At 37.1% G+C, this 53,429-nt stretch carries 44 protein-coding genes, 3 tRNA genes and 1 pseudogene; 42 read left to right on the forward strand and 6 right to left on the reverse strand.

All coding sequences use genetic code 11. From position 1 onward, the window contains the following. Positions 1-1,256: 1,256 nt before the first annotated feature. The 10 genes from PVV59_RS07070 to PVV59_RS07115 all read left to right on the forward strand — a co-directional run bounded on the left by PVV59_RS07070 (position 1,257) and on the right by PVV59_RS07115 (position 10,818). The gene (locus PVV59_RS07070; protein ID WP_273755455.1) at positions 1,257-1,562 is read left to right on the forward strand and encodes a hypothetical protein; all 306 of its coding nucleotides are present in this window, start codon (positions 1,257-1,259) and stop codon (positions 1,560-1,562) included. Positions 1,563-1,838: 276 nt separating this feature from the next. Then, on the forward strand, positions 1,839-2,150 hold the full coding sequence (tatA, locus tag PVV59_RS07075; protein ID WP_273755456.1) for a twin-arginine translocase TatA/TatE family subunit: 312 nt from the start codon (positions 1,839-1,841) through the stop codon (positions 2,148-2,150). Between the two features lie 55 nt (positions 2,151-2,205). Then, positions 2,206-2,640: a twin-arginine translocase subunit TatB gene (locus PVV59_RS07080; protein WP_273755457.1), complete on the forward strand. Its 435-nt coding sequence runs from the start codon at positions 2,206-2,208 to the stop codon at positions 2,638-2,640. Next, positions 2,637-3,419 (forward strand): twin-arginine translocase subunit TatC, encoded by a 783-nt coding sequence (gene tatC / locus PVV59_RS07085; protein WP_273755458.1) that lies wholly within the window; start codon positions 2,637-2,639, stop codon positions 3,417-3,419. The genes PVV59_RS07080 and tatC overlap by 4 nt, the downstream gene beginning before the upstream one ends. A 68-nt stretch (positions 3,420-3,487) precedes the next feature. After that, a complete protein-coding gene (gene serS / locus PVV59_RS07090; RefSeq protein ID WP_273755459.1) occupies positions 3,488-4,765 on the forward strand; it encodes a serine--tRNA ligase in 1,278 nt (425 codons plus the stop codon). Between the two features lie 137 nt (positions 4,766-4,902). Further along, the gene (locus PVV59_RS07095; protein WP_273755460.1) at positions 4,903-5,562 is read left to right on the forward strand and encodes a protein-L-isoaspartate(D-aspartate) O-methyltransferase; all 660 of its coding nucleotides are present in this window, start codon (positions 4,903-4,905) and stop codon (positions 5,560-5,562) included. Between the two features lie 169 nt (positions 5,563-5,731). Beyond that, positions 5,732-6,925, forward strand: a complete 1,194-nt coding sequence (locus PVV59_RS07100; protein WP_273755461.1) for a M23 family metallopeptidase — start codon at positions 5,732-5,734, stop codon at positions 6,923-6,925. Between the two features lie 914 nt (positions 6,926-7,839). Next, a complete protein-coding gene (gene yajC, locus PVV59_RS07105; protein ID WP_273755462.1) occupies positions 7,840-8,301 on the forward strand; it encodes a preprotein translocase subunit YajC in 462 nt (153 codons plus the stop codon). 429 nt (positions 8,302-8,730) lie between these two features. Then, positions 8,731-9,117 (forward strand): Mth938-like domain-containing protein, encoded by a 387-nt coding sequence (locus PVV59_RS07110; RefSeq protein ID WP_273755463.1) that lies wholly within the window; start codon positions 8,731-8,733, stop codon positions 9,115-9,117. Between the two features lie 840 nt (positions 9,118-9,957). Next, the gene (locus PVV59_RS07115; RefSeq protein ID WP_273755464.1) at positions 9,958-10,818 is read left to right on the forward strand and encodes a phytoene/squalene synthase family protein; all 861 of its coding nucleotides are present in this window, start codon (positions 9,958-9,960) and stop codon (positions 10,816-10,818) included. A 1,144-nt stretch (positions 10,819-11,962) separates the two neighbouring features. On the opposite strand, the gene PVV59_RS07120 is transcribed toward PVV59_RS07115, so the two are convergent. Then, complete coding sequence (locus PVV59_RS07120) at positions 11,963-13,852, reverse strand: peptidyl-prolyl cis-trans isomerase (RefSeq protein WP_273755465.1); 1,890 nt, start codon at positions 13,850-13,852, stop codon at positions 11,963-11,965. Between the two features lie 154 nt (positions 13,853-14,006). On the opposite strand from PVV59_RS07120, the gene tpiA reads away from it, so the two are divergent. From tpiA to PVV59_RS07195, 15 genes are all read left to right on the forward strand, one after another. Further along, positions 14,007-14,771, forward strand: a complete 765-nt coding sequence (gene tpiA / locus PVV59_RS07125; RefSeq protein ID WP_273755466.1) for a triose-phosphate isomerase — start codon at positions 14,007-14,009, stop codon at positions 14,769-14,771. Positions 14,772-14,854: 83 nt separating this feature from the next. Then, entirely contained in the window at positions 14,855-15,307 is a 453-nt protein-coding gene (gene secG / locus PVV59_RS07130) for a preprotein translocase subunit SecG (RefSeq protein WP_273755467.1), read from the forward strand. Positions 15,308-15,439: 132 nt separating this feature from the next. Next, on the forward strand, positions 15,440-17,068 hold the full coding sequence (locus PVV59_RS07135) for a CTP synthase (RefSeq protein WP_273755468.1): 1,629 nt from the start codon (positions 15,440-15,442) through the stop codon (positions 17,066-17,068). A 36-nt stretch (positions 17,069-17,104) separates the two neighbouring features. After that, positions 17,105-17,941: a 3-deoxy-8-phosphooctulonate synthase gene (gene kdsA, locus PVV59_RS07140; RefSeq protein WP_273755469.1), complete on the forward strand. Its 837-nt coding sequence runs from the start codon at positions 17,105-17,107 to the stop codon at positions 17,939-17,941. 72 nt (positions 17,942-18,013) lie between these two features. After that, the gene (gene eno / locus PVV59_RS07145; protein WP_273755470.1) at positions 18,014-19,282 is read left to right on the forward strand and encodes a phosphopyruvate hydratase; all 1,269 of its coding nucleotides are present in this window, start codon (positions 18,014-18,016) and stop codon (positions 19,280-19,282) included. A gap of 114 nt (positions 19,283-19,396) precedes the next feature. Then, positions 19,397-19,804: a TM2 domain-containing protein gene (locus PVV59_RS07150; RefSeq protein WP_273755471.1), complete on the forward strand. Its 408-nt coding sequence runs from the start codon at positions 19,397-19,399 to the stop codon at positions 19,802-19,804. Positions 19,805-20,207: 403 nt separating this feature from the next. Beyond that, positions 20,208-20,639 (forward strand): TM2 domain-containing protein, encoded by a 432-nt coding sequence (locus PVV59_RS07155; RefSeq protein WP_273755494.1) that lies wholly within the window; start codon positions 20,208-20,210, stop codon positions 20,637-20,639. Between the two features lie 384 nt (positions 20,640-21,023). Next, positions 21,024-21,467: a TM2 domain-containing protein gene (locus tag PVV59_RS07160; protein ID WP_273755472.1), complete on the forward strand. Its 444-nt coding sequence runs from the start codon at positions 21,024-21,026 to the stop codon at positions 21,465-21,467. Positions 21,468-21,655: 188 nt separating this feature from the next. Continuing rightward, positions 21,656-21,967: a septum formation initiator family protein gene (locus PVV59_RS07165; protein WP_273755473.1), complete on the forward strand. Its 312-nt coding sequence runs from the start codon at positions 21,656-21,658 to the stop codon at positions 21,965-21,967. Between the two features lie 135 nt (positions 21,968-22,102). Then, on the forward strand, positions 22,103-23,143 hold the full coding sequence (gene pdhA, locus PVV59_RS07170) for a pyruvate dehydrogenase (acetyl-transferring) E1 component subunit alpha (protein ID WP_273755474.1): 1,041 nt from the start codon (positions 22,103-22,105) through the stop codon (positions 23,141-23,143). Between the two features lie 16 nt (positions 23,144-23,159). Further along, entirely contained in the window at positions 23,160-24,524 is a 1,365-nt protein-coding gene (locus tag PVV59_RS07175) for a pyruvate dehydrogenase complex E1 component subunit beta (RefSeq protein WP_273755475.1), read from the forward strand. 14 nt (positions 24,525-24,538) lie between these two features. Then, a complete protein-coding gene (locus PVV59_RS07180) occupies positions 24,539-25,882 on the forward strand; it encodes a pyruvate dehydrogenase complex dihydrolipoamide acetyltransferase (protein WP_273755476.1) in 1,344 nt (447 codons plus the stop codon). Between the two features lie 221 nt (positions 25,883-26,103). Continuing rightward, complete coding sequence (lpdA, locus tag PVV59_RS07185) at positions 26,104-27,564, forward strand: dihydrolipoyl dehydrogenase (protein ID WP_273755477.1); 1,461 nt, start codon at positions 26,104-26,106, stop codon at positions 27,562-27,564. Between the two features lie 68 nt (positions 27,565-27,632). Further along, on the forward strand, positions 27,633-28,595 hold the full coding sequence (lipA, locus tag PVV59_RS07190; RefSeq protein WP_273755478.1) for a lipoyl synthase: 963 nt from the start codon (positions 27,633-27,635) through the stop codon (positions 28,593-28,595). 2 nt (positions 28,596-28,597) lie between these two features. After that, positions 28,598-29,059 carry a type II toxin-antitoxin system RatA family toxin gene (locus PVV59_RS07195; protein WP_273755479.1) on the forward strand — a complete coding sequence of 154 codons (462 nt, stop codon included), beginning with the start codon at positions 28,598-28,600 and terminating at the stop codon, positions 29,057-29,059. A gap of 438 nt (positions 29,060-29,497) precedes the next feature. Here the strand turns inward: PVV59_RS07195 and PVV59_RS07200 are convergent, their stop codons facing one another. Genes PVV59_RS07200 through rirA form a run of 3 tightly spaced genes read right to left on the reverse strand, consistent with a single transcriptional unit; the run spans position 29,498 to position 31,637 of the window. Next, on the reverse strand, positions 29,498-29,986 hold the full coding sequence (locus PVV59_RS07200; RefSeq protein ID WP_273755480.1) for a CinA family protein: 489 nt from the start codon (positions 29,984-29,986) through the stop codon (positions 29,498-29,500). Further along, complete coding sequence (locus PVV59_RS07205) at positions 29,983-31,173, reverse strand: bifunctional 2-C-methyl-D-erythritol 4-phosphate cytidylyltransferase/2-C-methyl-D-erythritol 2,4-cyclodiphosphate synthase (protein WP_273755495.1); 1,191 nt, start codon at positions 31,171-31,173, stop codon at positions 29,983-29,985. The genes PVV59_RS07200 and PVV59_RS07205 overlap by 4 nt, the downstream gene beginning before the upstream one ends. 32 nt (positions 31,174-31,205) lie before the next feature. After that, positions 31,206-31,637 carry an iron-responsive transcriptional regulator RirA gene (gene rirA, locus PVV59_RS07210; protein WP_273755481.1) on the reverse strand — a complete coding sequence of 144 codons (432 nt, stop codon included), beginning with the start codon at positions 31,635-31,637 and terminating at the stop codon, positions 31,206-31,208. A gap of 180 nt (positions 31,638-31,817) precedes the next feature. Between rirA and PVV59_RS07215 the strand changes: the two genes are divergently transcribed. The 8 genes and pseudogenes from PVV59_RS07215 (at position 31,818) to PVV59_RS07250 (ending at position 42,990) form a co-directional block, all read left to right on the forward strand. Next, complete coding sequence (locus PVV59_RS07215; RefSeq protein WP_273755496.1) at positions 31,818-34,082, forward strand: PAS domain-containing sensor histidine kinase; 2,265 nt, start codon at positions 31,818-31,820, stop codon at positions 34,080-34,082. A 1-nt stretch (position 34,083) separates the two neighbouring features. Then, positions 34,084-35,442, forward strand: a complete 1,359-nt coding sequence (locus PVV59_RS07220; protein ID WP_273755482.1) for a sigma-54 dependent transcriptional regulator — start codon at positions 34,084-34,086, stop codon at positions 35,440-35,442. Between the two features lie 4 nt (positions 35,443-35,446). Then, positions 35,447-36,823, forward strand: a complete 1,377-nt coding sequence (gene trkA, locus PVV59_RS07225; RefSeq protein WP_273755483.1) for a Trk system potassium transporter TrkA — start codon at positions 35,447-35,449, stop codon at positions 36,821-36,823. 10 nt (positions 36,824-36,833) lie between these two features. Beyond that, positions 36,834-37,632 (forward strand): annotated as a pseudogene (locus PVV59_RS07230) (hypothetical protein). A gap of 146 nt (positions 37,633-37,778) precedes the next feature. Next, entirely contained in the window at positions 37,779-38,411 is a 633-nt protein-coding gene (gene clpP, locus PVV59_RS07235; RefSeq protein WP_273755484.1) for an ATP-dependent Clp endopeptidase proteolytic subunit ClpP, read from the forward strand. 184 nt (positions 38,412-38,595) lie between these two features. Next, positions 38,596-39,870, forward strand: coding sequence for an ATP-dependent Clp protease ATP-binding subunit ClpX (clpX, locus tag PVV59_RS07240; RefSeq protein WP_273755485.1), 1,275 nt, complete (start codon positions 38,596-38,598; stop codon positions 39,868-39,870). 183 nt (positions 39,871-40,053) lie between these two features. After that, positions 40,054-42,480, forward strand: a complete 2,427-nt coding sequence (lon, locus tag PVV59_RS07245; RefSeq protein WP_273755486.1) for an endopeptidase La — start codon at positions 40,054-40,056, stop codon at positions 42,478-42,480. A gap of 231 nt (positions 42,481-42,711) precedes the next feature. Continuing rightward, the gene (locus PVV59_RS07250) at positions 42,712-42,990 is read left to right on the forward strand and encodes an HU family DNA-binding protein (protein WP_273755487.1); all 279 of its coding nucleotides are present in this window, start codon (positions 42,712-42,714) and stop codon (positions 42,988-42,990) included. Between the two features lie 917 nt (positions 42,991-43,907). Here the strand turns inward: PVV59_RS07250 and trmFO are convergent. Next, the gene (trmFO, locus tag PVV59_RS07255; protein ID WP_273755488.1) at positions 43,908-45,320 is read right to left on the reverse strand and encodes a methylenetetrahydrofolate--tRNA-(uracil(54)-C(5))-methyltransferase (FADH(2)-oxidizing) TrmFO; all 1,413 of its coding nucleotides are present in this window, start codon (positions 45,318-45,320) and stop codon (positions 43,908-43,910) included. A 168-nt stretch (positions 45,321-45,488) separates the two neighbouring features. Here trmFO and PVV59_RS07260 point away from each other — a divergent pair. From PVV59_RS07260 to PVV59_RS07285, 6 genes are all read left to right on the forward strand, one after another. Then, a tRNA-Leu gene (locus PVV59_RS07260) sits at positions 45,489-45,571 on the forward strand. A gap of 134 nt (positions 45,572-45,705) precedes the next feature. After that, a complete protein-coding gene (gene tig / locus PVV59_RS07265) occupies positions 45,706-47,133 on the forward strand; it encodes a trigger factor (RefSeq protein WP_273755489.1) in 1,428 nt (475 codons plus the stop codon). A gap of 128 nt (positions 47,134-47,261) precedes the next feature. Further along, positions 47,262-48,761, forward strand: coding sequence for an Asp-tRNA(Asn)/Glu-tRNA(Gln) amidotransferase subunit GatB (gene gatB / locus PVV59_RS07270; protein ID WP_273755490.1), 1,500 nt, complete (start codon positions 47,262-47,264; stop codon positions 48,759-48,761). 181 nt (positions 48,762-48,942) lie between these two features. Beyond that, positions 48,943-49,341 (forward strand): NADH:ubiquinone oxidoreductase subunit NDUFA12, encoded by a 399-nt coding sequence (locus PVV59_RS07275; protein ID WP_273755491.1) that lies wholly within the window; start codon positions 48,943-48,945, stop codon positions 49,339-49,341. A gap of 88 nt (positions 49,342-49,429) precedes the next feature. Next, positions 49,430-49,855, forward strand: coding sequence for a DUF2155 domain-containing protein (locus PVV59_RS07280; RefSeq protein ID WP_273755497.1), 426 nt, complete (start codon positions 49,430-49,432; stop codon positions 49,853-49,855). 1,305 nt (positions 49,856-51,160) lie between these two features. After that, on the forward strand, positions 51,161-51,892 hold the full coding sequence (locus tag PVV59_RS07285; protein ID WP_273755492.1) for a rhomboid family intramembrane serine protease: 732 nt from the start codon (positions 51,161-51,163) through the stop codon (positions 51,890-51,892). Here the strand turns inward: PVV59_RS07285 and PVV59_RS07290 are convergent. Beyond that, on the reverse strand, positions 51,889-52,719 hold the full coding sequence (locus PVV59_RS07290; protein WP_273755493.1) for an RNA methyltransferase: 831 nt from the start codon (positions 52,717-52,719) through the stop codon (positions 51,889-51,891). The two genes, PVV59_RS07285 and PVV59_RS07290, sit on opposite strands and share 4 nt — an antisense overlap. A 205-nt stretch (positions 52,720-52,924) precedes the next feature. On the opposite strand from PVV59_RS07290, the gene PVV59_RS07295 reads away from it, so the two are divergent. The 3 genes from PVV59_RS07295 to PVV59_RS07305 all read left to right on the forward strand — a co-directional run. After that, positions 52,925-53,008: transfer RNA gene (locus PVV59_RS07295), tRNA-Tyr, on the forward strand. 31 nt (positions 53,009-53,039) lie between these two features. Further along, positions 53,040-53,113 (forward strand) — tRNA-Gly (locus PVV59_RS07300). A 190-nt stretch (positions 53,114-53,303) separates the two neighbouring features. After that, positions 53,304-53,429: GTP-binding protein (locus PVV59_RS07305; protein WP_244455647.1), on the forward strand; the 126-nt coding region annotated here is incomplete at its 3' end.

The raw sequence follows: 53,429 nt of genomic DNA on the forward strand, positions 1-53,429 counted from the left end.
GGTCTATAAGAGTGATGAGGTTGTCAAGATTGAGAAATAGAACAAATAACAGGCCTATGAGGCGCCTTCTTTATCGCTATAAACGCATTATAAGATGCATTCCTTAAAACGTCTCATAAAAGAGAGAGTTTAAAAAAGAAAGCCGTGCCAATTGATATGACGCGGCTTTTCAATGGAGGCTTTGGAATAACCAGTTCCAAATCATAAGTATCTACATACAAAACGTATCATATTGCAAGCGTTCTATTGTTTTTATGAAAACTTATCAAAAGGATCATAAATGATGCATATGATTTTTACTCACTCATTTGAATAAGAAAGCCTATAAACGCTTTATGGCTATAAACGTATTAGAATAACGCTCTTTTCTTTAAAGAGGTTTGTTTAAAACAAAGCACATGATCAAAACGCTTCTTTAAAACCTAATTTCTTTGCAAATTAACTAGCTCAAATTTGAGTTCGTTATCTTTAAAATAGAGATTCTTTAAACATTTTGCTTTTTTCTAAAAATTTAGTAAAACCCTATGCTTTGTGATATTATGACGATTTTGAACTGTATCTTCTTATCTTTGTCTCAATAGGTGCCCCCAAATTGGGGGTCACTAAAATCACTCAGCCCATATTTGGGCTCTGTGCTTTAAATGTAACTTTTAAAACGTTTGTTGCTCGCTTGCATACGTCATAAAAAGGCTTTTGATTTCATACTTGTTGTGATGAGAGTGCTTGTATAATGCTTGCCTATCGTTTTCTAAATTTTTAGAAAGCGTTTTAAAAACGACATTGAAATCCTTTATGCACCTTTAATGAATTAAAACCTATAAGCTTATGACAGTTTCAAACGATTACCCTCTTATAGGATACTATAATATTTTTAGATTTACCCTTCTCAATTTTAAGAATCATAATCTCATACTTGATAATGCGATTTTTGAGTGATAAAAACGTATCATAAAATTTATGAAGTGTTATGAATGATAGCTGCTTTTCATTTCATTTGAATGCACACATGCGTTATAATATTTACATAATGATTTGCTTTTTATGCTCTATTCATACGTGATAATCTTTTATAAAAAATGGTCAAATGAATCACGAATAAAAGTGTGGATTCTTAAGTGGATTCATATAAAATAATTGCACTCAACATATTGACTTTATTGTGTTTTTATGTATAATATGGTGCCATATCGCGGTATCGCACTTAATATTTAGAAAAGTATGATATTACCCCTTTTAAAAGTTTGATTAATTGATTGATGACGGTCATACCTCATATTGTTTATGAAACAAATGATAACAAAATTTCTGCAATGCAAAGAATTGTTGAAAATATTATTCGTAAGGTGATAGATTTTGAAGCAACTTTAATATTAGATGATATGTCAAAGAAAACTCTTTCAGAAAATATATTTTCGGAAAAAGCTCAGATACAGGTAATTTTTTTAGAAGGTTATGATATCATTTTTATTGGTAAAGTTGATTGGGAAGAGATAGTTACCATTTCATGGGCGATACTGTTTTTAAAAGGCAGGACATTGGATACAGTATTTACTAGAAAGTGAGCCGTCCAGGAGATCATATAAAGTTTCTTTAAAAAAAGTTTTAAGCCTTTTGAACTTTATATGAAGTTGTTTATCATTTTTGAGTGATTTGTGTTATAATACGCTAAATAAGGGATGAGAGGGTAAAAGTTCGTTTACGCTGTTTCCATTAAAAAGCGTGTGATTGCTTTTAGGTTGAGAAAAAATATATAAGTAAGATACGATATTTGATACTCTTCTTCAGAGAAAGCATGAATAAGTGAGATACAATTTAAAAGCATAAGGTTAGAGAGAGTAATGGGCAATATTTTTTCACCAACACATTTAATTGTAATTTTATTACTTATTTTGGTGCTTTTCGGACGCGGTAAAATTTCTGAATTAATGGGCGATGTTGCTAAAGGAATTAAAGCCTTTAAAAAGAGTATGAAGGAAGAAGAGGGAGGCATTGAGGGTAATGTTGAAAAGGCTGCTCCTTCCCAAGTAATTGATGGAGCATCTCAACAATCTCAGCCGTTATCGGTAAAACATACAGCAACACGGAGGAAGGCTTCCTCTTACTCTAAAGGAGGCAAGGCATCTATTGCTAAAAAACAGCGTGTCAAATAACAAAACGTCATCATTATTGTGCATTATTTTTTTATGAGAAAGTTGAGTATAAACGATGTTTGGGATTGATGGACAAGAGCTTGTCGTGATCTTACTTGTTCTCATCATTATCGTTGGACCGAAAGATTTACCTAAAATATTCAAGACAATCGCAAAGGTAAAAGCTTATATGCATTCAACAGCAAATGAATTTCGTTGCCAGTTTGATGATGTAATAAAACAAATTGAGCGCGATGATTTGCAAAAAACATGTTCGGATATGAACAACTCAAGGAAGAAGTTGGCAGAACCTTTTGATTCCCTTAAAAATACATTAGAGGGTATTCACGATAATTTGGATATTAAGGCAACTCACCATAAAACAGAAAAAGATAAAGAACTTTTGGCATGTGATCAAAAGGCAATCAAGAAAGATGTGACATTCTCTAGTGCTTCTCATCATTCTGAAAGCATTTCTATTGCTTCTAAAGATAAAGAAGATGTGTCATGAATGTAAAAAAAGATGAGGTTGATGCCAATATGGCCTCCCTTTTAGAACATTTAATTGAACTTCGTCAGCGAATTATTTCGACCTTAGTTGCATTTATGATCGCTTTTATGATGTGTTTTCTTATTAAAGATTATATCTTGAATTTTTTACTATGGCCGTATCAGTGGGCAATGAAAATAGCAGGAGGGTATCCTGAGAGTATTCGTTTGCAATCAACGCAGGTATGGGAAACTTTTTTAACAAAGATGAAACTTGCTGCTTTTGGAGGAATTATTTTATCTTTTCCCTATATGGCTTTTCAGTTCTATAGTTTTATTGCACCAGGGCTTTATAAAAATGAGCGCAGGGCTTTTTTGCCGTTTCTCATTGGGGGCCCTATTTTATTTTGTATTGGAGGAATGTTTGTTTATGCTCTATTGGCACCAGTAATACTATGGTTTAGCCTTTCTCAACAATTTCTTCCAGATTCTCAATTAAAGATAGAGTTTGTCGTACGTATTTCTGATTATTTGGGCTTTATGACGTCGTTTATCCTCATTTTTGGTTTGATTTTTCAGTTGCCTCTTGTCATCAGTCTTTTAACAAAAGTTAGACTTTTAACGTCTCATGATTTGGTGTCTAAACGAAAATGGGCTATTCTGCTCTCTTTTATTATTGCGGCAATGATAACGCCGTCGGATTTTTTTACGATGTTTGCAGTAGCTTTACCAACAATAGCGCTTTATGAGGTCTCAATTTTAATTGCTTACGGTATAGAAAAGAGAAGAAAATCTGCTTAAGAAAAGTGTATAATCTTACGCGAAATAAAAACAATATAGAATAAAAACAATATAAATGAGGAATTTTAATGCTTGATATTAAGTGGATTCGCGAAAATCCTGAAGAATTAGATAAAGCGCTTGTAAGGAGAGGCCTTGAGCCACAAGCCGATAGATTAATACAACTTGATTTTGCACGCCGGTCCCATGTTGCTAAGGTACAATTAGCACAGGAACGCCGCAATGCGATTTCAAAGGAAATAGGACAAGCTTTAGCTACATCTGATCAGCACATGGCTGAACGGCTAAGAGCTGAAGTTGAAGAGCTTAAAGTTTTTCTTTCTTCTGCAACAGCGGAAGAAAAACAGCTGACGGAAAGTCTTGAAAAAATTCTTTCAGCACTTCCAAATGTTCCATTGGATGATGTTCCAAATGGTAAAGATGAAAGTGATAATGTCGTCATTCGACATTTTGGGACACCTCCAACCTTTAATTTTACACCAAAGGAACATTTTGACCTTGGTCAAGATCTCAAACAGATGAATTTTGAGCGAGCTAGTCGTTTATCTGGAACACGTTTTACAGTGCTTTCAGGGGCGTTAGCACGGCTAGAACGAGCATTGGGACAATTTATGCTTGATGTGCATGTCAATGAGCATGGTTATACAGAAGTTTCTGTGCCTCTTCTTGTTCGTGATGAGATTGTTTACGGAGCAGCCCAATTACCGAAGTTTGCTGAAGATCTTTTTCAAACAACGGATGGTCGATGGCTTATTTCCACAGCAGAAGTGCCATTAACGAACTTGGTCAACGATGAAATTCTTGAAATATCAGATTTGCCACTGCGATTTTCTTCTTTATCTCCTTGTTTTCGTTCAGAAGCGGGAGCTGCTGGTCGTGATACACGCGGTATGTTGCGTCAGCACCAATTTTGGAAGGTAGAAATGGTTTCGATTACCAGTGAAGAACAGTCTCTCATTGAATTGGAACGTATGACGGAATGTGCAGAAGATATTTTAAAACGACTCGGTTTGCCTTTTCGCACAGTGGTTCTTTCTACGGGGGATATGGGGTTTGCAGCACGTAAGACTTATGACATTGAGGTTTGGCTTCCTGGCCAAGAATGTTATCGTGAAATTTCTAGTTGTTCTGTTTGTGGGGACTTTCAAGGTCGACGTATGAACGCTCGCTATCGTAAAGAAGGCGATAAAAAATTGCATTTTGTTCATAGCCTTAATGGTTCTGGTACAGCTGTTGGTCGTTGTCTTATTGCTGTACTTGAAAATTATCAACAGGCTGATGGATCAATTATTGTTCCAGATGTTTTACAACCCTATATGGGGGGCATGCGTTGTATTACGGCTTAATTTGGGAAAGGAAAAACAATATGCGTTTATTGTTGCAAAAAGGTAATGCTATGCAAGCGTGAGAAGTTTTGCCATTTTAAAAGAAGTGATTTGTAGGGACAATAAAATTGCATCTCCATTAGAGAGTGAATGATACTATGGAGCAAAAGGGTATTTTGCAATTTCGTGAGGAGTTGGCTGCTCTTGTACTGAAAATGCGTAGCAAAGGCATTGATGACGTGCGATTTTTTTCGGCATTAGAGAAAATTCCACGTCAACAATTTGTTCCTGCTCCGTGGTTTGATAGTGCTTATGATAATAAAGTTATTCCCATAGAGTGTGGGGAATATATGGAACGTTTGGAAGAACAGCTCTTAATTCTTTCAGCACTATCACTGAAAAAAAAGTATCGTGTCTTAGAAATTGGTACGGGCTCTGGCTTTTGTACGGCTCTTATGGCATGTCTGAGTGATCGTGTGACAACGGTTGATCGTTATAAAACGCTTGTTGATTTGGCACGCCAAAAATTTCAAACTCTGGGTATTGAAAATATTATTATACGGCAGATTGATGGAAGTCATAATGTGGCAAGTTTGGGATCATTTGATCGCATTCTTATTTGGCCATCACGTTCTGATGAACCCAAGGATTTTTTAGAACTTTTAGCTGAAAATGGAATTCTCATTCAGGCGATAGGACCTGATGAAGAGGTACAAACGGTAACACGCTATACAAAAATTGGTAGTCGATTTGAGTGTTTAGAACTGTTTCAAGTGCGTTATCAACCTCTTATTAAAGGTATTGCGGAGAGACTTTAATTTTTAAAATTTGAAAAATAGCACAAATTATTTTACTCTTTTCATTTTCTATTAAATTCACTTTGATCTTAATTAAAGATATTTATGAATAAAACATCTCATTTTAACACTTCGGTAATTTAAAAAAGCTTTAATGGAGTGAGTTGAGTATTGATGAGTGAGCAAAACGATGTATCTAAAAGCTTTGGATAATATTTTCCAGTATAATTTTCAAAGAATAACTTTTTTAGCGGTGGTAACTATTGTTGCTGGTTGTAGTTCTGGTTCACAACGTTTTTCCAATATTGCTTCTCATCATAGGATAGCATCTCAATCAAATATAGCGAACTCTATGTCTACAGATCCGAGAATGCTATCGTACGGCGGGGAAATGATACAAAGCACAGAGTTGCCCCCTGTGGAGCCAAGTGATGATTCGTGGATAGATGACAATTCTTCCTATAGTTCTTCACAGCAAGGTAGGGGAGTTTCTTCTGATGATCGTGTTATGGGGGCTCCTCGACGTAATCTTGGAACACTTTCCCGTTCACAAATGAATAATTCTCTCACTTTACGGCAGAACTCTTATATTGTTCAGAGTGGGGATACATTACTCAGTATTGCACGACAAGTAGGGGTTAGTGTTGAGGCATTAAAATCAGCAAATGGTATAAACAGTAATTCCATTTACATCGGTCAGGTCCTTGTGCTTCCAAGCGGGCGTACGTTAGCAACTTCAAGAGCGTCCCGCCGTAACACCAATCATAACAATTGGGTAGCGTCAACAGCAGAATCTTCATTCCAACCTCAGGTGACGTCTTCTATAAAGAACAAGAAAGCTTCTCCTATATATAAAGCTCCTGTAAAAACGTCACCTTCTGCACAGGTGAACAGGTCAAACCTTGAAAGAAATTCTTCTAAACAGATGGTACAATTAAATCATGAATCTGATTTATCAAGTACCATTACGCGTACAGATAATATTAAGGCGCCGCAAGCTACGGGGATTTCTAAAATGCGTTGGCCAGTACGAGGGCGTTTATTAAGCCAGTTTGGTCAAAAAAAAGGAACAATAATGAGTCGAGGAATAGACATTGCTGTGCCTGAAGGGTCATCGGTAAGGGCGGCAGAAAATGGCATTGTTATTTACGCGGGAGATGGCTTAAAAGAGCTGGGTGATGTTGTTATGATTCGACATGAAAATAATATTATCACTATTTATGGATGTAATAGTCAACTTGTTGTGAGCAAAGGCCAAAGGGTAAGACGCGGTGATGAGATTGCGAAGTCGGGTGTTTCAGGAAATGTTAAAACGCCACGTGTTTATTTTGAGATGCGTAAGAATTCATTACCAGTTGATCCTCTTAAATATTTAGAAAACTAATTGATTGATGACGTTAAATTTTAATGAGCTTATAATTTATAGAAATTTCATGAAACTTATTTTCTTAAATCAATAGCACTTATCAGAAAGTTTTAAATTTTCTAAAGCTTTTACTTTGGGCGCTAATTCTACAATAACGTGATTTTTCTACTCGATTTATCCTTGTAGATGATTCAAGATACTAAGCAATGTTTGGGGAGTCGAATAATCAATATGTGATGTTGCTCTTTTTTCAAAGCCGATCCCATTTGATGAAGTATTGACGTGTTTCATGGACTTTATCATGAGGCTCGATCATCGAAAGATGCTAGCACATGTCTAACGTAATAAGTCAGAAAAAAATCATTGGTTTAGAAGAGGAGTTTGTTGGGGACATTAGAGATTACCATCTTTGTGTTTATGAAGTATAAGACAAAGAGCATCATACGATTGTCAACACCCAATGTTCGCAATACTCTTGCCTTTGAAAGGGAGCATGAGAAGAGGTATTTGACTTCTTATCATAAAGAGTTTTTATCTTTATGTTCATTTTACAAGTGTGATGGGAAAGAAAATTGTTTTGATGAATTCAAAGGGTTTGAAATGAGAGCATTTTACGGTATTGAACTCTATAATTCGACATTAAAAATAATGAGTTATCTCTATAATTTTTTTATTAGAAAAATTGTTTTGTATCATTTACTGAGTAAGAGAAAAGGCTTCTAGTGTAGGATATATAATAAAAAGGAATAAATCTGTTTTTTTAAATTTTTTCTTATTGTACTCTGTCTCTTAAGGATTTATTACATTTCCATAAAGCTGAGATTACATTATATCATTATGACTTTTTATAATAAATTCTTTAGGATTTTTTTGAATCGGGTTTTGTTTTAAGAGAGTGGGAAATACCTGAAGTTTAACTATAGGAGATAAAAATGTTGATTACAAACGCTTATGCTCAAGTTGCAGGCGATGTTTCCGGTGGAATTTCATTTGTTAACGCTGTCCCATTCATTTTAATTTTTGCAATTATGTATTTTTTTGCCATTCGTCCACAGCGCGCCCAAATGAAAAAACGGCAGGAGATGCTTAATGCAGTGCGTCGTGGTGATACAGTTATAACAGGTGGTGGTATTATCGGCAAGGTTACGAAGGTTCACGACGAGAGTGGTGAATTAGAGGTTGAAATTGGTGAGAATATGAATATTCGTGTTATTCGTTCAACATTAGCGGATGTCCGTGTTAAAGGTGAGCCGATTGCAGAAAAAAAATCAAAACTTAATGCTAAAACGAAAACACTACAAAAGTCTAAGTCTAAAAAGACTGTGAGAGAAAATGTGAGTATCTCTGAAGAGGAAAAAGCAATATCAAAAGAAAATAAGGAAAATGCATCTTAAAGTGGAGAGGTAATTTATAGCATTTTAAAAAATTAAAATATAAAGGAGAAATGTTTTTTATAGTCACGACAGAAAGTAATATTTTTGTTTTCTCTAGACTATTAAAGTGGTTGCTTTATTTATGGGATATTACGGAAAATATTTCAGCCTTTTAAAGAATGTCGTTATTTTTATAAAGAGAAGTTTTTCACTTTTGAGTCAACTAAGCTAAGAAAATTTTTTAAAAGATAGATAAGTATAGCATTTAATCGTGGTTTATTGTTAACTTTTCAATATATTTTTGTGTAACCCAATCAAAATTTTATAGTAAAATCTCTACCTCAATATTCTGAAGGGCTAGGGTTAACATATCACTATTTGTATTACTGTTAATTTTTATGGTGAGAAATAAAAGATAAGAGGGTTTTAAAAAATAAAAGGTACTTATTCATGTCCGATGCCATTCAAATTCGTGAAGCACATTTTCCGAGGCGTGCACCTATTGAAGCTTATGGAAATGGTGGATTTCGTTTTGCTGATATGTCTCATAGAGGTTCTATTATTTGTATTCCGTCAGGAATTTATAGCATTGATATGGCTGGGCCTGTTCCCACTCAAGGGGATCTATATCGTGTTTTAGAAGAAGCAAATGAGATTGAAGTTTTATTAATAGGGACTGGAACTGAATTATTACGATTACCTGAAGATTTACAGGTCCTTTTATGGGAAAAGCGTATTTCATCAGATACAATGAGTACAGGAGCAGCAGTGCGTACATTTAATGTTTTATTGGCTGAAGATCGCGCTGTTGCGGCATTATTATTTGCGGTAGAATAAAGCATTGTTTCATAAAATAGATCCTCTTGTCTAGCATAAAAGACGCGTGTGATTATTTTGCTGTATCTCAAAATATCGTCATTTAAGGTGGCAATATAGGAATATAAAGTATTATACATAACTTAATACATTAAGTGTATTATTAATACAGCAGCAAGTATTTAGAGCTGAATTAACCTGTAGAGCTTAGCGTATCGCATAAGTGATAAGTCTCTGGCATTTGAGGTCATTCATAAGAAGCATTTTTATTCCTTTTTAATTTTATCTATACACCCGCTTCAAGTATAAGGTGAAAGGAAATAGGCATAAAATGAGAGAATCGTATGATATTAGGATTTCGAATTTAACAGATAAAACGATAAATTATTATTATAAATTAATTTGTTATGAGAGGTAGAAAAACTTCAAAAGCAATTGGATCTTTGACGGATCAGTGAGAATAGGAATCTTTGTTCTTTGAAGTTGTGGGAAGAGTCCAATCATTTGATGAAGTTTTGGGTGATCAGTGTTTTGTCATCTATTCCGTTAAAAAGTATTTTTCTTTGTCTGTTCTTAAGTTTCATTACAGATGTTACGGTTAATTTTATCTGTTTTTACGACAAATAAACGCTTAAATCCTATAAGATACATTTTTATCAAAAAAATTGTTTATTTCATTTTTAAAAATCTTCTTTCTGAAAAGAAAAGTCATTAAAAAAGAAACTTTCATTCATCAGACATGAAGAGATACATTTAAAAATCTTATTTTTGAACTGTATTTTCTTATCTCTCATTTTAAAATATGAATAAAAAGAGAATATTAATTGAATGGCCAAAAAGGGGCGTTAATAGGTTCATAGAATGATAGGTTCTCTTCCTTATTGTCTTGATATTTTACGTACCATAGATCGTGATCGCTATATATCGGTTTTATTTTCACCTAAAAAAAAGCGAAAAGCATTGGCTGCTCTTTACGCATTTAATGCTGAGATTTCTCGTATTCGCGAAAGTGTTCATGATCCACTCATCGGCGAAATACGATTACGCTGGTGGTATGATTCTATCGTGCATGAAGAAATACAAACGAGTGGAAGCAATCCGATTTTAAGTGATTTATTGACAGCAATGACTCTTTTTAATTTACCTAAGACAGCTTTTTTACGGTATTGTGACGCACAAATTTTAGATCTTTACCACAACCCACTAGAAACACTTCATGAGCTTGAGCATTATTGTTGTGAAACAGCAAGTATAATTTTACAGCTTTCTTGTCAGATATTAGATCATGATGCCGCACAAGATTTTACAGATACCAGTAAACATGGGGGAATTGCTCAAGGGCTAAGCGGTGTATTGCGTCTTTTATCTTTTATGCAATCACGATATCACTATTATTTACCTACTGATATGCTGCAGGCTGTAGGAATGAATAGGAAGGATTTGGATTCTCATCGTCTCAGTGATCAACAAAAGGGCCGTATTGTTGAAGCTATGGTAGCATTATCACGCGATCATTATACCAAGTTTTATGCGTCTTTTCATAGCTTACCTAGAGCTCTTAAGCCAGCCTTTCTTCCATTGGTCATTATACCGGATTCTCTTCAAAAGGCTTTGCAGCTTGGGGCTGTAATTTTTCAAGAAAATGCAACTTTGCCATTAATACATCGCTATTGGCTGATAACAAAAGCAGCACTAAGCGGTCATTTTCCAAAGATATTGTAAAAGAATATGATGATGTTAGCGTTAGATTGATTTTTTTCATGTCGAAGATAAAAAGGGACATTAGAATTTCAAACCATTTCTTTGTTATCGAAGACATGGATATAATTCTTTCTATCAAAGCAAAAGAATAAGAAATTTGAAGACCTTGAAAATAAGTGTATTGGATGGCTGAGAGACAAGTTGGCATCATTGTTATATCGGCGTTCATCTCCCAATATTGCGATAACCTCTGGAATTTTTCATAAAAGGTATGTCCTTTCTTTAATGTTTATCCAAACGCTAATTCCGCTTATAACGTGTAAGTGAGAAGTTTTGATTAATTCAACATGGAACAAGTTTGGAATAAAAGAAGCTTACAGTATTTAGGATTTTTATTTAATATAAGTAACACTATATTATGATTTTAAATCAATGTGTTATAAAATAAAGAAAAACGTAAGATAAAGCCTAATACATTGGTGCATTTGATGAAGAATTTTGATATTGGGTATTCTAAATGTATTGCTCGTGTCTTATTTGCAAATGAAATATAATTTCTATTTTATTATGAGGGAAATTACTTTGGAAGCCTATTAAGGCTATAGAACAACGCTCATTTTTGAGAAATTAAAGTTATGAATCCATAATTGATGATTGCTATGATATATAAAGATATTAATTTATCATGAGAGTTTATTTTTTCCTATATTGAATGAGAGCGTTGAATCAATAAAGATTTTCTCGTTTTTAATCACGTTTATAATGAATTTTAAAATAGTTTTTTTCATATCATAAGTTGGGTGTGTCAACGAAAATCATTTAAGGAAGAAGCAATACGTATCTTATGAATTGAATGTTAAGAGTAGCGATATGACAAGCTGTAAATGTAATGACAAGAGGGATGACATTTATAGCGGAATTAGCGACAACCTTTACTAGCTTTTAGATGGATAATATTGCTTACCACGTTGAAAAAAAAGACTTCGCATTATCCATTACCTTTTTTCTTGCAAATCTATATACACACTGATTGGCGAGAGAGTTAATGATAATGCCGATCTTAAGCTAGAAGCAAACAAAAGACCGGCCTTATCTTTTTCAACGATAAACGAAGTGCTGATAGGAATTCTATCAAATAAGTTTTTTTAAATTATATACATCCTTTTTATTGGAGAGCGTTAAAGATCTGATTATAATTTTTGCTATTAATTTCCAAAGGATGTTCTTTATTGGCAATTTGTAGCATTTCTAGCTTGAGATCTTCTCTTATCATCATATCTATATTGGCCTGAACTTCAGGTGGAAGAGTATGAGGCGTGATGTCTTTAGGCATCGTTACAGACTTTATTTGATAAAGGATACGGTTTGTTGCAACCGGACCTTTTATGATACCATAATGACCTTGGGGTCCAGAAAATAATATTTTAATTCCTTCAACACCAAGGATTTCAGAGGGATCTTGACGCCGGAGGAGGGGTGTTGTTTGTTTTGTAACACCAAGTGTTTGAGCAAGGGCAACAAGACTTTTTCCTTCCATAAGCTGTTTGAGAGCATTTTGGGCTTTTTCCTCAAGAAGGCGTTGGATTTCCTCATTTTTCCATTGAGAAAGAACACCTATCTTAGCTTCTTCTAATGTTTTATCGCGGGCAGGAATAATTTTATCGACCTTATACCAGAGATATCCACCATTTTGAAAAGAGAGAGGATCAAGATCGACGCCTTCATTTGATTGATAGATGGCGTTTAACAAAGTATCTTTTTGAGGCAAATCCGTGAGGATTGTACCTTCAAGCGTTTTGCCCGTTTTATCAAGGGTAATTGTGCGCAGAGTTAACTTGTATTGGTCCGCAAGCTCTTTAAAAGAAGCGCCTTCAAAACGAGCATTTTCAATGGCGACATAATTGTTACGGATCTCATCAGCAGCACGATTTTTTGCAAGAGTTTGGCGAATATTTTCTTCTACACTTTCAAAAGGAAGTGAGCTTGCAGGTTCAATATGTGTGACGCGAACGAGAACAGGTCCCTGTAAATCATTTATTACAGGACTGATTTGTCCTTGTGGAAGTTCAAAAATTTCCGATGCAAGATGATTAGGAAGTTCATTTTCTGCAAGAGGCCCTTTTTTTATGTCATTAAGAGTCTTTTTTTCAGCTTTTACCAGTTCATCAAAACTCAATCCATCGGCTATTTTTTTTGCGGCCTTATCGGCTTCTTCGCGTGTGGAGAATCGTAGTTCTTCAAATGTACGCTTTTCAGGCGTTACAAAACGTGACGCATTTTGGGTATAATAGGCTTTTGCTTCATCTGTTGAGATATCATTGGGTTTTACAAAATCATTAAGTTGCATTGATAATAAAGAGACAGTCCGGTATTCTGGAGTGCGAAATTCACTTTGATGGGTTTCAAACCATTTTTGTAGTGTTTCGTGATCAGGATCAGCAATCATTTGCTTTTCTTTGAGATCAATAACAAGATAATCAGCGCTTCGCATTTCTCCTTGATAAAGAGCAAGAGCTTTATAAAAGAGATTTGGTGCTTTCATATCAGAAAGTAAAGCTGCAATAAGTTGGTTACGCTTTTCTTGTTTGGTATAATAATTAAGAAAAGCACTTTCACTGATACGTAAATGCTGAAGATAGTTATAAAATAAATTTTTATCAAATGTACCATTTATCTGGAACATCTTATCAGAACCAATCGTATGAGCGATTGTATCTTTTGAAAGACTTATTTTCATTTTACGGACTTGTTCATCAAGCAGTACATTTTGTTGCAATTGATTAAACACAAAAGCAGGAATTTGGTATTGCTGCATTTCATTTTGTGTAAACATTCGTCCAAGATGAGCTGCCTGTGCTAAACGTGCGCTTTGATCAGCAAGTGCAAGACGATAATCATCGATCGTTACGATGGACTTTCCAGAAGTAATAAGATCCCTTTCGCTTCTTGTGTGTAACCGCGGTATCCCCCATAAAAGAACGAAGCATAAGAGTAAAATAGAAAGGAAAACTCTAAAAATCCAAGAATTTGTAGCACTTCTTATGACGTCAAGCATTGTTCAATCTCATTTTAACATAAATTATTACCAAAGCAGTAATGGAATTTGCAATAAAGAGACGAAAGATGCAAGCTTTTAAAGACTTGCTTTCGTTTTATAATTTGATACTACAGATAAACTAAAGTGTTATAAGAGCTCTTGAGGTAAAAATATGTCTCCAAATATTCGGCCTTTTCTTGCTGGAAATTGGAAAATGAATGGAACGAGTGAAGCGCTTGGAGAGCTGCGTGCTATTGCTACAGGCATGAGCTCTGATCTCAGTCATCTATTTGAAGCGCTCATTTGTGTTCCAGCAACGCTTTTATCGCGTGCTTATGATACGCTGGATGGTGCAAATCTTCTTTTAGGAGGACAAGATTGTCACTTTGATGATCATGGTCCCTATACAGGAGATATTTCAGCTTTTATGCTTAAAGAAGCCGGAGCAAGTCATGTTATTCTTGGGCATTCTGAGCGTCGTACAGTATATCAGGAAAATGATGCAATTGTCTGTGCTAAAGTGCAAGCAGCACGGCGTGCAGGTCTTGTGGCGCTTGTGTGCATTGGTGAAACATTGGAGGAGCGTGATAATAATAAAGTGTTGGATGTTCTTTCACAGCAGCTTGAAGGATCTTTACCAGATGATGCAACAGCAGAGAATATCATTATCGCTTATGAACCTGTTTGGGCGATAGGTACTGGCAATACAGCAACTTTAGAAGATATTGCAAAAGTGCATCATTTCATTCGTAATAAGATGCGCTCTCGTTTTGGTGATGAAGGTAATAAAATACGTTTGCTTTATGGTGGATCCGTAAAGCCATCCAATGCCTTTGAGCTTTTAAGCATTCCTCATGTTAATGGAGCTTTGATCGGTGGAGCCAGTTTAAAAGCGATTGATTTTTTAACGATTTGTGATGTTTGTCGTAAATTATAGAAGAGAAATTTGAGTTCCCCCTTGGATTGTGTGTTATTTATGTGTAAAGAGCTTATAAAAGAGTTATTTGAAGAGCAGGGTTTATGCAAACAGTACTTATTGTTATTCATTTATTGATTGTAATTACTTTGGTTGGGGTGATCTTAATCCAACCTTCAGAAGGCGGTGGGCTCGGTGTGAGTAATAGCTCAGGGCTGATGAAAGCCCGTGGGTCTCGAAATCCTTTAACACGGTTGACAGCTATTTTAGCCTGTTGTTTTTTTGTTGTGTCCATTGGACTTACTGTTGTGGGAAGTATATCAAACTCAAGTTCTGATATTTTAAAGCGTATACCGGTTAATTCAGAGCAGAACTCTACCAATAAAGGCTCAGAATCAGTACCATCATCAGAGGGTAAGTCTTCTCCTTCTATTCTTGAACAGTTAGGAGGGACTTCGGATTCTCCGAAGGAACAAAAATCGCTTAAAAATCCTGAAGCGGAAACCCCAGTTCCACCGGTTCTTGAAAATACAGTTCCGGATAACAGTGCAAAATAGTTTTTTAAAGAAAATATAGATTTTAAAAAAGGTGATTTTTTCACCTTTTTTATTTTATTTTAGAAGAAAAACTGTTTCTTTTTACATTTTTTGCTGGAAAAATCATTATAAATTGCTTATCACCATAAGCCCATGGCACGTTATGTTTTTATTACTGGTGGTGTGGTTTCTTCCCTTGGAAAAGGCATCGCAGCGGCGGCGTTAGCAGCGTTATTACAAGCTCGTGGCTATCGTGTGCGCCTTCGCAAACTTGATCCCTATTTAAATGTTGATCCAGGGACGATGTCGCCTTATCAACATGGTGAGGTGTTTGTGACTGATGATGGTGCGGAGACGGATCTTGATCTTGGTCATTATGAGCGCTTTACGGGGCGTTCTGCAAATAGCCAAGATAATATTACAACAGGGCGTATTTATCGCAATATCATTGAACGAGAACGGCGTGGTGATTATTTGGGGGCAACAGTTCAAGTTATTCCTCATGTTACGGATGAAATTAAGCGATTTATTACGAGCGGAAATGAAGAATTTGATTTTGTTTTGTGTGAAATAGGTGGAACAGTTGGTGATATTGAAGCCATGCCTTTTCTCGAAGCGATTCGTCAGCTTGGTAATGAACTTTCCCGACAAAATGTTGTTTATGTCCATCTTACATTAATGCCTTATATTCCTTCAGCAGGTGAGTTAAAAACGAAACCAACACAACATTCTGTCAAAGAATTACAATCAATTGGTATTTCTCCTGATATTTTACTTGTACGTGCAGATCGGTCTATTCCAGAAACAGAGCGGTGCAAATTATCACTTTTTTGCAATGTTCGCGCCAAAGCGGTCATTCAGGCATTGGATATGCCAACAATTTATGATGTTCCTATGGCCTATCATAAAGAAGGTTTAGATTCTGAGGTTCTTTGCGCTTTTGGAATTGATTCCGCACCTCCGCCTCAGATGGATCGATGGGAAGATATTACGCGTCGCATTCACCACCCCGAAGGAGAAGTTACGATTGCTGTTGTAGGAAAATATACGGGCTTAAAGGATGCTTATAAATCTCTTATCGAAGCGATTGCGCATGGTGGTTTAGCAAATAAAGTAAAAGTTAATATTGAGTGGATTGATTCGCAACTTCTTGAAAAAGAAGATTCCGTTTTAGCTTTACAAAAAGCGCATGGAATTTTGGTTCCTGGGGCTTTTGGAGCTCGAGGAGCAGAAGGAAAAATTCGAGCAATTCAATTTGCACGAGAGCGTAAAATTCCATTTTTAGGGATTTGTTTTGGAATGCAATTAGCCTGTATAGAAGCTGCACGCAATATTGCACAGATTGAGAATGCTTCATCGAGTGAGTTTTGCGAAACAGAAAATCCAATTGTAGGTTTAATGACAGAATGGCTCAGAGGCGATGTTCTTGAAAAACGGACAAGAAATGGTGATCTCGGCGGATCCATGCGTCTTGGGGCTTTTACTGCTGAGTTAAAAGAAGAAAGTCATATTGCTCAAATTTATGGAATGACAAAGATTGTTGAACGGCATCGTCATCGTTATGAAGTCAATATTGATTATAAAGATAAGTTAGAACAGTGTGGTTTGATTTTTTCTGGCATGTCTCCCGATGGTATTTTGCCGGAAACAATAGAATATGTAGATCATCCATGGTTCATTGGTGTTCAATATCATCCAGAATTAAAATCACGTCCTTTTGATCCACATCCGCTTTTTTCTTCTTTTATTGAGGCCGCTGTAGAACAAAGTCGATTGGTTTAAGGTATAAATTTGGTTACTTTGCTTTTGAGGGATAAAATGACAAAACCAAATGAGCGTGTAAAAGTTGGAAATGTTATTTTTTCAAATGAAATGCCCCTTTCATTAATTGCAGGGCCGTGTCAGATGGAAAGTCGTGATCATGCTTTTGAAATGGCTGGTCGTATTAAAACAATTGCCGATCAGCTTGGTATCGGGTTTGTTTATAAATCAAGTTATGATAAAGCTAACCGAACTTCTTTGAGTGCAGCACGGGGCATTGGTCTTGAAAAAGCAATGGTTATTTTTTCTGATTTAAAAAAAGAGTTTGATTGTCCCATATTGACTGATGTGCATACCGAAGAGCAATGTAGCATTGTTTCTTCTACGGTTGATATTTTACAAATACCTGCTTTTTTATGTCGTCAAACTGATCTTTTAGTCTCAGCTGCCAAAACAGGGTGTGTTATTAATATTAAAAAAGGGCAGTTTTTAGCGCCGTGGGATATGGAGAATGTTTTAAAAAAGGTTGTTTACAGTGGTAATCCAAATGTTATGCTTTGTGAGCGCGGTACATCATTTGGCTATAATCGACTTATTTCGGATATGCGTTCGTTACCTATTTTACGTTCATTTGGGGCACCTGTTATTTTTGATGCAACACACTCTGTTCAAGAACCTGGAGGGCAGGGGGCTTCATCTGGTGGACAGCGTCAATTTGTTGAAATATTAGCGCGTGCGGCTGTTTCTGTTGGGGTTGCCGGTATTTTTTTAGAAACACATCAAGATCCAGATCATGCACCTTCTGATGGCCCCAATATGGTTAAAATTGATAATTTACAAAGATTACTTGAGACTTTAATGGAATTTGATCATTTGTCAAAGAAGCTGAATTAAGAAAAGAAGAAATATTTCATGAATTAGGACATTAGAAATGAATCGCAACTTTTATTGGATAAGGAAACATAGATGACGATCATTGTCGATATCATTGGACGTGAAGTTCTTGATAGCCGTGGTAATCCGACGGTAGAAGTTGACGTTCATTTGGAAAATGGCGCTTTTGGTCGCGCGCTGGTTCCCTCAGGAGCTTCAACAGGGGCACATGAGGCTATAGAGCTTCGTGATGGTGGTCCGCGTTATCAAGGGAAAGGTGTTGAAAAAGCAGTTGCTGCAGTCAATGGTGAAATTCTTGAAGAACTTGGTGGGCGGGACGCAAGAGACCAAATCGCTATTGATCAAGCAATGATTGCTTTGGATGGAACGCCAAACAAAGCCCGTCTTGGTGCCAATGCACTTCTTGGTGTTTCATTGGCTGTTGCAAGAGCCGCCGCAGACTCATTAAATTTACCCTTGTATCGTTATATTGGTGGACCGCAAGCGCATATTCTTCCAACACCTATGATGAATATTATTAATGGTGGGGTTCATGCTGATAACTTAATTGATTTTCAAGAGTTTATGATTATTCCGGTAGGAGCCCCTAGCGTGAAAGAAGCGATCCGTTATGGTGCTGAAATTTTCCATGCGTTAAAAAAGCGTTTAAAAGATGCGGGATATAATACCAATGTTGGTGATGAAGGTGGTTTTGCACCTCAATTTAAAAGTGCAGACCAAGCAATTGATTTTATTATGGAATCCATAATAAAATGTGGCTATAAACCAGGTGAGCAAATTGCCATTGGTTTAGACTGTGCTTCCACTGAATTTTATAAAAATGGTTCATATTTTTATAAAGGTGAGGAAAAATGTCGTGACATCCAAGAACAGGTAGATTATTTGGCGCATCTTGTGAGAAGTTATCCTATTGTTACCATTGAAGATGGAATGGCAGAGGATGATTGGGAAGGTTGGAAGCTTCTTACTGATACAATTGGAAAAAAATGTCAGCTTGTTGGCGATGATTTATTTGTAACAAATTCAGCGCGTTTGCATAATGGTATTAAAATGGGGGTAGGTAATTCTATTCTCATAAAAGTTAATCAAATTGGGACATTGAGTGAAACACTTGATGCTGTAGAAGTCGCACATAAAGCAGGTTATCGTGCCATTATATCTCATCGCTCAGGTGAAACAGAGGATTCTTTCATAGCAGATCTTGCGGTTGCAACGAATTGTGGACAAATTAAAACAGGTTCTCTTGCTCGTTCGGATAGATTAGCAAAATACAATCAACTTATTCGTATTGAAGAAATGCTAGGGGTTCAAGCACATTATGCTGGTGATGTATATCGTTGATTGTTGTGAGCACAAAATATGAAAGTATAAGATCATTTAGATTATGGAATTGAGATGTCTTATCAAAGACATAGAGCAATCATTTTATAGGCATTTAAATTTATAGGGATTAAGATGAGAGGTATAATTATTAGTCAAGATCAAGGAACATATCTCGTTTCGGGTGATGATGGTAAACGTTATCAGTTTGCGACTTGGGATTGGTTGGGAAAGAAACCCCCGAGGATTGGTGATATTGTTGATTTTGTCTGTGAAGGAGGTGTAGTCAGCTCTGTTTTTCCATTGTTGAGATCAGGTACAGAAAACTCAAAAATAATGTTTGCACTCCTTTGTTGGTGTGCAGGTATTTTTGGTGTCCATCGCTTTATGGTGGGGAGAGTTCGGACGGGTTCTTTAATGCTCATTCTATCTTTATCGGTTGCTGGATTGGTGATCACTGGTATTTGGGCAATTGTTGATTTCATACTCATTCTTGCTGGAAAATTTACGGATAAAAATGGGAATCAGATTACAGATTTGTAAATTTTTTATAATTTATAATAAGAAGTAGATGATTTAGTTTGCTTTTTATTTTGACCAATATATTAAGTTCATCATGCCAAATTATTGTACTCTATTTCTTTAGTGTGATATTTTAAGAAAAATATGCACAGTCAAGTAAAAGTATTGAAGTAAAAGTATTGAAAAAGACTGTGCTATTTTATATGAGTAAAAAAACAACGTAAATCAACTAAGGTATGTTTTGTATTGCTGCTTATAGCAGCTGAAAACATTAGACCATTGGGGGGATCTAAGCTATTTTAATTTCACGTTTATCACGGCTGCTACAAATTTTATTTATGCCGTGAGGTTAATCGATATATCATCAAATTAGAATAATCTCTTCATGAAGAACACATGAGGAGCAGCTTTATAGGTGGGAAGGATGAAAGGTACGATTATTGGTCAGGATCAAGGAGATTATTTCATTTCAGGGGCTGATGGTAAGCGTTATCAATTTGCAAGTTGGGATTGGTTAGGAAAAAAAACACCAAAGGTAGGGGACACCGTTGACTTTGTATATGAAGATAATGTTGTTAAATCTGTTTTCCCTCTTTTGAGTAAATCGCAGTCGGATAAATCAAGGTTAGCAATAGCACTTGTTTGTTGGTTTTTTGGATGGTTGGGAATTCATCGCTTTATGGCAGGTAAAGTTGGAACGGGCATTGTAATGCTTCTTATAAGCCTACTAAGTATACCATTTACTATGGGGGTAGGAATACTTTTAATAACTGGGCCTTGGTCATTTATTGATTTTATAGTCATTTTATCGGGATATTTTCGGGATGAAAATGGGGATAAAATTATAAATTGGTAGAAATTTTAGAATAATATAAAATATAAAGAGTGAGGAACTTTCTTTACTTCTAATGTTGTCAATATATTAATTTAATAATGTAAATTATTTTAGTCTATGTCTTTAAATGTTAAATATTAAATAAACTTATAAATATTTAAATAAAACTATTGAAAAAGACTGTACTATTTCATATGAAAAAAGTAAAAGTTCAAATCGAACAGCGTGCTTTGTATTGCCACTTATAATTGGCGGGAATTTTAAGTTGTTGGGGGATTTTAAGCTTTTTAAATTGTCATATATCACGGTGAGTGCAGATTGTACTCATGCGGTGAGGTTTATCTAACATATGATCATATTAGAAGAAAAACTTCTTTATGAATAACAATTTTATAGGTGGTGAAAATGAAAGGTAAGATTATTAGTCAGGATCAGGGAACATATTTCATTTCAGGAGCTGATGGTAAGCGCTATCAGTTTGCAAATTGGGATTGGTCAGGAAAAAAGCCGCCGAAGGTTGGTGATATGGTTGATTTTGTGTGTGAAGGGGATACCGTTAAATCTATTTTCCCTATCTTGACTGAAGGTCAGTCACAACAATCAAAAGTGACGTTAGCAGTCGTTTGCTTTTTTTTGGGTGGATTGGGGATTCATCGTTTTATGGTTGGTAAAATTGTAACAGGCATTATAATGCTTCTTATAACTATACTAAGTATAATAACTATACCATTTTTGGGGGTTGGGCTTCTAGGGATTATTTTTATAATTATACCTTGGGTATTGATTGATTTTATAGTCATTTTAATAGGAAGTTTTAAGGACAAAAATGGGTGTAAAATCACAAGTTAGTGGGATATCCAATATTTGTAATACAAAAAGTGGGGCATTCAGCTTACTTTGATTGTATTTAAGGGGGGGGATAAATTGGTGATAACAAATTGTTTGCGTGTGTAGATTGAGTAATGAGGTGTTAATCAAAATCGTGCATAGTTAGGCAGAATATGAAGAAACTTGTTCTGTAAAGACTGTGCTATTTTATGTGGACAAAACAAAAACGTCGATCAATCAAAGTGCGCTTTGTACTACCGCTTATGACGGTGGGTGTTTTAAGCTATTTCAGTTACCACATTTATCATGGTGAGTATGGATTATATTCACGCAGTGAAGTTAATCAGCATATTAGTGAATTAGAAAAGGAGCTTCATAAAATAGAAGCTGAGCGGGAGTTCATTGAAAAGCGTATTTCTCTTTTACGTAATGGACATATTGAAAAGGATATGTTGGATGAATATGTCCGAAAGAATTTAAGTTTTTCTAAGCCAAATGAGTTGACAGTCTTAATGCCTTAAAATGATACTAAAGGTAAATAAAAAATCGCTTAATTTAAACGACAATCCGCAATGATATTGTTTAAGCCGATTGATAAGGCTTGTAACTTTTGTTCGTAAAGGTTATTCCTAAATAATCATAAAAGGGAGTTTAATATGGCAGAACGACTTAAAAAAAATTCTGCGTTGGTGGCGCGCACTGCATTATCAAGCACAACAAAGAAAGCATCAATAGCAGATTTTACAAAAGAGGAAGAAATTGATGCCTATCGTGAAATGCTTTTAATTCGCCGTTTTGAAGAAAAAGCAGGACAACTTTATGGTATGGGGCTTATTGGGGGATTTTGTCATCTTTATATTGGACAGGAAGCTGTTGTTATCGGAACATTAAAGGCAACAAAAGAAGGTGATCAGGTTATTACGTCTTACCGTGACCATGGCCATATGTTAGCTGTTGGGATGAGCCCGCGGGGCGTCATGGCAGAATTAACGGGACGCCAAGGGGGATTTTCCAAAGGCAAAGGTGGCTCGATGCATATGTTCTCTAAAGAAAAGAATTTTTATGGGGGTCATGGTATTGTTGGTGCGCAGGTTCCCATAGGTTCAGGCTTGGCATTTTCGAATCAATATCTTGGTAAAGATAATGTGACATTGGTTTATTTTGGTGATGGCGCTGCAAATCAGGGGCAGGTTTACGAAAGTTTTAATATGGCTTCACTTTGGAAGCTGCCGGTAGTTTATATTATTGAAAACAATCAGTATGCTATGGGAACATCCGTTTCACGTGCATCTGCAGAAACTGATTTTTCTCGCCGCGGTCTTTCTTTTGAAATTCCAGGCATTGTTGTTGACGGTATGGATGTTCGCTCTGTAAAAGGAGCTGCTGATGAAGCAATTTCTTGGGCTCGTTCGGGTAAAGGTCCGATCATTCTCGATATGCAAACCTATCGCTATCGTGGTCATTCCATGTCTGATCCAGCGAAATATCGCTCTAAAGAAGAAGTCCAAAAAATAAAAGAGGAACACGATCCGATTGATCAAGTAAAAAATCGGATTCTTAAACAAAATTGGGCGAGCGAAGATGCTTTAAAATCGATTGAGAAAGAAGTCCGTGCAATTGTTGCTGACGCAGCAGATTTTGCACAAAGTGATCAAGAGCCAGATGCTTCTGAGCTCTATACTGATATTTTAATTTGATGCGAGGGAAGCAAGTATGTCTATTGATATTTTGATGCCGGCGCTTTCACCAACGATGGAAGAAGGTAAACTGTCTAAATGGCTCAAGAAAGAAGGTGATAAGGTTAGCTCTGGTGACGTTATTGCTGAAATTGAAACGGATAAGGCGACAATGGAAGTAGAGGCTGTTGATGAAGGCACGCTTGGTAAAATTTTTGTGCCTGAAGGCTCTGAAGGCGTAAAGGTTAACAGTGTTATTGCAGTTTTGTTAGAAGAAGGTGAGCGTGCTGAAGATATTTCGCACCCTACAAATACAGCGCAAAAACCTGAAGTGTCCTCTCCTTCTCTTCCTTCATCAGTTCCGCAGTCTCTTGCTTTTGCACCATCTCCTGATTTTGATATTCCAGCGGGAACAGAGATGGTGACAATGACAGTTCGTGAAGCGCTTAATCAGGCTTTGGCTGAGGAAATGCGGCGTGATGAAAAGGTTTTTCTCATGGGGGAAGAAGTTGCGCAATATCAAGGAGCCTATAAGGTTAGCCAAGGTTTGTTGGAAGAATTCGGGGAACGGCGCGTTATTGATACCCCAATTACAGAACATGGTTTTGCTGGACTGGCTGTTGGAGCTGCTTTTGGAGGGTTACGTCCTATTGTCGAGTTTATGACATTTAATTTTGCTATGCAGGCAATGGATCAAATTATTAACTCAGCAGCAAAGACACGTTATATGTCTGGTGGACAAATGACAGTTCCTATGGTTTTCCGTGGTCCCAATGGCGCGGCTGCTCGTGTTGGTGCTCAACATTCTCAATGCTATGCTGCTTGGTATAGTCATATTCCAGGTTTAAAAGTTGTTATGCCTTATAGTGCTGCAGATGCAAAAGGTTTGCTAAAAGCGGCTATTCGTGATGATAATCCTGTTATTTTCCTTGAAAATGAGATTTTGTACGGGCATCAATTTGAGGTTCCTCAACTCGATGATTTTGTTTTGCCTATTGGTCGGGCACGACTTCATAAAACTGGACAAGATGTGACGATTGTTGCCTGTGGGATTGGTATGCATTATGCTGTTCAAGCATTACCAGAAATTGAAAAACTTGGTATTGACGTTGAGTTAATTGATTTACGAACCATTCGTCCGATGGATCTTCCGACAATTCTTTCTTCTGTTAAAAAGACGGGCCGTTTGGTAACAATTGAAGAGGGGTTTCCTCAGTCATCTGTAGGAACTGAAATAGCAACGCGTGTTATGCAACAGGCTTTTGATTATCTTGATGCACCAATTGCGACGATTTCTGGTAAAGATGTTCCGATGCCTTATGCTGCTAATCTTGAGAAGTTGGCTTTGCCTGATACTGCTGAAATTATTGAGGCCGTTAAGGCTGTGACGTACAGAGCATAACGGAGGAAAGCACAATGCCCATTAAAATTACAATGCCAGCGCTTTCCCCTACGATGGAAGAGGGAAATTTAACAAAATGGAATATTAAGGAGGGCGATAAGGTTTCCTCTGGGGATGTTATTGCTGAAATTGAGACGGATAAAGCGACGATGGAAGTCGAGGCCGTTGATGAGGGGACAGTTGCCAAAATTGTTGTTCCTGCCGGAACACAAGGTGTTAAAGTGAATTCTTTGATTGTTGTTTTAGCAGAAGAAGGTGAAGATTTAGCTGAAGCTGCAAAGGTTGCAGAAAAGACTTCTTCTTCTATAAGACAAGAATCAAAAGGCGAAAAACAGGCAGATTCTCTGAAGCAGACGGACTCAAAGGGGAGAAAGATGTCTCATGAATCATCTACTCAGCAATTAATACAGCAAGATAAAGAGGGGGCACGTCTTTTCGCCTCTCCCTTAGCGCGGCGATTAGCTTCTCAGGCAGGTCTTGACTTATCCCTTATTTCTGGAAGTGGTCCCCGTGGACGTATTATCAAGCGCGATGTGGAAAAAGCTATGAGCGGTGATATCTCTCAAGCTTCTTATTCATCATCAATCGGCGAGCTGGTTGCAGCAAGTATGTCTGATAAACAGATATTACAACTCTTTAAAGAGGGTGAATATACATTCACAGCTCATAATAATATGCGTAAAACAATCGCTAAACGTTTGGTTGAATCAAAGCAGACAGTGCCGCATTTTTATGTAACAATAGATTGTGAACTCGATGCATTATTGGAACTGCGTGCGCAATTGAATGCTGCTGCACCCATGATTAAGACGCAAGATGGCGCAAAGCCTGCTTATAAGCTATCTGTTAATGATATGGTTATTAAAGCTGTAGCATTTTCTTTGAAAGCCGTTCCTGATGCGAATGTTTCTTGGCTTGAAGGTGGCATACTTCATCACAAGCACTGTGATGTTGGGGTCGCTGTTTCTGTTCCAGATGGATTAATTACCCCCATTATTCGCCATGCAGAGGAAAAATCTTTATCGGTTATTTCTAATGAGATGAAAGATTATGCAAAGCGTGCACGTGAGCGCAAATTAAAAATGGAAGAATATCAGGGTGGAACAACAGCTGTATCGAATATGGGAATGTATGGCGTGAAAAGTTTTTCTGCTATTCTTAATCCGCCGCATGCGACGATTTTTGCCGTTGGTGCAGGTGAGCAACGTGCTGTTGTTAAAAATGGTGCATTAGGAATTGCGAGCATCATGTCTGTTACACTTTCCGTTGATCATCGTGCTGTTGATGGTGCACTGGCAGCAGAACTTGCACAGACTTTTAAGAAGATGATTGAAAATCCATTAGCAATGCTCATTTGAGCTGTCTTAAGTGCTTTACGTAAACTGTTTGTGTGCGTGATATATGAATATGGTAAAAGCGGATTTAAAGAGTTTGAATAGCGGTATCGCTACTGATTTAGCAAGGGTATTCCCTGTGAAGCTTAGAATGAAAGACAAAAAGAAATTTTGTCTTATTGTTTTTTTAGTTTTAAGCTTAAAGAGTGTGTATCCGTTTTGTGTATATCCATGGAGGGATTACTGTGGAAAATCTTTATGATATAATTGTAATTGGATCGGGACCTGGCGGATATGTAACCGCAATTCGTGCGGCACAATGTGGCTTTAAGACTGCAATTGTTGAACGTGAACATCTCGGGGGGATTTGCTTAAATTGGGGATGTATTCCAACAAAGGCGCTTTTGCGTTCAGCAGAAATAAAACATTTTTCTGAACATGCAAAAGATTATGGTTTAAAGATAAACGGTTCAATTGAAGCCAATATCAAAGATGTTGTAGCACGTTCGCGCGCAGTTTCTGCGCGTTTAAATGCGGGTGTTGGTTTTTTGATGAAAAAAAACAAAATTGATATCATTTGGGGTGAAGCAAAACTAACGAAGGCCGCAAAAGCAAGCCAGCTTGCGGAAATTGTGGTTTCTTCATCCTCAAAACCGGTTATACAACCACAAAATCCAATCCCTAAAGGGACATTAGGGAAGGGGACTTATCAAGCAAAACACGTCATTATTGCAACGGGTGCACGTCCTCGTATCCTTCCTGGTATTGAGCCAGATGGAAAGCTCATTTGGACTTATTTTGAAGCGATGATTCCCCCTACCATGCCAAAATCACTTTTGGTCATGGGATCTGGAGCAATTGGCATTGAATTTGCTTCCTTTTATCATGATATGGGAGCAGAGGTTACGGTTGTTGAAATGATGCCTCATATTATGCCGGCTGAAGATATTGAAATCTCCACATTCGCGCGTAAACAATTAGAGAAAAAAGGCATTCGTATTCTAAGCCAAGCAAAAGTGATAAAGGTTGAAAAAGCTACCGATTCTCTTACTGCGCATATTGATGTAAAAGGTAAAACAGAAGCGATTACAACGGATCGATTGATTTCAGCTGTTGGGGTTCAGGGTAATATTGAAAATCTTGGATTGGAAACATTAGGTATAAAAACCGATCGTGGGTGCATTGTGACCGATGAATGGAGTTGGACAGGTGTAGAGGGTATCTATGCTATCGGTGATGTCGCTGGTCCACCTATGTTGGCACATAAAGCAGAAGAAGAAGGTGTGATATGCGTTGAACGTCTCGCAGGGTTGAAGAATGTTCATCCGCTTGATAAGAAAAAAATTCCAGGCTGTACCTATTGCACACCGCAAGTTGCATCTGTTGGGCTTTCTGAGTCAGCAGCAAAAGAAGCAGGGTATGATATCCGTATTGGTCGTTATTCTTTTTCCGCAAATGGCAAGGCGATTGCTTTGGGCGAAGATCAGGGGTTAGTAAAAACGATTTTTGATAAAAAAACAGGACAGCTTCTTGGCGCCCATATGGTAGGGGCTGAGGTAACAGAACTGATACAGGGTTTTGTTATTGCCATGAATCTTGAAACAACAGAGGAAGAATTGATGCATACTGTCTTTCCCCATCCCACCTTATCGGAAATGATGAAAGAAAGTGTATTGGATGCTTATGGTCAAGTTTTAAATGCTTGATGATTGGGTTTGTGTGAAAGATCTTATATTTTTCATTACTCCTTCGTATTTATAAGGCAAAGGCTTAAATGGTTACGGTTGTTGATAGAATTACGAATAGACGTTTGCGTCATCCTGAAAAGGCTTATCGTCCGGATACAAGCGTTCAGAAAAAGCCAAATTGGATCCGTGTAAAAGCGCCAACATCACCAATTTATAAGGAAACGCATGGTATTGTACGCACCCATAAATTAGTAACCGTATGTGAAGAAGCAGGTTGTCCAAATATTGGTGAATGTTGGAGCCAACGGCATGCCAGTTTTATGATTTTAGGTGAAATATGTACGCGGGCTTGTGCATTTTGCAACGTTGCAACAGGTATTCCACTTGCTGTGGATGAGAATGAGCCAGAGCGTGTAGCAGATGCTGTTGCGCGAATGGAATTAAAACATGTCGTTATTACATCGGTTGATCGTGATGATCTTGCTGATGGTGGTGCTGAGCATTTTGCGAAAGTTATTTACGCTATTCGTCGAAAGGCTCCAAAGACAACAATTGAAGTTCTCACGCCTGATTTTCGTCATAAAGATGGGGCTTTAGAAGTTGTTGTTGCTGCTAAACCTGATGTTTTTAATCATAATTTAGAAACGGTTCCTTCTAAATATTTAAAGGTTCGTCCAGGAGCACGTTATTTTCATTCGATTCGTCTCTTACAACGCGTAAAAGAACTTGATCCGACAATTTTTACAAAATCAGGAATTATGGTTGGACTCGGAGAAGAACGAAACGAAATTCTTCAATTGATGGATGATTTACGCTCTGCAGATGTTGACTTTATGACAATTGGGCAATATTTGCAGCCTACACGAAAACATCATCCGGTTATTCGTTTTGTGCCTCCTGAAGAATTTGAGTCTTTTGCCAAAATTGGTAAAGTGAAGGGTTTTTTACATATGGCTTCCAATCCTCTGACGCGCTCATCTCATCATGCAGGCGATGATTTTGCAATTTTGCAAAAGGCACGTGATGAGAAATTTGCTTTACAGAGATAATTATGCCAACTTTTACAACACATCGGCAGATTGCTCACAGTGCTCGTGAAATGTTTGATCTTGTGTCAGATATTGAACGTTATCCTGAGTTTTTACCCATGTGTGAGGCTTTAATAATACGTTCTCGCAAAGAATGTGACGAAAAGACATTGCTTCTTGCAGATATGACCGTTGGCTATAAGGTTATTCGAGAAACGTTTACAACCCAAGTTTTTCTTCAGCCCCAAAAAGGTTTGATAGATGTTAACTATATTGATGGTCCATTTAAATATCTTGAAAATCATTGGGTCTTTCATAGTATTGAAAATACCAATACATGTAATGTAGAGTTTTTTATTGATTATGAATTTAAAAGTAAAATACTCGGACGCGTGATGGGCTCAATGTTTGATATTGCATTTCGTAAATTTACTGATGCTTTTGAAAAGCGTGCCCATCAGATTTATGGTTCTGCTGTAACATGATCTATTCCGTTATTTTTTAACAATACCCATTACTGCTTATGAAGGCGTAAAGAGGAAAATTGATTTCCATCTTTATGATCTCTTTCTTTTTTAGGGATTTTTTTTACAGAACATCACAATATTATTAAACAATCTATTGATTTATAATAATATTTTTTTATTCATATTGAATTAAAATTCTTAATACCATAATAGGATTCTCTCGTTCCAGATCTGTTTTATTTTTATGTTGAATTACTCAAAATCATACAGTTTTACCAACTTATAGTGTGCAAACGAGTGCTCTTGATTAATTCAACATAAACAGGACAGGGAGATAATTTTATGATATTTAGGTCTTGTATTTCTGAGTTTGGGTACAGTAAATTATTTTTTCAAGATGTTGATGGTTATGGAATCTCAATGTTTAATAGAGAGTTTTGAAATTGGTATGGGAATTCAGTGAAGTAATTGTAGAATCATTTGAAAAGCGTTTTCAACAGTTGCATGGCGTATAGCGTTACGATCAAGATGACCAAAGTGTATTTCTTTATGCAAGGGAGAGTGATTTTTGCAAGCAACAGCGAAATGCACAAGTCCTACAGGTTTGTTTAGACTTGCACCTCCTGGACCTGCAATTCCTGTCACAGAAACGGCAATGTCAGCTTGTGAATGTTTTAATCCACCTTTAGCCATTGCAAGAGCAACTTCTTTTGAAACGGCACCATAGGTTTTTATAAGTTCAGCATCTACGCCAACAAGGCGTGTCTTAGCTTCATTTGAATAAACAACAAATCCACAATCGAGAACATCTGACGATCCTGCAATATTTGTGAGGCTTGCAGCAATGAGTCCTCCCGTACAAGATTCTACAGTTGTTAAAAGTAAACCCTTTTGGCGACAGGTATTAAGAACTTCATGCGCTTGTTTTTCACAAAAATATGTCATTTGGGAATTTCTCCTGGATAAAGAATACTAGCTGTTGCCAAAGCCGCAATACCTTCACCACGACCAAGAAATCCAAGCTTTTCGTTCGTTGTTGCTTTAATAGAGATTCGATCAGGTGAAATTGTGAGAATGCGCATAAGATTTTCCATCATTGTTTGACGATAGGGGCCGATTTTTGGTTCTTCGGCGATCAAAGTGATATCCACATTAGCGATACGACCACCCGCTTGTGTAACAATATCAAGAGCATGACGGAGAAAAATTTCTGATGATACACTTTTCCATTGAGGATCAGAGGGAGAAAAATGTGTGCCGATATCTCCTGCTCCTTGCGTAGCAAGAAGAGCATCTGTTAAGGCATGAAGAGCAACATCTGCATCGGAGTGTCCATTTAATTTTTTATGAAAAGGAATTTTTATGCCACATAATACAACAAAAGTTCCTTTTTCGAATGCGTGAACATCATAGCCATTGCCAGTACGGATATCAGGAAACATTTGCATTTTTTTCTGGAGATATAAATGGGCGGTATCAAAATCTTTGTGCCATGTAATTTTTATATTATGAGGATCACCTGGAACAGTTAGCATAGGAATCCCAAACCATTCGGCAATTGCGCAATCATCAGTAAAGTTTTCTTTACAAACTTTTTTTGCTTGTTTATGGGCAGCTAAAATGAGATCAAAGGGAAAACACTGTGGCGTTTGTGCACTATAAAGATGGGTACGAGAAATTGTTTCTAAAACATGCTTATGATTGACGCGTTTAAGGGTATCAGAAATGGGGAGAACAGGAAGAACGCCTTCTTGAGGTGTGATAGTGTTATGAATGTTATCAAGGAGCTTATTTTCGATAAAGGGGCGTGCACCATCATGAATATGCACATATTGGGGATTGAATTTTTTAAGCGCTTGAAGTCCATGTAAGGTAGAGATTTGACGTGTATTGCCTCCTTCCACGATAATAAGGCGTTCTTTAAATTCGGCGAGTGCTTGTTCACAGACTTTATGATCTTCTGGATGAATAACGAGGATAATTGTTGTAATAGCTGGATGCTGCAAAAAACAATGTACGGTGTGATAAATAATCGGCTTTTGTCCTAGAAGCCGATATTGTTTTGGAGTTTCATGGGGAGATCCTGCTCTTTCACCACGTCCAGCGGCTAATATGATTGCTGCAATAGAAATACTAAATCTCCTTATGTTATAATTTCAATTTATTATTTATTAACTTTAAAATGATTTTGAAAGGATGGTCGTTGTAGATCAGCAAGGGATATCACGGATAAAACCTCAAAAAAAGCATTTAATGCTTTTTGAAGGGCGGTGTTTAAACCACAAAAATCGATCAATGGACAATCGGATTCTGCATTATTGAAACATTCTGCGAGGGAAAAGTTATCTTCTGTTACTTTCAAAACATCAGCAACGGAAATCTCTTCTGCGGGTTTAGCCAATTTAACACCACCATTGCGTCCACGCACTGTTTGTATAAAACCTGCTTGAACAAGCGGTTGAAGGATTTTAAATAAAAAAAGTTCCGAAACAGCGTATGTTTTAGCAATTTCTGGAACACGACTGAGTGATCCCTGATTATCTGCACAGTACATGAGCATTCGAAGAGCATAATTTGTTTGTTTTGTTAATCGCATCTTATTTCCTTTGTAAAGTATCGTCGAACGCAGTTTATTTTAAAGATATTTTGCAAAATTAAGAAGTTCTTCCTTATTGATTATATTTATTTGCTCTATTTTAAATGGAGTATTACTATTGTCAATTTTTGTCACAAAAGGTTATATGAGAATAATGAGATAAGGATCTGTAAGCTTATGATGAATGCAACATCTGTGACGAATCCTCAAGATATCGATAAAAACACTCATAACGATGAGTTGTATCGTTTGAGTAAGGTATATATCTTTTTAGGGATTGCAATTATTGTATTGGCTTTACTTACAGCCTCTATTTCGTTTATCATTCTCATTGGATTGACCCCTATTGTTCCTAGTAGAACAGTAACCCTTATTCTTATAGGGATCAATAGTTTTTGGGTTTTAGGGCTTGTTGTCATCGTTTTTTATGAGATGATTCCCATCATTCGAGCTTGGCGTTCAAGGCGTGCAGGCTCGCGTCTTCATGTGCGCCTTATTTCATTGTTTGCACTTGTTGCGACCATGCCAGCTGTTGCTGTCGCTCTTGTATCGGGTCCAGCACTAAATTTAGGACTAGATCGATGGTTTGATACAACAACACGGCAAATTGTCGGTTCTTCTATTGATTTAGCAAATGCTTATGCAGATGAAATGCTTCAAAATTTAAAAAATTTATCCTACGCGATGGCGTTTGCACTTGATAACAAAAAACTTTTAGAACGTAATCCAGCTGAATATCGGATGCAATTAACGCGTCATGCTCTAGGACGCAATTTGCGTGGTGCATTTTTGTTAAGTTCTAGCGGAACGATTTTTGTATCAAGTGCTCTTGGTGATGAGGATAAACTACCAATTCCTCCTTCGTACCTTATCGAGCGTGCAACCAGTGAGAGGCCTTTTTCTTTTCAACCAGGCGTGCATGATTATTTCGGTATTATTTTAAAATTTAACAATATTCCAAACACATTTTTATATTTAGTGCGTGACGTTGATAAAGGCGTTTTATCAGCTTTACGTTTGACAGAAGTTAATACAGATCGTTATCGTGATTTAAATGAAAATCGCCTACTGACACAAATTGCATTTGGTATGCTTTATTTATGTCTTTTTTTTAGTTTATTCTTATCTGCTATTTGGGCGGCTATTGCTGTTGCTGATCGTTTAGTTCGTCCTATTCGTCTTCTCATTAGTGCTGCTGATGATGTTGCGTCTGGGAATATGGAAATTTTTGTGCCAGTGCGAGCAAAAGATGGGGATATTGGACAATTATCCAAAACTTTTAATTACATGGTCAGTGAATTGAAAAGCCGGCGTAATGAGTTGATTGCAGTACGTGATCAAATTGATGAGAGACGACGTTTTTCTGAAGCTGTGTTATCGGGCGTAACAGCGGGAGTCGCAGGTATCGATGATAATGGTGATATTACAATTATCAATCGATCCATTGAAACGATGTTTGATATTCGCTTTGAACAGGTTGTTGGACAAAGTCTTTTATCTTTAAGTGCTGAAATTTGGCAGGTTTTTCAGTTTGCACGTTCATTGGGGCGTAAAAATCATCGTGAGCAGGTCACTTTAAACGTTGCAGGAAAAGAGCGTGTTTGTAATGTTCAAGTTACAATGGAAGAGGATGATGGACAGGGGCAATCTTGGGTTTTAACAATTGATGATATTACAGATCTCGTTGCAGCGCAACGCACAGCGGCGTGGGCGGATATTGCGCGGCGTATTGCACACGAAATTAAAAATCCACTCACACCTATTCAGTTATCCGCTGAACGTATTCGCAAACGTTATAACAAAGTTATTACACAAGATAAAGAGGTCTTTGAGCGGTGTATTGACACAATTATTCGCCAAGTTGGAGATATTGGGCGTATGGTTGATGAGTTTTCTTCTTTTGCACGGATGCCCAAACCGCAAATGCATGTTTTAGATATACGTGAATTGTTGCGTGAAGCATGTTTCTTGATAGAAGTGACGCGACATGATATTCAATTTGAGCAAGACTTAGGAAGTCTACCCCTTATGGGTGCATTTGATAATCGTCTTATTGTTCAGGCTTTTTGCAACGTTATTAAAAATGCGAGCGAATCCATAGATTCGGTTATGCGAGAGGAAAATATTCACGGTCATATCCTTGTCCGTTCTTATCGTCAAGAAGAATGGGTGGTTGTGGATGTTGTTGATAACGGGAAAGGACTTCCTAAAGAGCAAAGACAAAAGTTATTAGAGCCCTATATAACAACGCGGGAGAAAGGAACAGGACTCGGGCTAGCCATTGTGCGCAAAGTTATTGAAGATCACGGAGGCTCCATGGAGCTTCATGATGCACCGGAGAGTTTTTATAAAGGTCGTGGTGCGATGATCCGTTTGATATTTCCCTCAGATGGGGGGAAGCAGGGTAGTATTATACAAGCCATAAATCATAAGATAGGGGAATAGTATGGTATCAGATATCTTGATTGTTGATGATGAAGCAGATATTCGTGAGCTTGTTGCTGGTATTTTAGATGATGAGGGTTATGAAACGCGTGTTGCTTGTAACTCTGATGAAGCGTTAGCTCAAATTAGTGAGCGTATTCCAAAACTCATTTTTTTAGATATTTGGTTACAAGGGAGTCGCCTCGATGGTTTAGCACTACTTGATGAAATTAAGATACAATATCCAGCTCTTCCGGTGGTTATGATCTCTGGTCATGGTAATATTGAGACGGCTGTTTCAGCTATAAAGCGTGGGGCCTATGATTTCATTGAAAAACCTTTTAAAGCTGATAGACTTGTATTGGTTGCAGAAAGAACACTTGAAAACTCAAATTTAAAACGTGAGCTTTCAGAATTGAGAAAACGTTCAAGTGAGACATTGGAGCTGATAGGAAAATCGACAGTTATAAGAAATTTGCGTCACATCATAGAAAAAGTAGCACCAACCAATAGTCGCATCATGATAACAGGTCCTTCAGGAGCGGGAAAAGAGACTGTTGCACGAACTATTCATGCTCTCTCAACACGTTCAAATGGGCCATTTGTTACAATAAATGCGGCAACGATTACGCCGGACAGAATGGAAATAGAGTTGTTTGGCAGCGAAATGGAGGGAAGAGAGCGTAAGATCGGTGCTTTAGAGGAAGCCCATGGTGGGATACTTTATCTTGATGAAGTTGCTGATATGCCGCGTGAAACTCAGGGTAAGATTCTGCGGGTATTAACGGGACAGACATTTGAGAGAGTTGGTGGTACAAAACGTGTTAAGGTGGATGTTCGTATCATTTCTTCAACGGCGCAAAATCTTGAAAACCTCATTTCTGACGGGCGTTTTAGAGAAGATCTTTTCCACCGCCTTTCGGTTGTTCCTATTACTGTTCCACCATTATCAGCGCGTTGTGAAGATATTCCCGAACTTGTACATTATTTTGTAAAAACAATATCGCAGCAGGTTGGAATTAAGCCGCGTAAAATCAGTGATGATGTGATCGCTATTTTGCAAACGTATGCTTGGCCGGGTAATGTACGGCAATTACGCAATAATATTGAGCGTCTTCTTATTCTTGTACGGGATGGTGATGGTCCGATAACAGCGGATGTTCTTCCCAGTGAAGTGAGTGATCCTTTACCTCGTCTTCAAATGGATTCGGATGAAAGTATCATGGATTTACCGTTGCGTGAAGCACGAGAATTGTTTGAAAAGAGATATTTAGTGGCACAGATTGGGCGTTTGGGTGGAAATATATCGCGTACTGCTGAATTTATAGGCATGGAGCGTTCAGCTTTGCACCGTAAGCTTAAAGCGCTTGGAGTTTCTTGAAGTTATGCGTGTTATTATTTGCGGTGCAGGACAGGTTGGTTATGGGATAGCAGAGCGTCTTGCTGCTGAAAATCACGATGTTACTGTTATTGATATTGAAACCAAATTAATTGAAAAAATTCGCTATACATTGGATGTGAGAGGTTTTGTTGGTCATGGTTCTCGTCCTGAAGTTCTTTTGGCTGCAGATGCAGACAAAGCTGATATGTTGATTGCTGTCACTTTGTTTGATGAAGTAAATATGGTCGCTTGTCAGGTCGCTCATTCATTATTTGATATTCCCACAAAAATTGCTCGTATTCGCTCACAATCTTATTTAGAACCCCGCTATAAGACACTTTTTTCCAGAGAGAATATTCCCATAGATGTGGTTATTTCACCAGAAGTTGAAGTTGGAGAAATGGTTTTACGTCGTATTGCTCTGCCTGGTGCAATAGATGTTCTTTATTTTTGTAATGATGATATTGTTGCGCTCGCTTTGGAGTGTATGGAAGATTGTCCGGTCATTAATACACCTTTGCGTCAATTAACAGAGCTTTTTCCAGATCTTAACACGACGGTTACCGCTATTAAACGTGGCTCCGAATTATTGATTGCACATTCAGAAACGCAATTACGCGTTGGTGATATAACCTATCTTGTTGTTGCTCGTGAGCAGATGCGTCGTGCTGTTGGGCTCTTTGGTCATAAAGAACAAGATGCCCACCGCATGATTATTGCAGGAGGCGGGCACATTGGCCTTTATGTTGCTCAAGCGATTGAAAAGCGTCTTCATAAATTAAAATTGAAGATTATAGAATCTCAGAGAGAAAGAGCCCTCACGATTGCTGATCAACTTGAAAAAACAACCGTTTTATATGGTAATGTGTTAGATCCAGTGATTCTTCAAGATGCGGGAATTGATCAGGCCGACTTAATGATTACATTGACCAATCAGGATCAGGTTAATCTTTTAAGCGCTATTATTGCTAAAAGATTGGGTTGCAAAGCCAATATGGTATTAATTAATAATGTTGCCTATCAAGAGTTTAGCCGCGCCGTTGGTGTGGATGCCTATCTTAATCCTCATAGCGTTACAATATCAAAAATTTTGCAACAAATGCGTCGTGGTCGTATTCGCTCTGTTCATTCAGTTTTTAATGGTCGAGCAGAAATTATTGAAGCGGAAGTGATGCAAACATCTTCATTGGTTGGTAAGTCATTATCAGAGCTTAATTTATCAGATGGTTTGAGAATTGGAGCAATTTATCGTAATAAGACAATCATACAACTTTCAGCAGAGGCGCGTATTTTGTCTGGTGATCGGATCGTGATTTTTGCCCTTGCTGATAGAGTACGTGATGTTGAACAACTTTTTCGCGTAAGTTTGGAATATTTTTGATCTAGTACCTATGGATATTTGCACTTTTGGGTATCGGGGACAATTGAGATTGGTTGATGGACTTTGTTTGTCTTTAATGATAAAAACTGGGCAATGCTTTAAGCTTTTTAGTTACGATAAAAAAATAGAGAATCTTTCCGCTAGTATTGAATTATGGCAGCAGAATCAATTCTACCACGCTCAGCAATTTACCGCCTTGATCCCAATTTTTTTGATGATAAACCAGGATGTACAATAGTTCAGTTCTCGGTTTTTTTTTCGTGTTATGTTGATGAAATATCAACAAGGAGTTTGGTTAGATACAGATGTTTATCTCGTTAAACAGTTTCATCCAGATGTGAATAAAGTTTGGTTGGCAAGAGAAAATCATATAAGAATACGCGTTTCTGCCCTTTATTTTCTCCTCAATAACCCTATTGTAAAAGTGTTTGAAGATTATTGGACAAGTAGGAAATTATTCCTCATGAGCTTGGGTTTTAAGCGTCGTGTTTGGAGACCATTCTGGTTAAAGAGAAAAAATGCCAATTTTACCGGGCAATTTTGGTGTTAAGATATTTGGAAATGATGGTATTTCACGGTTAGAAAAACAATATATTTTTCACGAGGCAAAGGAAATTTTTTATTATTGGACAGAGCGAAAAACTGAGTACATCTTTGAACCAGCTTTTGGCATAAAACCGCTTACAGATTTACGCTTGATAGGATTTCATATTCACAGAAAGACTAAGACTACGCAAAGACCTAAGGAAGGAAGTTTTTATCACTGGGCAGTCTCTTGCATTCCTGAAGTTCATAATTTGTTTAGGTAGAGTTATTATCACTATTTTAACCATTGAGATTTTAATCTATCTTAAACGGCTCTTGATTGTCGCTTGCACAAGAGAGTAATGTTAGCCTATGGATAAAAATATTGAATGTGTAAAGAGCGATTGTTATATGACAAGGAAATAAAAATATGAGTGATCCAATGAAAACAGCATTAAGCCTTGTGCCTATAGTTATTGAACAAACCAATCGTGGTGAACGGGCCTATGATATTTTTTCCCGTCTTTTAAAGGAGCGGATTATTTTTATTAATGGCCCTGTTGAAGATGGTATGGCGATGCTTGTTTGTGCACAATTACTTTTCTTGGAAGCCGAAAACCCTAAAAAAGAAATTAGTCTTTATATTAATTCTCCAGGGGGTGTTGTGACCTCTGGAATGGCTATTTATGATACTATGCAGTTTATTCGCCCTCCTGTTTCTACACTTTGCATGGGGCAGGCAGCATCTATGGGATCATTATTGTTAACAGCTGGAGGAAAAGGTCATCGTTTTACATTGCCAAATGCACGTATTATGGTGCATCAACCTTCTGGTGGTTTTCAAGGTCAGGCTTCAGATATTGAGCGACATGCACAAGATATTATAAAGATGAAACGGCGTTTAAATGAAATTTATGTTCAACATACAGGTCAAGATTATGAGGTTATTGAAAGAACGCTTGATCGCGATCATTTTATGACAGCAGAAGAAGCTAAAGCATTTGGTTTGGTTGATGATGTTATACAGTATCGTGCAGAAACTGAAAAAGAAGAAAAAGATTAAGAGTTTTTATAGAAAAAACAGCTACTTTAAATAAAGAGTTTAATAGAAAATATCGCAAAAATTAGGAGAAACACCTAAAAATATTAAGACATTTATGATTTTCTATATGTCTTTTAGTTTTCATGATGAAAAGCTTCCTTTGAAAAGGCGAAGTATTCATATATCGTGGTGAAAGGAAAGAAAAATGAGCAAAATTAGCAATAGCGGGAACGAATCAAAAAATACTCTCTATTGCTCGTTCTGCGGCAAGAGTCAACATGAGGTGCGTAAGCTCATTGCGGGGCCTACTGTATTTATCTGTGATGAATGTGTAGAGCTTTGCATGGATATTATTCGGGAAGAAAACAAGTCTTCTGGGGTTAAGGTGCGTGATGGTGTTCCTACTCCACAGGAAATTATAACAGTTCTTGATGATTATGTTATTGGTCAGCAGTATGCAAAGCGTGTTCTTTCTGTTGCCGTTCATAATCATTATAAACGGTTGGCGCATCAGTCTAAAAGCAATGATATTGAATTGGCTAAATCAAATATTCTTCTTGTTGGTCCAACGGGCTGCGGTAAAACTTATCTTGCACAAACATTAGCACGTATTATTGATGTTCCTTTTACAATGGCGGATGCGACCACTTTAACTGAAGCAGGTTATGTGGGGGAAGATGTTGAAAATATTATTTTAAAACTTCTTCAAGCGGCGGATTATAACGTTGAACGTGCGCAGCGTGGTATTGTTTATATTGATGAGGTTGATAAGATTTCTCGTAAGGCTGACAATCCTTCTATTACAAGAGATGTTTCTGGAGAAGGAGTTCAGCAAGCTTTATTAAAAATTATGGAAGGAACGATTGCTTCTGTTCCTCCACAAGGTGGACGTAAACATCCCCAACAAGAGTTCCTTCAGGTTGACACCACAAACATTTTATTTATTTGTGGGGGGGCTTTTGCAGGTTTAGAGCGGATTATTTCAGGACGTGGTGAAAAAACTTCCATTGGTTTTTCTGCGACTGTTAAGGCTCCTGATGAACGTTGTGTTGGTGAAATTTTTCGTGATTTAGAGCCTGAAGATCTTATAAAGTTTGGTTTAATACCAGAATTTATAGGGCGTCTTCCTATCGTTGCTACCTTAGAGGATTTAGACGTTAACGCTCTCGTGCAAATTTTGTCACAACCTAAAAATGCATTGGTAAAGCAATATCAGCGTCTTTTTGAAATGGAAAATGTTGAGTTAGCATTTCACGAAGATGCTTTACGTGCTATCGCGAAGAAAGCAATTGAACGTAAAACTGGTGCACGTGGTTTACGTTCCATTATGGAGAAGATCCTTCTTGAGACGATGTTTGAATTACCAGCTCTTGAAGGGGTTCAAAAAGTGGTTATTTCAAGCGATGTTGTTCATGGGAAAGCGAGTCCTCTTTATATTTACTCAGAACGTGCAGAAGATAAAGAGAATGTATCAGCATGACATTGCTGCGATATACAATATAAAAAGAGTTAATGAATGGTATTTAATAAACGTTTCTAATAATATCGTTATAATGCTTGATTTATGTGTTAGCAATTACCACTTCATGTATTGTGGAGAGCTGAGGTTTTCTAAGGGTGGGCTTGGTATTATAGATAGCTCATAGCTCCAGAAAGGAGAGTTATGCAATATATTGATGAAAAGACAGATGAAGTGAGAGATGGGGTTTATGCTGTTTTACCTCTTCGTGATATTGTTGTCTTCCCCCATATGATTGTTCCACTTTTTGTGGGCCGCGAAAAATCAATTCGTGCTCTTGAAGAAACGATGGCGGTTGATAAGCAAATACTTTTGGTGACACAAAAAAATGCTTCTGATGATGATCCAAAATCAGAGGATATTTATCATATTGGTACATTTGCCAATATTCTCCAACTTTTAAAGCTTCCTGATGGAACGGTAAAGGTCTTGGTTGAAGGGACTGCACGTGCAAAAATTAGTCAATTTTCTTTAAGTGATGGTTATCATCAGGCTTTTGCAGCTGTTACAGAAGAACCTAGAGAGGGTGATGTTGAGATTGAAGCTCTTTCAAGGTCGGTAATTGCTTATTTTGAAAACTATGTAAAGCTTAACAAAAAAATCTCTCCTGAAGTTGTCAATGCAATAGGCCAGATTGATAATCCTTCTAAGCTTGCTGATACGATTGCCTCTCATTTGATGATTAAACTTGCAGAAAAACAGGAAATATTAGAGCTCTTATCTGTACGAGCTCGTCTTGAACGTGTTCTATCTTTCATGGAAGGAGAAATTTCTGTTTTGCAGGTTGAAAAACGTATTCGTTCGCACGTGAAACGGCAAATGGAAAAAAACCAACGGGAATATTATCTCAATGAGCAAATGAAGGCTATTCAAAAAGAGTTAGGAGCAGGAGATGATAGCCGCGATGAGCTCTCTGAGCTAGAAGACCGTATTAAGAGTACAAAACTATCCAAGGAAGCACAGGAAAAAGCTGGAGCAGAATTGAGAAAATTACGGAATATGTCTCCGATGTCTGCAGAGGCAACAGTTGTACGTAATTATCTTGATTGGTTATTAGCAATGCCTTGGGGTAAAAAGTCAAAAATTAAGAATAATTTAGACTTTGCTGAAAAGGTCATGAATAATGAGCATTTTGGTCTTGAAAAAGTGAAAGAACGCATTGTTGAATATTTAGCAGTGCAAAGCCGAGCATCAAAAATAAAAGGACCCATTATTTGTTTACTAGGTCCTCCAGGTGTAGGGAAAACGTCACTAGCGCGCTCTATTGCAAAAGCAACGGGGCGTGAATATGTTCGTATTTCATTAGGAGGAGTGCGAGATGAAGCAGAAATTCGTGGACATCGCCGGACATATATTGGCTCTATGCCTGGGAAAATTATTCAGTCTATGAAAAAAGCTAAAAAATCTAACCCGCTTTTCTTGCTTGATGAAATTGATAAAATGGGACAAGATTTTCGTGGAGATCCTTCCTCTGCTTTATTAGAAGTTCTTGATCCTGAACAAAATGCTACATTCATTGACCACTATTTGGAAGTTGAATATGATCTTTCTGATGTCATGTTTATCACAACTGCCAATACCCTTAATATTCCAGGTCCATTAATGGATCGAATGGAAATTATTCGTATTGCAGGTTATACTGAATGTGAAAAAATGGAAATTGTTAAGCAGCATCTTTTACCAAAGGCACTCAAAGACCACTGTTTGTCTAAAAAAGAACTCAGCATTTCTGATGGAGCACTAAGATCCATTATTCAGTTTTACACACGTGAAGCAGGTGTTCGTAATCTTGAGCGTGAACTCATGAAAATAGCCCGTAAATCTGTTACAAAAATTCTCAAAACGCATCAAAAATCTGTAAAGGTTACAGAAAGTAATCTCGGTGATTTCTTGGGTGTTAAACGTTATCATTACAATCAGATTGAAGGAGAAAATCACATTGGTGTTGTAACAGGTCTTGCGTGGACAGAAGTTGGTGGAGAGTTATTGACCATCGAAGGTGTGATGATGCCCGGCAAAGGCAAGATGACTGTAACTGGAAATTTGCGTGATATTATGAAAGAGTCTATTTCCGCGGCAGCATCTTATGTGCGTTCTCGTGCTGTTGATTTTGGGGTTGAACCTTCACTTTTTGAAAAATGCGATATCCATGTTCATGTTCCAGAGGGAGCGACACCAAAAGATGGACCATCTGCTGGGATTGCTATGGTGACAGCAATTGTTTCAGTCCTTACAGGGATAGCTGTGCATAAAGATATTGCAATGACTGGTGAAATTACTTTACGTGGACGTGTTTTACCAATTGGTGGATTAAAAGAAAAACTCCTAGCTGCGCTTCGAGGAGGGATAAAAAAAGTACTTATCCCTGAAGAAAACGCAAAAGATTTGGTTGATATTCCTGATGATGTCAAAAATAATATGGAAGTTATTCCAGTAAATCATGTGAGTGAAGTTTTGAAACACGCTCTGGTTCGTTTTCCTGACACTATTGAGTGGAAAGAACCTTCTACAGTAGCTGTCCCTATCCGGTCAGAGAACAGCGATAGTGAAGGAATACAGATTGCGCACTGATTCACGCATCTTTCTTATATCGACATTTTAAAAGGTACAGAAGGCATTGTTGTGGTTATTATTCTTTTTTTTGTTAAAAAAAGTGAAAAATTCCGTGAATAACTGTGATTATTGCTAAAAAAACAATGTTTTGAATAAAAATAAGATTTCTGTTTGCTGTACTTTTCAATAAACTGATCAATAACATGATTAGATCATGTTGTCAGTTAATATAGGGAAAGGAAATATCTTATGAATAAAAGTGAACTGGTTAGTTCCGTTGCTGAAAAGGCAGGTGTTTCGAAAGCGCAAGCTGGTGCTGTTGTTGACGCTTTTATGGCTTCTATAACAGAAACTTTAGCTTCAGGAGGCGATGTACGTCTTCCAGGTTTTGGCTCTTTTGAAGTTTCTCATCGTGCTGCGACAAAGGGGCGTAATCCTTCAACTGGTGCTGAAATCGATATTCCAGCACGTTCTGTGCCTAAATTTTCTGCAGGAAAAAGCCTTAAAGAAGCGGTTAATAAAAAATAATTTAAACAACATTAAAAAAAACCCGATTTATTTATAAGCGGGTTTTTTTACAGATATTTCTTAGACAGAGATATTGTAGTACGTTTTTCATGTAAAAATTTTAAGTCTTTGTACCTTTTTTCTCATTTCATGAATGACTAATGTTTCTGAAAATGATTGTAAAAGTTACATAAAATACCATAGGCTTGAAATGTATATTTTTTAACCTTTTCAATAAATATTCCATTTTAATAATGGGCTATTATAGAGCTTATAAAATATGAGTTAATTTTTATTATGTGGAAGGGCTAAAGAGTTTCTTCAGAAACAGTACCTATAAATAGTATAAAACAAAAAAATTCTGTGAAATGTATAAAATTTTCTATAAGCTACCGTTTTTTGCTTAATAAGGGTGCTCGTTGACGGTATCATACTATTTTTCAGTTTCTATAATGTTGTGGTCAGCTCTCGGCGTTTGAGGCTAGTGCATAAAGAATAGTTTTATTCTTTTTAATAGCTCTCTTAACTTACAAGACTAGTCTCGCTAGTGTGAGCGAGCACTTGACGGATTAAGCAGATGGTCTTTATTGATTGCTATAAGTAGAGTCTGAAATAAAAAAATACGATATTTAAGTTGCTCATTTAAGATAGAAAGAGATAAATTATAATTATAAGTCAAAATATTGTAAGTTTATTTTATAAAGAGGTATTGCCATTTCAATGATGCAAGCGAGTATTTTTTTCTTTATTACACAAAGTTAAAATGAGAAGGTCTCATAAACATTAAGAAAAAAGTCAAAAAAAGAAAAGATTATTATTATAAAATAATATATTGATATAATTATTCGTATCTTTTACATTATTGAATAAATGCTGAAATATAAACAGCAATCTATCGATTGAGATAGTATTTTTAACAAGGTGTCAGAATATATTTTTTATAAATAGGCGCTCTTTGATTCCTTATTCGTTAACCACTGAATACAATCATTGAGAGCTCTCGCTGTTATAGCTTGTTTTTTTGCTAATTTTTTTTCTTTACTTGGCAAGCGTTTTCTTGAATCTTTAAGAGAAGCAATAGGGGGGAAGAGTCCAAAATTGATATTCATTGGCTGAAAAGACTGTCTTTCTGCTTCTTCATCTATAATGTGTCCTCCCGTAATATGATTCAAAAGAGCTCCGAATGCTGTGGTTTGTGGGGGAGTGCAAGGACAATTATGATGATATTCGGCAGCAGTAAAACGTCCAGCAAGAAGCCCTATAGCCGCTGATTCTACATAGCCTTCACATCCGGTAATTTGCCCTGCAAAGCGTAATTGTTTTTTTTGTTTTAAACGAAGGGTTTGATCAAGGATAATTGGAGAATTGAGATAGGTATTACGGTGAAGACCACCAAGGCGTGCAAATTCTGCTTTTTCGAGACCGGGAATCATTCTGAAAATGCAAACCTGTTCTCCATATTTTAGTTTTGTTTGAAAGCCAACCATATTGTAAAGCGTTCCGAGTTTATTATCTTGGCGTAATTGAACGACAGCATAGGGTTTAACGGTAGGATTATGGGCATTTGTTAAGCCCATAGGTTTCATAGGACCGTGCCTTAAAGTTTCAATCCCACGCTCAGCCATAATTTCGATGGGAAGGCATCCATCAAAATAGGGCGTTTTTTCAAAGTCACGAAACTCTGTTTTCTCTGCATTTTTTAGTGCTTCAACGAATGTTTCATATTGTTCTTTGTTGAGGGGACAATTAAGATAATCTTTTCCTGTTCCTTCAGGACCAATTTTATCGTAGCGAGACTGATACCAACAAATATTCATATCAATACTATCGGTATGGATAATAGGTGCAATAGCATCATAAAAAGAAAGGGCTTTTATGCCGGTTATTGCTTTTAACTCTTGAGCAAGTGCAGGCGAGGTAAGGGGCCCCGTTGCAATAACAACGTGTTTCCAATCTCTAGGAATCTCTTGAATTTCTTCGCGTTTGATCTTTATAAGCGAATGGTTTTCAAGTGCTGATGTCACGGTTTTTGAAAATCCATCACGGTCAACAGCAAGAGCACTTCCCGCGGGGACTTTATTGGCATCAGCAGCTTTCATAATTAATGATTTTGCTAATCGCATTTCAGCGTGTAAAAGCCCTACGGCATTTGTTGATGAATCATCAGAACGAAAGGAGTTTGAACAAACCAGTTCTGCCAATTTATCAGTTTTATGGGCATCTGATTTTTTTTGGGGACGCATTTCATGCAAAACAACAGGAATTCCTGATTGAGCGATTTGCCAGCTTGCTTCACACCCTGCAAGACCGCCACCGATAATATGAATTGGAGTATCAAATGTCTTTAACATAGTCGACTTATTAGCCTAAGTCGCCGTGTATGAAAAGCGTAGATTTTGTTTTGTTCTTTGTAAGAAAGACGTGTATTGAGTTTTTTTTAATATATTTGTTTGCTTTTTTTCTATAATTAATGGTATAGAAACGCCGCTTGTATAAGGTTATTAGCTTGCTTAGTTTGAGCGGATGTGGCGAAATTGGTAGACGCACCAGATTTAGGTTCTGGCGGGAGACCGTGGGGGTTCGAGTCCCTCCATCCGCACCAAAGCAATCCCTTAAGTGCTACGGATTTCTACGTGTCTGGAATTCCGCTTCATGGTAATGTAACACTTGAAGTGTTAGAATGTAATGATGATTAGAGAGGGGTTATCCCTTTCCTTAGAAAAATGAAGGTGTTTAATGCAGGTTACCGAGACGCTTAATGAAGGACTGAAGCGCGAAATTAAGATCGTGGTTCCAGCGAAAGATTTAGAAAAAAAGTTGAATGAACGATTGGATGATACCAAGGGTAAAATCAAGCTTAATGGTTTTCGTCCTGGTAAAGTGCCAGGTGGGCATTTGCGAAAAATGTATGGTAAATCTTTCATGGCAGAGATTCTCAATGAGATACTCGCTGATGCGCCACGTTCTGTTTTAGCAGACCGCGATGAACGTCCAGCGATGCAACCGAAAGTTGATATAGATGAAGATGAAAAAACTCTAGATGGAAAAGCCGATTTTACTTTTAGTTTAAAGTATGAGGTTTTACCAAAAATTGAAATTAAAGCCTTTGAACATATTGAGGTTATTCGTGAAATTGCAGCTATTCCTGAAAAGGATATTGATGAGCAAGTCAATCGCGTCCTTTCTTCTACACGGAATTATTCTCTAAAAGAGGGATCTTCCGAAGAAGGTGATCGTATTACCATAGATTATCTAGGTAAGCTTGAGGGAGTTCCATTTGAAGGTGGGGCAGATAATGATGCACAACTGATTCTTGGATCAAAACAATTTATTCCTGGTTTCGAAGAACAATTGGTTGGTATAAAAGCTGGGGATGCAAAAACAATTTCTGTAAAATTCCCAGATAATTATAGTGCAGCGCATTTAGCAGGACGAGAAGCAGAATTTGATATCACTATCAAAGCTGTCTTCAAACCAGATGAATTAAAAATTGATGATGAGGCGGCGAAAAAAGTTGGCTTAGAATCTCTAGATCGCTTGCGTGAGGTTGTTCGTGGACAGATTGAAAGTCAATATGGTTCAATGACACGTCAAAAAATTAAGCGTCAAATTCTTGATGCTTTAGATGCTGATTATAATTTTGAGATTCCTGAAGGGCTTTTAGAAATTGAATTCAATAATATATGGGCTCAGGTTAATGATGATTTGAAAAAGGCTGGGCGTACTTTTGAAGACGAGGGTATTACAGAAGAAAAGGCACGGGAGGAATATCGTGTCCTTGCGCAACGTCGCGTCCGTCTTGGTTTAGTGCTTTCTGAAATTGGAATGAAGGTCGGTGTTAAAGTTAGTGAGGATGAGCTAAAAGCAGCTGTTTTTGAGCAAGTTCGTCAATATCCTGGTCAAGAAAAAGAGATTATGGATTTTTTCCGTAAGACGCCGGAAGCTGTTGAAAATCTGCGTGCTCCGATTTTTGAAGAAAAAGTTATTGATCATTTGTTAGCACAGATAAAAGTTACAGATAAAGAAGTGACGATTGAAGAATTAATGAAAGAATATGACGAATTAGATCTTCCTGAAGAAAAGCCGGCAAAGAAAAAATCTGCTGTGAAAGAGAAGTCTGCAGAGAAAACATCGGCTAAGAAAAAGGCTTCTAAAAAAGCTTAATATTTCCGCAAATAAAACAAGCCCGATGGAAACGGGTTGTTGTGATATTGTTATATTCCAAGCTTGTACTGTAAATGGTTTGAAATAAATTATGAGATATATTTTAAAATATTGGTGGTGGATTGGCAATGAGCATCATTGATACGCGTGCACCTAATTCTAAACGTTTTATTTCTGGCGTTACAGGTGATTGGGAAGTCATCATTGGCATGGAGGTTCATGCGCAAATCATATCAAATTCAAAACTTTTTTCAGGTGCATCAACCAAATTTGGTGCAGAGCCAAACAACCATGTATCACTTATTGATGCGGCTATGCCAGGGATGTTGCCTGTTCTTAATCAAGAATGTGTTCGTCAGGCAGTTCGAACAGGTTTGGGATTAAAAGCGCGTATTAATTTAAAATCTGTTTTTGATCGTAAGAATTATTTTTATCCAGATTTACCGCAGGGGTATCAGATTTCTCAGTTTCGATATCCCATTGTAGGAGAGGGGAAGATTATTATATCTGTTGGTCCAGATTCAAATGGTCAATTTGAGGATATTGAAATAGGAATTGAAAGATTACATCTTGAACAGGATGCTGGAAAATCAATGCATGATCAACATCCAACAATGTCTTTTGTGGATCTTAATCGCTCTGGTGTTGCGCTTATGGAAATAGTTTCCAAACCTGATATGCGCTCATCAGATGAAGCCAAAGCTTATATGACAAAATTGCGTACGATTGTTCGTTATTTAGGGACCTGCGATGGCAATATGGATGAAGGTTCTATGCGTGCAGATGTTAATGTATCCGTTCGCCGTCCTGGTGAAGCTTTTGGAACGCGGTGTGAAATTAAAAACGTTAATTCTATACGCTTTATTGGTCAAGCGATTGAGTATGAAGCGCGTCGTCAGATCGCGATTTTAGAAGATAGAGGCGTCATAGAGCAAGAAACTCGGCTTTTTGATGCCACTAAAGGAGAAACCCGCTCTATGCGCTCAAAGGAAGAAGCGCATGACTATCGTTATTTTCCTGATCCTGATCTTTTACCATTAGAATTTGATCAAGCATTTGTGGATGCTTTGGCCGCGGATTTACCAGAATTGCCTGATGCTATAAAAGCACGTTTTGTTAAAGAAATGGGATTGACAGTTTATGATGCTTCCATTCTTGTGACAGAAAAAGCTATTGCTGATTATTTTGAAGAAGTCGTTCGTGGGCGTGATGGAAAAATAGTTGCCAATTGGGTAATCAATGATCTTTTAGGGGCTTTAAATAAAAATAATCGTGAAATTGAAGAGTCACCAGTATCGCCAAATCAATTGGGAAGCATTATTGATCTTATAAAAGAAGGCGTTATTTCTGGAAAAATTGCCAAAGATCTTTTTGAGATTGTTTGGAATGAGGGGGGAGATCCACGCCAAATTGTAGAAGAGCGCAATATGAAGCAGGTAACTGATACAAAGGCTATTGAAAGAGCTGTTGATGAGATCGTTGCCAATAATTCTGATAAAGTTGCGCAAGCAAAGCAAAAGCCTGCTTTAGCAGGTTGGTTTGTTGGACAGGTAATGAAAGCAACAGGCGGTAAGGCAAATCCTCAAACTGTTAATGAATTAGTTAAGATGAAACTTGGCATAGATTAAATTTTATGGGGTAGAGAAGAATTTATAAATATGATATCTTCTCGAAATGAAGGGATGAAAAATTATCCTATCAATTGGAGTTGTGTCTGAATTTACCAGCAAATTTTTCGGTAATTTAAAGCATTAACAAGTTTATTCCAGCGATTGATTTCATGAGCATACTGAAGAAATGGAATAGAAAATGGCTCGTTTTTTTAAGCAAATCTTTACCTGGTGGAATGGTAATACCATGGGTACGCGTTTTTTCACATGGCGTAAAGGTAAGCAGATAGGGAAAGATCAATTTGGTAATATATATTATGAAGGGGGACTTCATAAGGATGGTTACCCGCACCGTTGGGTTATTTATAAAGACTATTCTGAACCTTCTACTATTCCACCAGGTTGGCACGGTTGGATTCATCATCGTTGTAAGTGGCCACCGACACAGGAAGATTATCATTCCTATGAATGGGAAAAGCCGCACGTTGCAAATATGACAGGAACAAGTGAGGCCTATCGACCAAAGGGGGCTATCCCTTACAATGATGAGAGTCCTTGTGTACGTAAAGATTATGATGCGTGGTCACCTAAAAAATAAAATGTTTTAATGGGCGTGTGTATTTTTGTCTTTTTTGGCTCTACGTTATAACAAGAGTTATTTTTAGGGTGCGATTGGTTTAGATATGATGAGGTTTTCTTTCTTGTTAGGGTTGAAGCATTTTATATATATTTTTTTAATGGGAATTTTAGTGCTTTTATCCTTAAATAGTGAGGGGCGGACTGAGCGTATTAGCAATGGAATTGCTGTATTTGCAGGTCTTGATAAAATTACAGGTCGGACGACGCGTTTTGAAGTTTCTCTTGGTGAAGTTTATCAGTATGGTGCATTACAGGTAATACCTCGTGCTTGTTATACGAGCTCTAAAGATGAACCAACGCGTACAACAGGTTTTGTTGAAGTCAATGAAGTAACATTAGATAAAAAAATACGTCGTATTTTTACAGGATGGATGTTTGCAGATAGTCCTGGTTTGAACGCTGTTGAGCATCCTATTTATGATGTGTGGTTAAAAGATTGTAAACAAAGTTCTCAAAATCTACCTCTTCAGTAATAATGTGTTAGCACATTGAGTTATAAGGATGATTTATCATTTTAAAATTTGAATGAGAGGTTTAAATTTCTATGATTCTCTTATTGCAAGCTTTCTTATATTGAAACGATCAAAACGATTGCCTTATTCATTATAAGTGGTGGGCGTGTGGATAAGGCTATTTAAGAAAGGAATAAAGTTTCTCTCATGAATCTTTTAAATTCAAAGGATGCATTATACGAATCAACGTATTATTTTTTCGAGTGTTCCATAGAAAACAATTCTTAAGCTATATCTGTTAGAGGTAGGAATGAAAGGCTTGTGTATATTTATTCAAGGGCTGAAGTAACTCTTTAGCATTTAATAGGCCCCTCCCCCTCGTGAAAAATAGAACGCCATTGTATTGCACATACTTCAAGGCTTTTCTTAAAGAGACGCTCTTAAGGCTCATCATATCCGTTTTGTGACAGCGTTTGTAAGTAGTATAATGATAAATCCATTGAGCCCCTATCTTTACGTTTGTGAAAGAGCATGCAGACACTACCACATATTTGGATTTGCCCCCAATGTTGCCAGACAGTTTTTGGAACTTAAGACTCTTGATAAGAGGTATTTTTATTTCTCTCTTGTACTGTTTTTATCACGACAACTTTTCCCACTTGTAACGTGTAGGCGAATGGTCAATATAAACTAAGTTTGGGTTAAGAAAATCTTACGATATTGAGAGGTTTAAACCAATATAAGTAAAATTAAATTATCCTTGTAAATCAAAATATTGCCTTTGTGATGATACAGATTATTAAATGCGTAATTTATGAAATACCAATGATTATATCGAGAAAAAATATGTTGCTAAGCCTTTCTTCATATGGAGATTTTTTTCATTCAAAGAGTAGAAGCAATTCAAGTTCTATTATTAGAACGATAGAGATTTAAGATTATTTAAAGTTTCACTTGAAATATGGCGTGATTAAAAAAATGCAAAAATTAGTATATTTCTGACAAAAAGCAACATATATGTACTTAATATTTTTTTACGATGAGTGCCTCATAAGTGAGTTATATTTATTTATAAGTTCTTATATATGGTATGATAAACTTTACATTTTAATAAGCAGAATATTGCTCATTTTTAAATCGTATTTTTGATATTCGTGCTTTTCAAAGTCTTTTGTATAAAAGAGTGGTTGTTTTTACGGTGAGCTGTTGGAAATTTTAAAAAGAGGCTTGAAGAGGCGTTAAAAAATTCCGTATCACTGGGAGTAGTGGTATCCTTATTTTTGTAAAGAAAAACCAGTTATTCTGAAGAAGAAGAGATTTTATCAAATGAAAGTTTCTTGTTATCCATATAAGAATGTTTCCCGATTGCCGAGAAAACCTAAAGAACCTTTATTAAATGTTCCCTTTATTATTGTTGTCTTGATCGTATTTTGTTTTTGTCTTTATTGCATTCCTCAGTATTTTTTTCCCCATCAGCGTTATATTGAAAGTCTTGAGTTTTTTTCATTTACACCAGCATTGTTTAAGACGGATCCTATCGCATTTTTTTATACCATGGTGAGTTATTCATTTATGCATGGTAGTTTTAAACATGTTGCTCTTAATATGGTTTGGCTTTTGGTTTTTGGTTCTCCTTTAGTAAGGCATTTTGGTGTTTTACGTTTTTTAATTTTTTGGGTACTAACGGCAGTTATATCCGTTTTGACGTATTTTACATTTCATCAAGAAAGTATCATATCACTTGTTGGAGCATCAGGTGCTGTATCTGGAATGATGGGGGCTATTGCACGTTATAGTTTTCCCAGCGGTTATTTAGGTATCAATGCGCAAAACGAAAAACCTTTGGGAACTTTATTATCTATCAAAAAAGCCCTTTGTTCCAAGAGCGTACTTATTTATATAAGTGTATGGTTGGCGGCTGATTTTATCATAGGTATTTCTTCCGTTTTGTTTGAAGAAAATGGTATCTCAATAGCATGGGAAGCCCATATTGGCGGGTTTCTTACGGGTTTTTTGTTGGTTGGTTTTTTTGATATTTCACAAAAAATTAAAAGCTAAAATCTAAGATATTTATGTGTTATATAAAGTGCTATTGTTGCTGCATTCGAAACATTTAATGATTTAATATTTCCCGGCATATCAAGGCGAGCTAAAGCGCAAACTGTTTCACGCGTTTTTTTTCGTAAGCCTTTTCCTTCTGCGCCTAAAACAAGAGCAATTTTATTCCCAGTTAATGTTGTTTCTAGAGGTTGTTTCTCTTCTGAATCGAGGCCAAAGCTTGTAAACCCTGTCTGATGGAGCTTTTGAAGAGCTTCTGCGAGGTTTCTTACGGTAATATAATGAATCATTTCCAAAGCCCCTGATGCCGCTTTTGCAAGAACACCGCTTTCTAGGGGAGAATGACGGCAAGTGGTAATAAGTGCTTTAGCTTTAAATGCAACGGCAGAGCGCATAATAGCACCAACATTATGTGGATCAGTAATTTGATCCATGACAATGACCAGATCAGCATTGGTTAGTTCCGATAGTTGGCATGGTTTGAGAGGAGAAGTTTCTAAAACAATCCCTTGATGAACTGCTTCACTTCCAACGAGCGAATCAAGATATTTAGGGGTACATAATGTAACAGGACAAGGATAATCTGATTCGGATATATTTAATCGCTTTAAGGCATTTTGTGTAACGTAAAGACATTTAAAAATTCTTTTTGGGTTTTTTAAAGCAGCCTGAACTGAATGAATACCATAAAGATAGATTATTCCTTGCTGTAAAGAAGCGGTTTCCTTCTTCAGATGTGTGGAAGATCGAGAAGGAAAGCCTTGTGTATCCCGATATCGACGACGTAAACGAGCATAATGAGAATTTTGTGATGTTTTTTCTTTCATAACTTCTTTATAGCGTTTTAATAAGAAAAATAGCTAGAAAAAATCTATGATTTAACGTTATGAGTAGGAAATTTGTACAGAATTGTATTTATTCTGTTGACAGATACAATCGTAATCGTCATAACCACTTCGCAATCGGATTGAATTGAATGGGTGTTCAAGATGATTGTCGTGATGCCTCATCGCGCGACTTTTTTGGTGTAATGGAGGGGTGCCCGAGTGGTTAAAGGGGGCGGACTGTAAATCCGTTGCGTATGCTACGTTGGTTCGAATCCAACCCCCTCCACCATTCATCGAAGGAGAGTTAGTACGTGAGTTAAGCGGGTATAGCTCAATGGTAGAGCAGCAGCCTTCCAAGCTGAATACGCGGGTTCGATTCCCGCTACCCGCTCCAAATGGTTGTTGTGATTAGGCGAATGGATATAATATAGATATAATGGAGGGTATTCCATTATTGAAAGTGGGCGGTATTTTCCGCCTAAGAGTTGTGGTGATTGGGCTGGTGTACGGTCCAGTTTAATTCAGTTCTGCAAGCCTGTTTCTAGGTGCTAACAAAGACAGGGAATAAAAAGAGATTAATAGCAATGGCGAAGAGCAAATTTGAACGTACGAAACCGCATGTTAATATAGGTACGATTGGTCACGTTGATCATGGGAAGACTTCGTTGACAGCAGCGATTACGAAATTTTTTGGTGAGTTTAAAGCATAT

It is taken from the genome of Bartonella sp. MM73XJBT.G, assembly GCF_028618435.1.
GTDB lineage: Bacteria > Pseudomonadota > Alphaproteobacteria > Rhizobiales > Rhizobiaceae > Bartonella.

Coding starts and splice junctions, on each gene's coding strand:
- kdsA (WP_273755469.1), top strand. CDS start 17,105: ATGACAAAACCAAATGAGCGTGTAAAAGTTGGAAATGTTATTTTTTCA.
- PVV59_RS07120 (WP_273755465.1), bottom strand. CDS start 13,852: ATGCTTGACGTCATAAGAAGTGCTACAAATTCTTGGATTTTTAGAGTT.
- PVV59_RS07180 (WP_273755476.1), top strand. CDS start 24,539: ATGCCCATTAAAATTACAATGCCAGCGCTTTCCCCTACGATGGAAGAG.
- PVV59_RS07165 (WP_273755473.1), top strand. CDS start 21,656: ATGTGGACAAAACAAAAACGTCGATCAATCAAAGTGCGCTTTGTACTA.
- PVV59_RS07070 (WP_273755455.1), top strand. CDS start 1,257: ATGACGGTCATACCTCATATTGTTTATGAAACAAATGATAACAAAATT.
- yajC (WP_273755462.1), top strand. CDS start 7,840: ATGTTGATTACAAACGCTTATGCTCAAGTTGCAGGCGATGTTTCCGGT.
- PVV59_RS07285 (WP_273755492.1), top strand. CDS start 51,161: ATGAAAGTTTCTTGTTATCCATATAAGAATGTTTCCCGATTGCCGAGA.
- PVV59_RS07290 (WP_273755493.1), bottom strand. CDS start 52,719: ATGAAAGAAAAAACATCACAAAATTCTCATTATGCTCGTTTACGTCGT.
- lipA (WP_273755478.1), top strand. CDS start 27,633: ATGGTTACGGTTGTTGATAGAATTACGAATAGACGTTTGCGTCATCCT.
- PVV59_RS07280 (WP_273755497.1), top strand. CDS start 49,430: ATGAGGTTTTCTTTCTTGTTAGGGTTGAAGCATTTTATATATATTTTT.
- eno (WP_273755470.1), top strand. CDS start 18,014: ATGACGATCATTGTCGATATCATTGGACGTGAAGTTCTTGATAGCCGT.
- PVV59_RS07200 (WP_273755480.1), bottom strand. CDS start 29,986: ATGACATATTTTTGTGAAAAACAAGCGCATGAAGTTCTTAATACCTGT.
- clpX (WP_273755485.1), top strand. CDS start 38,596: ATGAGCAAAATTAGCAATAGCGGGAACGAATCAAAAAATACTCTCTAT.
- PVV59_RS07275 (WP_273755491.1), top strand. CDS start 48,943: ATGGCTCGTTTTTTTAAGCAAATCTTTACCTGGTGGAATGGTAATACC.
- gatB (WP_273755490.1), top strand. CDS start 47,262: ATGAGCATCATTGATACGCGTGCACCTAATTCTAAACGTTTTATTTCT.
- serS (WP_273755459.1), top strand. CDS start 3,488: ATGCTTGATATTAAGTGGATTCGCGAAAATCCTGAAGAATTAGATAAA.
- PVV59_RS07110 (WP_273755463.1), top strand. CDS start 8,731: ATGTCCGATGCCATTCAAATTCGTGAAGCACATTTTCCGAGGCGTGCA.
- PVV59_RS07195 (WP_273755479.1), top strand. CDS start 28,598: ATGCCAACTTTTACAACACATCGGCAGATTGCTCACAGTGCTCGTGAA.
- tpiA (WP_273755466.1), top strand. CDS start 14,007: ATGTCTCCAAATATTCGGCCTTTTCTTGCTGGAAATTGGAAAATGAAT.
- trkA (WP_273755483.1), top strand. CDS start 35,447: ATGCGTGTTATTATTTGCGGTGCAGGACAGGTTGGTTATGGGATAGCA.
- tig (WP_273755489.1), top strand. CDS start 45,706: ATGCAGGTTACCGAGACGCTTAATGAAGGACTGAAGCGCGAAATTAAG.
- tatC (WP_273755458.1), top strand. CDS start 2,637: ATGAATGTAAAAAAAGATGAGGTTGATGCCAATATGGCCTCCCTTTTA.
- pdhA (WP_273755474.1), top strand. CDS start 22,103: ATGGCAGAACGACTTAAAAAAAATTCTGCGTTGGTGGCGCGCACTGCA.
- PVV59_RS07100 (WP_273755461.1), top strand. CDS start 5,732: ATGTATCTAAAAGCTTTGGATAATATTTTCCAGTATAATTTTCAAAGA.
- PVV59_RS07215 (WP_273755496.1), top strand. CDS start 31,818: ATGAATGCAACATCTGTGACGAATCCTCAAGATATCGATAAAAACACT.
- PVV59_RS07175 (WP_273755475.1), top strand. CDS start 23,160: ATGTCTATTGATATTTTGATGCCGGCGCTTTCACCAACGATGGAAGAA.
- PVV59_RS07135 (WP_273755468.1), top strand. CDS start 15,440: ATGGCACGTTATGTTTTTATTACTGGTGGTGTGGTTTCTTCCCTTGGA.
- lon (WP_273755486.1), top strand. CDS start 40,054: ATGCAATATATTGATGAAAAGACAGATGAAGTGAGAGATGGGGTTTAT.
- PVV59_RS07115 (WP_273755464.1), top strand. CDS start 9,958: ATGATAGGTTCTCTTCCTTATTGTCTTGATATTTTACGTACCATAGAT.
- PVV59_RS07080 (WP_273755457.1), top strand. CDS start 2,206: ATGTTTGGGATTGATGGACAAGAGCTTGTCGTGATCTTACTTGTTCTC.
- PVV59_RS07150 (WP_273755471.1), top strand. CDS start 19,397: ATGAGAGGTATAATTATTAGTCAAGATCAAGGAACATATCTCGTTTCG.
- PVV59_RS07220 (WP_273755482.1), top strand. CDS start 34,084: ATGGTATCAGATATCTTGATTGTTGATGATGAAGCAGATATTCGTGAG.
- clpP (WP_273755484.1), top strand. CDS start 37,779: ATGAGTGATCCAATGAAAACAGCATTAAGCCTTGTGCCTATAGTTATT.
- PVV59_RS07250 (WP_273755487.1), top strand. CDS start 42,712: ATGAATAAAAGTGAACTGGTTAGTTCCGTTGCTGAAAAGGCAGGTGTT.
- secG (WP_273755467.1), top strand. CDS start 14,855: ATGCAAACAGTACTTATTGTTATTCATTTATTGATTGTAATTACTTTG.
- PVV59_RS07160 (WP_273755472.1), top strand. CDS start 21,024: ATGAAAGGTAAGATTATTAGTCAGGATCAGGGAACATATTTCATTTCA.
- PVV59_RS07155 (WP_273755494.1), top strand. CDS start 20,208: ATGAAAGGTACGATTATTGGTCAGGATCAAGGAGATTATTTCATTTCA.
- PVV59_RS07095 (WP_273755460.1), top strand. CDS start 4,903: ATGGAGCAAAAGGGTATTTTGCAATTTCGTGAGGAGTTGGCTGCTCTT.
- rirA (WP_273755481.1), bottom strand. CDS start 31,637: ATGCGATTAACAAAACAAACAAATTATGCTCTTCGAATGCTCATGTAC.
- tatA (WP_273755456.1), top strand. CDS start 1,839: ATGGGCAATATTTTTTCACCAACACATTTAATTGTAATTTTATTACTT.
- trmFO (WP_273755488.1), bottom strand. CDS start 45,320: ATGTTAAAGACATTTGATACTCCAATTCATATTATCGGTGGCGGTCTT.